Origin of the sequence: Actinoplanes sp. NPDC048796 (assembly GCF_040650035.1) — a bacterium.
GTDB lineage: Bacteria > Actinomycetota > Actinomycetes > Mycobacteriales > Micromonosporaceae > Actinoplanes.
Window position 1 is genome coordinate 170,078 of sequence record NZ_JBEZGO010000013.1, and the last position, 56,540, is coordinate 226,617.

A 56,540-nucleotide genomic window follows, 5' to 3' on the forward strand; every position below is an offset into this window, starting at 1 on the left:
CGAACGTGGCGGGCGGCCCCGCCGCGTTCCCGGCGCCGGTCACGGCCGTCATGTTCTTGGCAGCGGCCGAGGCGAACACATCGGCCGGCGCGCCCTGGTTGATCTGGGTCGCCAGGGCCGAGCTGCCCGCGAAGTTGAACGTCACGGCCGTGCCCGGATGCGCCGCCTCGAACTGCTTGCCGATCGTGGTGAACGACTCGGTCAGCGAAGCCGCCGCGAAGACCGTGACCGCACCGGTCACCTCGGACGCGCCGGCACCGCTCGCCGGGTTGGTGCTGCCGTCACCGCAGCCGGCGACGCCGAAAGAGATCACCGCGGCCAGCCCGGCCGCCGCGAGGCGAAGTGTTCTCAACTGGCCCTCCCCCTGGGCGCCACGGCGGGAGCGGAACGCTCCACCACCACCGTGGTCGACTTGATCACTGCCACGGCGACCGAGCCGACCTGCAGGTCGAGCTCGTCGGCCGCCTCGCGGCTCATCAGCGACACCACCCGGAACGGGCCGGCCTGAATGTCCACCTGAGCCATCACGGTGTCCCGGACGACGGCGGTCACGATGCCGCGCAGCCGGTTGCGGGCCGACGACTCCCCGCTCTCATGCTCACCGGCCTGGTTACGGACGAAGGCGGCCAGTTCGGCACCGTCGATCTGCCGATGACCGTGCTCGTCGCGCTCGGCGGCCAGCCGCCCTCCGTCCACCCACCGGCGCACGGTGTCCACGCTGACCCCGAGCAGTTCGGCCGCCTCACCGATCCGAAATGTCGTCACGACGATCACCCTAGCGCCGCGCAACTGCGACCGACAGCGACTTAAGGCCATGCATTTGCGATGTCCATCACCGCACCACGGCCGCAGCTGCACCTAGGGCGACGCTCTACGAACCAGTTCCTGAGCCGGCCGACTGCCTCAGGGCAACACCATCAGCTTCCGGCCGTGTGCCGGCTCGGTGGGAATACTCAAAGACGGCGTCTCGGTTCCTGAGTCCTCGGTTTCCGTAGCCGGCCGCACTGCCAGAGCTCCGCCTGGCCGAGGGCGAGTCGCACGGCCTGCCCAGGACGTACCTGAACTTGCTCTACGAGTTGCCGCCCAGTGCGGCGGCGGACTTTACGCGCACCGCTACCGCATGCACATAAGCCGGCAAACAACCGAAACTGGGCGTGCCGCGTTCGCCCAGTTTGGAGTGGGTGTAGGTCATCCACAACATCGCCGCTGTCTGTACGCGGTCCGGGAGATGGCTAAGCAGGTGGGTGAGACGAGGCGAGAGAAGATCCGTCAGCAGGGGGAGACCGAGCGGCTGACGATCGTCCATGCGACGCCTCGGCCGGAGTTCAAGAGCCGACCGGATGAGAAGCAGGCGGGGAAGCAACGCGGACTGGACGCTGCATGACCTGTCTGCCGGCGCGGCCCGGGCCTCGCTCGCGTCGATCACTGTGACACCAGGCTGTCGAAGAAGGCGGACTTGTGCCTCTCGTAGGCGGCGATGTCCGACCGGGATGCCAGTTTGAGGTCGTTGTAGGCGCGTAGCAGGGCCGGGTCCGAGCTCAGGCGCTGCCAGGCGCGGGTGAAGCGAACGTCGTGTTCGGAGCCGGCCGGGGTCACCGCGACGCCGGTCGGCAGCGGGGCGTTCACGGCGAAGGTGGCCAGGGTCGGCTGCCAGATCTGCGGGTGTACGACGCGGTAGACGCCGCCCAGGAGCTGGACCGCGTGGCCGAACGCCTCCGGGGGCGTACGCAGGTGAAGGTCGACGTCGCCTTTGGTCAGCGCGCCGCGCACGGAACTTCCGCCGACCAGCATCAGTTCATGGGGCACGCCGGCGAGCAGGGTGGCCAGGCGGGCGCGTTCGGTGTTCAGGATCGTGTGTGCCGTCTCGATGAACTCGTCGGAGGGCCGCAGAGGGCTGAATGGGGCGGGGATTCCCGGCGCCGGCGGCGAAGGGAAGGCGCCGGGCGGGACGACCTCGGCGATGGCGAAGCGGCGGGCCAGCCGGAGGATCACCCAGGCGTAGGCCAGCAACACCGGCAGGTCGATCAGGGCCAGCTGCCACGGCATGTCGGTGGCGGTCTCGTCGACGGTGAGGTCCCCGTACGCGGCGGCCAGGCCCGCGCCGATCAGGTTGTTCATGACGTGCAGGGCGATCGCCGCCTCCAGGCCTCCCGTGCGTACGGTCAGCCAGCCCGCGACCGTGCCGAACACGATCAGGTCGGCGAATCCCCACGGTGTGCCCCAGCCGTGCAGGGAGGCGAAGACGATTGCCTGTACGCCGATGGGCAGCCACGGATTGCGGGTGCCGATCGCCTGCACGAGCCAGCCGCGCGTCAGGTACTCCTCGGCCGCCGCCTGAAGCGGCACGACCAGCACCAACACCAGCATCGACACCGCGAACGGGCCCCAGCCGGCCAGCGCGTCGCCGAGGCCCATGTCCTCGCCGGTGGCCGTGGCCAGGCCCATGCCCGCGGCGAGGAAGACGATGATGGCCCCGCCGGCGACGGGCAGGCAGGTGAGCAGCCAGCGCCGGCGGAGCCGGCCGGTCACCGACGACAGCGTGCCGGCCGGGCGGCGCTGAACCAGCCGGGCGGCGAGCAGGGGCAACGGCAGCAGCGCGGCGATGAGCAGGAACGACGCGGCCAGGGTGGGCAGCGGGCCGAACGCCGGGACGCCGTCGGCGTCCTCCGGGCGGCCGGCGATCAGGGCGGCCAGCGTGACGGCGAAGAAGCCGGCGATCGCCACGATGACGCCGGCGACGACGATGAACAGGGTGCCGAGGACCGGCTGCCACCACCGGAAGGCGGGGGTCCGGGCGAGCCGGTGGTACGGGGTGGCCGGGGCCGGGGCGATCACCATGGTCACAGTGTTGGCGGGGCATGCAAATCGGGGCCGGGCGGCTGCCGTCGTTTGCCGGCACGGCCGTACCGAAACCAAGGTCTTTGCATTGACGACAGTCCATTGAATGATCCGGCACCGGTCCCGGCCGCGGCATCGAAGGCCGGCCACCGGCGGGCACTGAACCGGTAAAGATACCTTCACTTTCCGACCTCGCCCATGGCATTGACATTCTTAAATGCCTGTCCCTATGGTCGGCCCAGGTAAGCGCTTACCTATCGCCCCCTGAGAACCGGAAGGATTCCCCATGTCCGCTCCTCACCTTCGTCGCCGCACCGTCCTCGCGGCGATGTCCGCCAGTGTTCTGGCGGTCGGCGGCGTCACGGTCGCCAGCCAACTCGAGGCGTCCGCCGCCGAGAGCAGCCCGGTCGGTTTCGCCAGCCTCAACGGCGGCACCACCGGCGGCTCGTCGAGCACGGTCGTCACCGTGACAAGCGCTTCCGCCCTCAAATCGGCGCTCAGCTCGAGCACGTCGCAAACGGTCCGCGTCTCCGGCCTCATCGCGATTTCCGGGATGTACACCGTGGCCTCGAACAAAACCGTCATCGGCGTCGGCTCGGGCTCCGGAATCACCGGCGGCGGCCTCAACCTGTCCGGCGTCCGCAACATCATCCTGCGGAACCTGGTCTTCCGTAACGCGAGCGACGACTCGATCAACGTGCAGACCAACACCACAAACGTCTGGATCGACCACAACGATCTGGCGAACGGTTACGACGGCCTCATCGACATCAAACGCGGCTCCGACTTCATCACCGTTTCCTGGAACCGCCTGCACGACCACGACAAGTCCATGCTGCTCGGCCACAGCGACGACAACGGCTCGCAGGACATCGGCCATCTGCGCGTGACCTATGTGCACAACTGGTTCGACGGCACCAATCAGCGCCACCCGCGCGTGCGTTTCGGCAACCCCGTCCACGTGCTGAACAACTACTACAGCAACATCGGCTCGTACGGCGTCGCCTCCACCGAGAACGCCGGTGTCTTCGTCGAACGCAACTACTTCGAGAACGTCAAGAGCCCGACGGTCACCCAGACCGGCGATTCCGCCGCCGGCAACCTGAAGGTCCTCAACAACTACAAGGTGAATTCCGGCACCGAACAGGTCCGCAACGGCGCCGGCGTCGCCGCGATCCCCTATTCCTACACGCCGGAGGCCAACAACACCGTCAAGGCCACCGTCACCGCGGGTGCCGGCACCGGCAAGATCTGACCATTCCCGTACGGGGCGAGCCCGTTCCTCATTCCCGACGGGCTCGCCCCGGTCACCTATGAGGTGAGGAACGCCTGCGGATTGGCCAGTTCCCAAACCTCCGGCGAAGTGGTCGAGTTCGTGGCCAGGAGCAGCCGTGTGCCGTCGACGGTCACATCGGCGCCCCGCAACGGCCGGCCGGCCGGAACGGCCACGGCTTGCCAGGCACGGCCGTCCTTCGACAACCACACCACCGCGTCGCGGTGACCCGCCGACATCCGGGTCCCGGCCGCCGCCCAGCCGCCGGTGACGGCCCGGACGGGCTCGAAGGTGTCGCCCCGCTCGCCGAGCGGGGCCATCGCGAACGTCGCGCCGTCGGTGGTACGCCACGTCGCGTCGCGTCCACCGTCCGTACCCTGGATCAGAGTGGTGCCGCCCTCGGTCAGGCACGAGGTCAGCGCACCGGCGTCGGCTCCCCCGAAGGCGCCGGCGTCCACCCGCGCCCAGCTGGCCCCGTGCCGGCGCCACGCCGCGGGCCGCTCGTCCGCCCCGGTCTGCGACTCACCCACGACCAGCACGTCGCCGCCCGGAAGCGGGCACACGTCGGCCGCACCCGTGTTGCCCCCGCCCGGCGGGCCGAACGGCCCCGTCTCCTTGCGCCACGTCACGCCGTCGGCGGACGTCCACACGGCAGTGGTCTCGACGTCCGCCGCCGAGAACGTCGGCCGGCTGTAGCCGACGGCGACCCACGACTTCCCGGCCCACACGAGGTCGGTGAGCTGCTCCGTGCGCGACGTCGCGAACCCGCGCAGCGGCTGCCACGAGGCCTTGGGCCCACTACGGAACCAGCCGGCGACGTTCGCGCCGATCGGCAGGCCCTTCGCGTTCTTCCGAAGGAGGTGCCCGGCCACGATCTCCCCACCGGCGGGGTTGTTCCGCATCAGCGGCGAGCCAAGTTGCTGGCTCGCGGCCGGCTGCCAGGCGGCATCGGCGGCCTTGCCGTCCGAGCCGATCTGATACTGCGACGCACTGGTGAACTGGGCCCACGCGTAGTCGTTCACCTGCACTTCGGTGGTGTATCCGAGCAGCGTGGACACGCCGGCGCGGGAGGCGAAGCGCGACATGGTCAGCCCGGCGTCCTGAACCCCGGCCCGCTTGAGGTCCGACCAGTCGCCCGAGGTGCCGAGCCGGCCGATCCGGGCCTTGTTCAGGCTGGACTGCGCGAGCAGCATCGAGCCGTCCGGCTGAAGGGCGGCGAGGCCGTCCTCGCCCGGAGCGATCCAGGCGTCGGTGTATCCGGCGATCCGCCACTTGCCGGCGGCACTGCGCTCCAGCACAGCGGTCCACAGCATCGATGTGACCCCGATGGGTACGGCGAGCCGGCCGCCGGTCTCGCTCGGCGCGCCGAGCGAGATGTCGTTGGCGGCCGCCGGGGCGTACTTCCCCAGCGAAGGCACGGTTTCGGGTGTCCAGCTCAGCCCGTCGCTCGACGACCAGGCGGCCGCGGCCAGCCGGTCGCCGTGCCACTGGCCGCCGGTGGCGACGAAGCGGCTCGAGGTGGCGGCGACGCCCGAGGTCACCAGCGAGCCCGCGACCGGGCCGGATGCGGCCGTCCACGACGTGCCGGCGTCGGTGGAACGGTAGACGACACCGCCGTCGCTGCGGCCGGGCACGGCGGCGCGGCCCAGCGCCACGATCGTACGGCCGCGGACCGCCGCCCCCGCGAAGTCGTGGAACTCGAGGCCGGCCGGAAGCGCCTCCCGTAGCGACACCACCCGGGCCTGCGCCCCGGCCAGCACGGCAGTCGGGGTGACGTCCTTGTCGACGCCGAGAAGGACCAGCCCCACGCCCGGCACCGCGGCCGCGGTGTTCGGCGCGAAAGCGGCGTCGGCCGCCGCCTGAGGCAGCGAGAGCAACCGCCAGGCGCGGCGGTCCTCGGACTGGGCCACGAACGGCTCCCGCGGCCGGCCCGCCTGCCACAGCGTGCCGCCGACCCAGGTGGCGGACCCGTCCGAGACGGCGAACGTCACGGTGGCGTCGCGGCCGGCGGGCAGCGGCAGCTCCGTCGGATCGGACCGGAAAGAACCGTCCTCGGTCCACACCTCGGCCCGGTCGGCCTGACCCGGCTCGGCGGCGACGCCCACGGCCATCGCCGGCAGCTTGCCGGCGGCCGGCAGCAGCGCCGAGAAGGCCACCCTCTCCCCGGCCTGCTTGGTGCTGTCCGGCAATGACAGCCGCGACCACTCGGCTTCGACCGCGCCGCCCTCCGGGCCGGCCGCGGCATCGTCATCGCCGCGGCAGGCCGCGGTGCCCAGAACCAGCGCGACAGACGTAGCCGCGGCGACCATGCGCCCGCCAGGTCCGAACTTCCCCATTCACGGCTACCTTCCCCTAGACCAACCGCATCCGTCGGCCGGCGAGCGGAGAAGCTGAGCCGTCCTCGACGCAGCTGCGGAGAGCCGGGTCACACGGCCGGATCAGCGGATCGCGCAGGTGGTCGCGTCGAGGGTGTAGTCGCCCAGACTGACGTCGTAGGTCGGCGTGCCCAGGTCACGGCCGGGCGCCCAGACCCGCAGCGAGGCCCTCACCTCGCTGTAGCCGTCGCCCTCGAGAGCCGGCCACCGGATCGTCGTCTGGCCGGCGTTCGTGGCGGGGGCGCCGTTCCAGCCGTAGTCGCGGCGCAGGTGCCCGAACGCCGGGAGCAGCTCCGAATACCGGCCGCCGGTGATCGTGTACGAGTACGTGCCGGCCATCAGGCTGCCCTCCTTCTTGCAGGAGACCAGCTTCCACGCCGACACCGAGGCCGGCGCCACGTACGACGGCAACTGCTGATAGGTGTACCCGGTGGTGCGGGTGTTACCGGCCTGGTCGACGGCGCGAACGGAGAAGGTCCGGGTGAGCGACGGCGCCGACGCCGAGCTGGCGGGAATCTTCGCCGGGGTGAGCGTGTACGCGTACGGGGCGACCGAGTCGGTGCCGACGACCTTGCCGGCGATCAGGAACTCGACCCGGGCGATCCCCCGCGCGTCCGACGGTTTCGCGGTCACTGTCGTGCTGGCCCCGATGTACGAGCCCGGCGCCGGGGCGGTCACCGTCAGCACCGGAGCGGTCGAGTCGACGATGACGGTACGGGTGACGACCCGGCGATTGTTCCTCTTGTCCCAGACCCGCCACTCGAGCTTGACCGCGCCGTTCTTTCCGGCCGCGTTCACGGCCGCCTTGAACGGCGCCTTCGTGAGCCGGGCAACGCGTCTCCCGCCGGTCCACAGTTCGGCGGCGGAGATCCCCGACTTGTCGGTGGCGGTGACCGACGAAGTGAAGGCCGCCTTCACCAGCGCCCCGGCGAGCGGGGCGGTGACCGTGACCGACGGCGCGGTCCGGTCAGCGGAGGCTGCCGACGCCGCGGACGGGACGCTGAGAACGGCGGCCACCGCAACACAAATGATCTTCACCTCCCGATCGTGCCTGCTCAGAGGCCCCATCGCACTGCCCGTACGGCCAAGCCCGGACGACGTTGCGGCATCACGACGGTTCCCGTTGCCCTTCGATGGCACGATCGGAGGATGGCCGTATCAGCGAATGAGACGCCGGTCCGGGACGGTCGAGTGGCCCGTACCGCCCTGCTCGGCTTTCTGGCGGCCGGCTTCGGCCCGGCCGTCTTCGACGACCCGGGAGACTCACTGGGTACGGCGGTCGCGTTCACGCTGATGATGCTGATCACCGGCGCGCTGATCATCGAGGTGACCGACCAGGCCCGGCGCCGCCGCCCGAACGGCGGCAACCGCTGGTCGGGCACGGACACCGCGCTCGCGGCGGTCCTGATCGGCTACGCGGTCCTGCTGATCGGCGCGGCCACCCTGCACTACCTGTCCCCGCCGAAGCAGACGGCCGCGGCCTCGTTCGGCGCCCTCTACCTGGTCCTGGGCGCCTGCTTCGGCGCGGTACGGCGGAGGGTCGTCAGAGGGTGAATGTGATCGGGCCACATCCGCTGTGCCCGAAGTGCCGGACGGCGAACGGCGGACTGGTCGCCGTCAGGCACCGCCAGGTTCACCTCCGCGCACACGGCCGGGAGGCGTGCGTCGACCACGGCATCGCCGGAGTCCTGGCCGCCCTGTGGACGGTCTCGGAAACCCGGAGTTGCTGCCAGAACGACGGCGGACGGGCCTACGTCGTACCCACCGCGGAAACCCACGACGCGGCCGTGGAAGCGCTCACCACCCTCGGGCTCGCCCCCGAGCCGGAGGACGGTTTCGTCTTCTTCCGGGCGCGGACCTCGGATCGCCTGGACGACGTGGCTCACGTGCGCCACCGGCTCGAACACCCCACCAGCACCCAGACGATCTGGCGAGTGAACAGCGCCGGCCGGTTCGAACGGTCCTATTCGGCCGAGCCCGCTTCCCCTGACGGCAGTTGACGATCGGACGGCTCGGCCACCCGCTCGACGACCCGGAGCGGAGCCGTTCGAACGAGTGTCTCTCCCGCCGGCTCCAGCCCTCGCTGGATCACCGCCATCTGCCGCTCGGCGAGGGTCTGCCGATGGTTCTGCCAGTCCATCACCATTTTCAGGGTGCGCTCGACCAGAACCCACCCGGCGGCAACGTACCCGGCGATCGGAGCGGCGTTGACGGTGTTCGTCAGGATGAGTTCGAGAGGGCTGGACAATCGCATGTGCGCAACGGCCAGCAGGCGACGTCGTTCGTCAGCCACATACCGGCCGGGCCTCCGCCTGTATTCGATGTTCAGACCATGGTCAAACAACTGTTGAAGCGCCCGGAGATAGTCCGCGACCGCGAGTACCGAGGGCCGCTCGCCCAGGTCCACTACGACGCGCAGCATCCACTCGGTCGATTCGGCGGGGGTGGCATCCTCGGCACCGGACGCCAGAGCGACGAAGTCTTCCCCCACATGATGCCCCGGTTCGGGCGAAGCATTGTAGAAAACGTTGCCCTGCACATAGTCAAAGTTCGGGCTCGCCATACCCTCCATCCTGGATGGCTACGAGCGCCACCTCAAACCGGGCGCTGATAGCGTCGCCGGCATGAGGGTCGCGGTCGTCGGTGGGGGTGTGGTCGGGCTGTCGGTCACGGAGGCGCTGCTCCGGCGGGGCGTCGACGTGTGGTGTCACGAGGCCGGTGCGCCGATGGGTGAGCGTTCCGCCGGTGATACCCGGATCTTCCGGCTCGCCCACGCCTACCCGGACATGGTCGCGCTGGCCGCTCGGTCCCGCGCCCTGTTCGCCGAGTGGGGCGGGCGGGCCGGCACCGACCTCATCGACGACGTCGGCACCGTGGTCAGCGGCGGCCAGATGCGCGTGTGGGCCGACGCGATGGCCGCGGCCGGAGCCGACCACGACGTTGTCGACGGAGAGTCGCCGCTGCTCCGGCTGCCGGGGAGAGCCGATGCCGCGCTGATCGACCCGGCCGGCGGGGTGATCCGGGTGGACCGCATCCGCCGCTTTCTCGTCGAGGCCGCCGGCGACCGCCTGCGGACGGCTCACGTCGACGCCGTCGAAGAAGTGACGGCTGGTGTACGGGTTGTCTCCGGCGACCGGGCCGACACCTTCGACGCCGTCCTGATCTGCGCCGGCGCCGGCTCCTCCGCGGTCGCCTCCGGCGCCGGCCTCGACCTCCCGGCCGCCCTGGAGCATCACCTGCGGGTCAGCTTCCCGATCCGCCCAGGTGCGCCCGAGCCGATGCACTGCTGGATCACCGGCGACACCTACCAGCATCTGGCCGCTCCCGGCACCTGGGCGGTCGGCGCCGACATCGACCCGGCCCTGGTCGCCTGGGACGGCGGGCGGCCCGCCGCCGAGCGGGCTTCGCTGGACGCGCTCACCGCGTACGTCACCCGGCATCTGCCGTTTGTCGAGCCGCGCCCGGTCGCCCAGGTCTACTGCACGCACGACCCGGCCCTCGGCGACGGGCTTCAGTTCGCCCGAAACGGGCGCGTGCTCGCCACGTACGGTGAGAACCTGATGAAGTTCGCCCCTCTGCTGGGCGAGATGCTGGCCCGGGCCTGCCTCGACGGCTCCACTCCCGCCAACGCCGGCCCCACGGCGGAAGGAACCGCGTGAAATACACGAGACTCGGCCGTACGGGCTTGCGGGTGAGCCGCATCGGGCTCGGCTGCATGAGCTACGGCGACGCCGGCACCGGGCTGCACCGGTGGACGCTGGACGAGGACGCCGCGGCCGGGTTCTTCCGGCAGGCCGTCGAGCTCGGCGTCACCTTCTGGGACACCGCCAACGTCTACCAGGGTGGCACCTCGGAGGAGTTCGTCGGGCGCGCGATCACCCGGTTCTCCCGCCGTGAGGACATCGTGCTGGGCACCGACTACCTCGACGTCTACTACCTTCACCGGTTCGACCCGGAGACGCCGGTCGAGGAGACCCTGCAAACCCTCGACGATCTGGTCCGGGTGGGCAAGGTCCGCTACCTGGGGGCGTCCTCGATGTGGGCCTGGCAGTTCGCCAAGCTGCAGCACACCGCCGCGATGCACGGCTGGACCGGGTTCTCGGCCATGCAGGACCAGTACAACGTCCTGAAGCGCGAGGAGGAGCGGGACATGATCCCGTTCTGTCTGGACCAGGGTGTCGGTCTCACCCCGTACTCGCCGCTGGCCAAGGGCCGGGCCGCCCGGCCGTACGGCGAGCAGACGCCGCGATCCGCTTCCGACGAGGTCGCGAAGGCGTTCGACCGGGACGTCGACCAGCCGGTGGTCGACGCGGTCCAGCGGGTGGCGGAGGGTCGCGGCGTGCCGATGGCCCAGGTCGCTCTCGCCTGGCTGCTCGGCAAGCCGGCGGTGTCCTGCCCGATCGTCGGCGCCACCAAGCCGCGTCATCTGGACGACGCCGTGGCGGCGCTCGACCTGGAGCTCACCGCGGAGGAGGTCACCGTCCTGGAGCGCGGCTACACGCCCCAGGACAACTACTGGTGGTGACCTACTCCACCAGTTCCGCCGGCAGCGTGGGGTGCTCGCGCAGGTGGCGGTTGTTGCGGGGCTCCTGTCGGGTCTTGGCGTCGTCCAGCTTGCGGCGCAGGTCGTCGCGGACGTCGTGCAGGGCGGCGTTCAGATCCTCCTCCGTGGAGGTGGTGACGATCTTCTGGCGGCCGGCGATCCAGCACTCCAGGGTGACCTTCTGTCCCGGCGCGTCGCGGTCCTTGACCATGACCTCCAGCTCGGTGGAGTCGGCGTGGAAACCGGCCAGGCGGCTGTCGAGCGTGACGAACTGCTCGGCGATCCAGTTGCGGTCGCCCTGCGAGAAACCGGCACCGACGCGCAGGCACTCGCCCACGGTGGCGGGATTGTTCACCGCTGTCATCACAACTCCCTCGTTGAGACTCTGCCTTCCGTGAAGATCCTTCCCCGGACGGCGGCCGCTTGAAACGCCCGAAACGCCAACTAGCCGTACGAACTCCCCGGGCGAAAGTGCCAGGGACGGGTGTACGAACGGACTCGCGTACCTTGCTTGGGTGATCACGCATGCCCGGTGGACCAGTCAGCGCTGGTTCGCGTCCGTCCTCATCGCCATGGTGGCGCTCATCGCCGTGGCCACCGTGGTGGGTGCGGAGCTCCTGTCCCGGACGACCGAGGTCTCCGACCGGCTCAATGACCGGATCGCGCCGGCCCGCACCGCGGTGGCCGAGCTGACGGCCGCCGTCGTCGGGCAGGAGACCGGGGTGCGCGGTTTCGTGCTCAGCGGCGAGCAGCAGTTCCTCGATCCGTACGAGCAGGGCCGGGCCGACGAGACCCGCCTGGTCGGGCAGCTGCGCGACCTGCTGGACGGGCAGGACGAGGCGCTGGCCGATCTGGATCTGGTCGAGCAGCGGATGGCCTCGTGGCGCGAGACGGCGGCCGAGCCCCTGGTGCGGGCCCGCCGCGACGATCTGGCCCTGGTCACGGCGAGCAAGACCGCGTTCGACGCCGTCCGGGCCCCGCTGGCCGATCTGGATCAGCGGCTGGTCGGGCTGCGGCAGCAGGGCCGTGCGGACCTTCAGGACAGCCGCCGTCTGCGCAACACCGCCTTCGGAGGCCTGGTCGTCGCCCTGCTGGCGCTGATCGCCTCGATCGCCGTGCTGCTGCGGGTGGTGGTGCTGCGGCCGCTGAACGAGCTCAGCGCCTCGGTGCGGAAGGTCGCCGGCGGCGCCTTCGACCATCGAGTCACCCCGCGGGGCCCGTCCGACGTGGCCCGGCTGGCCGAGGACGTCGAGGCCATGCGCGGCAAACTGGCCGACAGTCTCGCCGCCAGCCAGCAGCAGGCGGCCGAGCTGCACCGTTCGAACGCCGACCTGGAGCAGTTCGCCTACGTGGCCTCGCACGACCTTCAGGAGCCGCTGCGCAAGGTGGCGTCGTTCTGCCAGATGCTGCAACGCCGCTACGCCGGTCAGCTCGACGACCGGGCGCAGCAGTACATCGGGTTCGCCGTCGACGGCGCCACCCGCATGCAGCAGCTGATCAACGACCTGCTGGCGTTCTCCCGGATCGGGCGGATGTACGACGAGCGGGAGCCGGTGGATCTGGACGTGATCGTGGGCCGGGTCGAGGACACGCTGGCCCTGACGATCGAGGAGACCGGGACCGAGATCGTACGGCCGAAGCTGCCGACCGTGCCGGGCGACGCCACCCTGATGACGCAGCTGTGGCAGAACCTGCTCGGCAACGCCATCAAGTTCCGCCGCCCGGACGTGCCACCACGGGTGGTCATCACCGTGGACGAGGACGCCGAGAAGTACACGCTCGCCGTGCAGGACAACGGCATCGGTATCGAGGCCGAGTTCGCCGACAAGATCTTCGTCATCTTCCAGCGGCTGCATCCGCGCGACGTCTACTCCGGCACCGGCATCGGCCTGGCCATCTGCAAGAAGATCATCGAGCACCACGGCGGCCAGATCTGGCTGGACACGGAGTTCACGGATGGGGCCCGGATCGTATTCAGCCTCATGAAGTGAGTCCGTTGGAAGGGTTCACGCTGACAAAATGACCCCTGCTTCCCGTACGGCGTCGCGCCCGCCCTCTTTCGCCTGATACAGCGCGTCGTCGGCCCGGGACAGCAGCTGCTCGACCGTCTCCCGGCGGTCCCACGTGGCGTACCCGATCGAGCACGTCTCGGCGCCCGGTGTCGCCGCGCGGACCCGGTCGAGCACCTGGGCCGCGTCCGGCGCCGGGCAGTCGGGCAGGGCCATCGCGAACTCCTCGCCGCCCCACCGGGCGATCAGGTCGCTGTCGCGCAGTGCCTCGGTGAAGGCGGCCGCCGTGCGCTGCAGCAGGTCGTCGCCGGCCGGATGCCCGTACGTGTCGTTGTAGCGTTTGAAGTGGTCGAGGTCGGCGATCGCCACGGTCAGCGGCGCGCCGGTGCGCCGGGCCTGGGCGACGAGCCGGGGCAGCTGGGCCTGCCAGGCGCGGCGGTTGGCCAGCCCGGTCAGCGTGTCGGTGTAGGCCATCCGTTCCAGGTGGCGCAGCAGCTGCTCGTGTTCGAGGGCCAGCGCCGTCTCGTCGGCCAGCAGGGCCACGGCCCGGGCCCGGCGGTCGCCCACGTCGTGCAGGCGGTGGGCCCACGACACGCACAGCACGGCGATGACCGAGCCGTCGGCGATGACCGGCTGCCACAGCAGCGAGCGGGCCCTGGTGAGCTCGAGCAGCGCCGGGGAGACGATCGGGTCGGCCGCCGGGTCGGCCCGGAATACCGGCTCGCCGGTGCGGTACACCTCGGCCGTCATCGAGGTCAGGGCCAGCGAGACGCGGGTGCCGACCAGGTGCGCGCGCGACGACGCGGTGACGACCAGCTCCTCGCTGCCGGTGGCCGGCTCCATCAGCATCACGCCGTCGGAACTGGCGAGCTCGCGGACCGCGTCGACGATGTTGGCGCGCGCGTCCTCCCCGGTGCGGATGCGCCGGGCGACTCCGGCCACGGCCGTCAGCAACCGCTCCGAGTCGCGGGTGGCCCGCTCGGCCTGATAGCGCGCGGTGACGTCCTGCATCTGCACGAGGGTCAGTTCGGCGTCGGTGCGGGTGAGCGTGATCCACACCCAGCGGGTGTCGTCGTCCGGCCGGCAGAAGCGAACCTCCATGCGGGCCACGCCGTCGGCGGCGGCCGCGATCCGGCGGGCGATCTCCTCGCCGTCGAAGCGGTCGTCCGGATGGGCGTACGCGAAGACGCCGGCCCCGACCACCTCGTCCTGGTCCCGGGCGAGCAGCCGGCACAGGGCCGGGTTGACCGTGATGAACCGGCCGTCCGGCCCGCACAGGCCGATGCCGGCCGGCGACGCCTCGAAGATGCCGCGGAAGCGCTCGGCCGCGGTGACCAGTTCGTCGCGCATGGCGCGGATCTGCCGGGTCCGGCGGACGAGGCTCGCCCGCAGCAGCGTGCCCATGGCCAGCGCGAGGCCGAACTGGATGGCGTAGAACGTCAGCTCGTCGGTGTGCAGGTCGTCTCGCAGCAGCACCGCGACGATCCAGCCCCCGACGGCGGTCGCGGCGGCCGCGACCGCGACGCCGGTCGAGGTCACGGCCACGCCCAGCCCCACCATGATCAGCATCAGCATGCTGGTCTGGTGCAGCTCGCCGGTGACGAACAGCGGGGCCAGCCCGTTGAGGACCGGGATGAAGCAGAACAGGCTCAGTACGGCCGCCCGGCGTCCCGGCCGGGGCCGCCGCACAAGGGCCGCGCCGATGGCGAGGACGGCGGCGCTGCTCCCGGCGAACCCGGCCAGCACGACCTGTTGGACGCCGTCGAAGATGACCACGTCGACGACGGCCAGCAGGGTGAAGAAGGCGGCCAGGGACCCCAGCACCCACTTCGTGCTGCCGGCGTCCAGCGACCGCGTCACAACTACAAGGTCGGCCGGGGACCGGGCAATCTGACCTTAATAGCGGAACCGGGACACCAGGGCGCTCAGGTCGGTCGACATGGTGGCCAGTTCGGCGGTCGCTTCCCGGGACCGGGTGATGCCCTCGGTGGTGCGCCGGGCGGCGTCGGCCACGCCGGTGATGTTGTCGGCGATCTGGCCGGTGCCGGAGGCCGCCTCGGTGACGCTGCGGTTCATCTCGGCCGTGGTGGCCGTCTGTTCCTCCACGGCCGAGGCGATGGTGGTCTGGAAGTCGCTGATCCGGGCGATGACCCGGCTGATCTCCTCGATCGCGGTGACCGCTCCCCCGGTGTCGGCCTGGATCGTCTCGACCCGGGCCGAGATGTTCTCGGTGGCCCGGCCGGTCTCCTGGGCCAGATCCTTGACCTCGGAGGCCACCACGGCGAAGCCCTTTCCGGCCTCGCCGGCCCGGGCCGCCTCGATCGTCGCGTTGAGCGCGAGCAGGTTGGTCTGCTCGGCGATCGAGGTGATCACCTTGATCACGTCGCCGATCTCGGCCGACGACTCGCCGAGCTTGGTCATGGTCTGCGAGGTGCTGGCGGCCAGCCCGACCGCCTCGGTGGCGACCTGGGCCGCCTCGGCCGCGTTCTGCGAGATCTCCCGGATGGCGGCGCCCATCTCGTCGCTGCCGGCGCTGACCGCGTCGACGCTGCGGGAGATCTGCTCGGCCGCAGCCGACACCGTCTCGGCCTGCGCCGACGACTCGTCGGCGGACCGGGCGATATCGCCGCTGGCCTGCGACATCCTGTCCGAGGCGCTGCCCAGCGCGGCCGCCGAGGAGTCGATGGTCTTGACGGTCTCTCGCAGCCGGGCCATGGCCACGTCCAGCGAGCGGCCCATCTGGCCGGGCTCGTCGTTCGAGCTCAGCCCGGCCGTGCGGGTGAGGTCGCCCTCGGCCAGGCCGTCGCAGACGTGCTTGACCTTGGCCATCGAGCGCACGATCTGGCGGGCCACGAACCAGCCCATGGCCAGCGCGAGGACCGAACCGGCGACCAGCAGCGAGATGGTGACGGCCCGGCTGGCGCCGTACTCGGAGCGGGCTCCCTCGGCGTTGGTCTTGGCGTCCGCGTTCTCGGCCGAGCGCATCCGGTCGAGGTCGCCCGAGACCTCCTTCATCAGCGGGATGACCTCGCCGTCGCGGGCGTTCTGCCACGCGTCGAGGTCGTTCTTCAGCCCGGCCGGGAGCAGCTTGTCGACGACCATGGTGTGGTAGGAGTCGAAGTCCTCGCCGAGCTCGGTCAGTTCGTCCGCGGGCACGGCCGGGCCGCTGGACAGGTAGGCCGCGAGCGCGTCGGTCAGCGCCTCGTAGTCCTTGTCGAAGGCGTCGCTGTACTGCTGCTTCTGCGCGGCGGTGTCGGACAGCATGTGGTTGGTGACGTCCAGCCGGGACTGGGCCAGCTCGCTGCGGATCTCGCCGACCCAGTTCACGCCGGAGACGTTGCTGGTGTAGATCTGCTCGGCCGAGGCGCTGGTGTTGCTGAGCCCGACCAGGCTGCCGACGCCCACCACGACGGCGAGCACGATCGCCACGCACACGGCGCCCAGAATCTTCGTCTTGACGCTCAGGTCCGCCAGCACCGCGCTTGCCATGGACAAAAAAATAGCGGTATTCCCCGCGAACCGTCACTAAACCTGAAACATAGGGCATGTACCGCCGCCGTCGGGGCCGCGGTGACGGCACCCCGGCCTGGCACCGATGTCCACGATGGACGCGACGGCCAGCACGCGGCTGGAGTCGCGGCTGGCCGGCGAGGAGCCCTCACGGGACGCTTCCGCTCGCTGACGGATAGGCTTCCGGCGTGGAAGCGCCCGAGCCAGCACCGCCGAAGCGCCGGGACGCGACCCGGACCCGGCAGCTGCTGCTCGACGTCGCGAAAAAGCGCTTCGCCCGCGACGGCTACTCGGCGACCACGGTCCGCGACATCGCCGACGAGGCGGGCGTCAACGTGGCGCTGATCAGCCGCTACTTCACGTCGAAAGAGGGCCTGTTCGAGGCGTGTCTGTCCAGCGCGGTCAACGAGCTGCGCCGCGACTCGGGCGCGATCGCCCTCGACGACGTGGCGGCCGACATCGCCCGGCGCATCACCACGTCCCGCGACGATCAGGGCATGACCGAGTCGATGCTCCTGCTGCTGCGCACCTCGGGCGACGAACGGGCCGAACAGATGCGCCGCGGCGTCATCCAGGCCATCAGCGAGCGGCTGGCCGCGGCCTGCTGCCCGTCCGCCGACGACGGCCTGCTGCGCGCGCAGCTGGTGCTGGCCACCTCGCTGGGCATCGTGGTGCTGCGCTCGTCGCTGCGCGTGGAGCCGCTGACCTCGGCCGGCGAGCGGGAACTGACCGCGCCACTGACCGACATGATCAACGCGCTTCTGCGCGAATCCTCCTGAGCCAGTCGGCGACCAGCGGGTTCACCACGTCCGGGCGTTCCAGGGGCGCGTTGTGCCCGGCCGCGTCCAGCACGGCGAACGTCGCCCGCGGATAGTCCTCCAGCACTCGCCAGGTGTCCCGGTAGCCGACGATGTCGTCCTGGCGCCCGGTCAGCAACAGCGTGGGACCGTCGTACCGGCCGCTTCCCGGTTCGAGCCGGACGCCGTAATCCGCCTCGATCCGCCGGGCCGCCGCCTCGTCCGCCGCGAGGAGGCCGGGCAGCACGAACTCGCGGAACCGCTCCCAGTCCGCCGGCGACTCGACGACCGCCTCCGCCTGATAGAGCTCCCGCTCGGTGGCCGGCAGGGACGAGGTCAATTCAGGAGCTTGCTTGAGTACGGTACGAGGGGGCAGATCCCGGGCGCCGCGCTCCGCCACGATCGCCGGGCACAGCAGGCACAGCCCGAGCACCCGCGCCGGCATGCGGGCGGCGACCGCCCGGGCCAGCATGCCGCCCCACGAGTTGCCGACCAGCGCGAACGGCCGGTCGCCGAACTCGGCGCCGATGAACCGCACCAGCTCGCCGACCACGTCGTCGCTGCCACGCACGTCGTCGCGTCCCGGCGTACGGCCGAAGCCCGGCAGATCCGGATAGATCCGCTCCCAGCCCGGCTCCCCCGCGGCCCCTTCGAAGATCGCCTCGAGGGGCAGGAGGATCCGGTGGTCGACCCCGAACCCGTGCAGCAGCAGGACCGGCGTTCCCCGGCCACGGCGTTCCACGTACATCCGAAGATCGTAGACCGGGGTGCGAGCACGCCGTCGAGCTCGTTGCCGGTAGGAGTGCGCAGTTCGTCGAGGTTCGTTCCGTCTCCCCCGCCCGGCCGAGACCTTGAGCGAGCGTGCGGCGGGCAAGTCCCCGACTCGTCGTACCGCCTCGGGGATGCCGGATCGACGGCCAGCTCCGGAAGGCGCCGATCATGGTTTCCGGGGCGGCGTCGGCCGGGCCCGCGCCCATCCAGAGCGGGAAGTCGGCGAGCGGCCGGATCTCGTCGCGGTGGAAGGCGCTGAACGCCGCCACATCGACCGGCGGCGGATCGGGGCGGGGATCGGTGTGACTCGTCCGGCGATTCGAGGACATCGTTCATCGGGTCTCGTCTCTGGTCGTCGTTCCGACGTCGACGGTGAAGGTCACGTTTCCGCGGTGGGCGGCGGTCCTGGCGTGCAGCGCCACGTTCAGGATCTTCTGTGGACACTTACCGTGGCCGATGCGATACCGGGTTGCGTGATCCCGGTAAGGTTCGCCGCGCTGGGCGGGAATGTGCCCGGCCGGGGCGGAAAAGGGGACGTGGAGTGGACAGACGGGGGCTTGCGCTGGGCGGGGCGGCGGTGGTCACGGTCGCGGCCGCGCTGTCGGGGTGCTCGGCGAAACAGGAGGCCGCGCCGACGCCGGGGCTCGAGGACCGGGGCACGGTGCTGACCACTGTGAAACCGTCGCGGCAGAACCTGTCCAACCAGATCAGCCTGAACGGCAAGGTGGCCGTCAACCCGCTGTTCGGCATCGTCGCGCCGACCGGCGGGGAGATCCGCTACGTGCAGCGCAAGCCGAACAAGACGCCGGCCGCGCAGCCGCTGTGGGTGGCCACCGTGTGGGACGACGGCACGCCCCGGCGGATCAACATCCCGGAGGGGTCGATGCTGGCCGGCCGGCTCATGGACGACCGGGCCGAGGTCAGCGCGGGCATGCCGATCATCTCGGCCCGGCACGGCGGCTACGGCATCGTGGCCGACATCGACAGCGCGTCGGCCTACCGCATCTCCGGCGCCGCCAAGACCGTCACGGGTCAGATCAAGAACGGACCAGGACCCTTCCCCTGTACGGCGCTGGGCACCATCGCCGCGTTGCCGGCCGGCACGATTCCGGAGCCGCCCGCGCCCACCACCACGGCGCCGTCCGCCGGCCCGTCCGGTGAGCCCGTCCGCCAGTTCCCCACCGCCGGGCCCGAGGAGGGCAGCACGCCCGAGGGCTCCGAGCCGACCGGCATGCAACTGGTCTGCGCGCCGCCGGCCGGCGTCAAGCTGATCAACGGCGCCGACGTCACCCTGTCGGTCGTCACCGACCGGGCCGGCAACGCCATGGTGCTGCCGGTCGAGGCGGTGGCCGGCACGCAGGGCCGCGGCAAGGTCGACGTGCTCACCCCGGACCGCACCCGCAAGACCGTCGACGTGGTGCTGGGCCTGTCCGACGGCAAGGTCGTGCAGATCAAGTCGGGTCTGCGCGGTGACGAGGAGATCGCCGTGCCCGGCCCCGACCTGCCGGCGCCGGCCGAGGGCCCGAAGTGATCGAGCTGACCGGGATCACGAAGGTCCTCAAGGGGCAGTCCGAGCCCCGTACCATCCTCGACGGTGTCGATCTGTGGGTGGGCGCCGGGCAGAGCGTGGCCATCGTCGGGCGGTCCGGCTCGGGCAAGAGCACGCTGCTCAGCGTCATCGGCCTGTTCGACCGGCCCGACCAGGGCCGCTACGTGCTGGCCGGGCAGGACATCAGCCGGGTGCCGGAGCGCCGGGCGGCCACACTGCGCAGCTCGCACTTCGGTTTCGTGTTCCAGCGCTTCTTCCTGCTCAAGCATCTGACGGCCGCCCAGAACGTGGCGATGGCGCTGGTCAACGGCCAGGGCTGGCTGCCCCGCCGGGAACGCCGAGTCCGGGTGATGGAAGCCCTCGACCAGGTCGGCATCGCGCATCTGGCCAAGAACCGGCCGGCCAAGATGTCCGGCGGCGAGCAGCAGCGCGTGGCGATCGCGCGTGCCCTCGTACGCGATCCTCAGGTCCTGCTCGCCGACGAGCCGACCGGCGCGCTCGACACCGAGACGGGCACGCTCGTCATCGACGCGCTGCTCGGCGCCACCGAACGGGGATGCGCGCTGATCCTGGTGACCCACGACCGTGACCACGCGAACCGGATGGGACGCATCCACGACCTCGTCGACGGGGTTCTGAGCGAACGGGTGCGCGCATGAGGCGGCTCTCGGGCCGGTTCCGGTCCTCTCTGATCATCGGCGTGCAGGGCATCCGGGCCCGCAAGCTGCGCACCCTGCTGTCGATGGTGAGCCTGTTCCTGGGCGTGCTGGCCGTCGTGGTCGTGCAGGCCGGCGCCAGCATCGCCGAGCGGGCCCTGCTGGCCGACCTGGAACTGACGTTCGGCTACGACGGCACCCGCATGATCGGCATGCCGACGGAGCAGAAGGCGGCCGACGCCGTGCTCGCCTCGGTGAAGGGCAGTTCCAGCGCTGTCGCGTCGATCGGCATGCAGGGCATCATCGGCGAGCCCGGGGTACGCCCGGTCAACGAGGGCGGCTCGCCCATCGACCAGGACTGGGGCGGCTCGCAGGTCTGCTTCGCGGACGGGCACTGCGAGGGGCCGACCGGCCCGAAGGGTGCCGCGGTGGAGCTACGGCTGACCGCGCTGACCGGCGACATCCGGCAGTTCCGCCCGTTCCGCACGGTGTCGGGCACCTGGCTGGACTTCACCACGGTGCCGTCGATGGCGCCCCGGCTGGTGCTCAACAAGGAGGCGGCCAAGGGCTTCACGCGCTATCAGGTGCCGGCCGAGATGCGGGTGCGCGGCGCCAGCGCCAACCTGACGCCCCGGTTCATCGGCGTGGTCGACGACGGCAGCGGCGAACCCCGGGCCTACGTACGCTCGGACGAACTGGCCACCTGGCTGCCACCCGGCAAGCTGGTCGACCCGAACGTGGGCGGCGAGATCAACGTGATGCTCAAGCCGGGCTCCCCGGTCGAGCAGGTGCTGCGGGCCAAGCTGAAGGCGGCGGGCTTGGAGATGTACGTGACCGACGTGAACAACCGCAAGGAACAGGAGGACCAGCTGCGCCTGATGCGGCTGCTGTTCTTCTCGATGGCCGGCCTGGTGCTGCTGATCGGCGTGGCCGGCATCCTGAACGTCGGCCTGGCCACGGTCGGCGAACGGGTCGAGGAGTTCGCGCTGCGCCGCGCCGTCGGCACCCCACGCTCCCTGCTGGCCGGCATCGTCCTGGCCGAAACCCTGCTGACCGGCCTGCTCACGGCAGCCGCGGCGATCGGCGCGAGCGCGCTGGCCCTGAAGGCGGTGGTGATGCTGGCCGGCAACTCCCACCCCATCCTCGACAACGTCCAGTTCCCGTGGCAGGCCGGTGTGGCCGGCATCCTCGCGGGCCTCGTGGCCGGCATCCTCGGCGGTTTCATCCCCGCCCTACGCGCGGCCGGCATCCCGATCGCCACGGTCATGCGCGCCTGACCACCTTCGTATCGAGCTCGATAAGTCAAGACGAACAGGATGCCGCACAGGATTGTGCGGCATTTTTGTTCCGGGTGATTGAATTACCGCCCGGATAGAGCTTATCGATCTCAACATCCGAACCGATCTCTGAAGAACCGAATTCGCATGTAAATGCCTTCCTGTCCGATTATTTTCTCGATGCCGCATCAGCATCGCAGGCAATTAGACCTTGATGATCTTGTGCTGTACCGTCCGCGATCGACACGCACTCAGGGAACTCACAGCTTGGGGGACCTGCGGCCGGGTGCGTGCGTTGTCCGGAATCGACCGGCACGGATCAGATCGAGACAGGGATACATGATCAGAATTCAACCGGATGAGGCGAAACGCCTCGCTCGGAGTCAGGTTTTCAAATCGGTGGCCGCGAGTACGGTCCTCACGATGGCAGTCGCGGCGGCCTCGGTACCCGCGCGTGCGGAGGCACCGGCGCCCGCTCTGGAACAGGCCGACGTGGCCTCGGCGATGACCGCCGCGAAGAAGGCGGGTGCACGGGTCAAGATCACCGACGCCACCACCGAAACGTCAGAATACTTCGCCACGCCCGACGGCAAGGTCACCGGAGTGATCTCCGCGGGCACCGTCCGATTCCGCCGGAACGGGTCGTGGGTACCGGTCGACCTGACGTTGCAGCGGCAAGCCGACGGCTCCGTGGCCCCGGCCGCGCATCCCCACCACCTGCGGATCTCCGGCGCCCGTGCGAGTGCCACCACGGACCTTGCGTCCCTGGGCGCCAACGCGGACCGCATCACTGTTGGCTGGCCGGGGGCGCTGCCGCAGCCGCGGCTGGATGGCGACAAGGCCACCTATGCCGATGTTCGCCCTGGTATCGACCTCGTCGTACAGGCCACCGCGACCGGTTTCGAACAGTTCACGGTGGTGAAGTCGGCCGCCGCGGCGAAGTACGTCAACGAGATCTCCCTCCCCATGCGCGGGGCCGGCGTCGCCTCGATCAGCGCGGACCAGCATGGCCGGATGCAGGTCAAGGGCGCTAAGGGACGACAGCAGGGCAAGCTCCCGACACCGATGATGTGGGACGCTCGCTCGGCTACCCGGGGCGGACCCCCCAAGCGCCGGCCGGTCACCACCGACGTCGTCGGCACCGCCACCGACGCCCCGGTGACGCTCAAGCTCAAGCCCGATACGAAGTGGCTGGCGAGTCCGGACACCGTGTATCCCGTGACCATCGACCCGTACTACGACTGGTCCACCACGGTGGCCAGCACCACGGTGGTCAAGGGCTACCCCACCGGCTGGCCCGACGCGGACTCGTTGTTCGTGGGAAGTTGGGACGCCACGGGCAGCGCGCGGTCGTTCGTCACCTGGTGGGCGACCTCGTTGCAGGGTATGCAGATCGATTCGGCCACGGCACACTTCGCCAACCCGTACTCGACGTCGTGTGACCCCAAACCCTGGGAGATGTGGAGCACCGCTCCCATCACGGACAAGACGTCCTGGGACAACCAACCGGCGTGGCTCCACAAGGAAGCCACGTCGACGGAGACGACCTGCCACGACGGCTGGGTGTCGGCCGACGCCACGAGCTTCTTCCGGCGCGCTGTCGCGAACAACGTCAGCACGCCGACCATGGGTCTGCGCGCGTCCGACGAGACGGACTACAGCCAGTACAAGCAGTTCTGGTCGCACAACTACAGGGACTCGTCGAAGGTCCCCTACGTCGAGGTGAACTACAGCAAGCCCGCGCCCGTCACGGAGTCGGTGGTGACCCTGCCGAACGCCGTGCTGAAGGCAGCGACGAACGACCCGGCGACGGCCACCGAGCGGGACGCCGCCGCCGACGCGTTCGTGGCCGAACAGGCTCAGTCGGGCAAGCTGGTGGACGCCGCGGAGACGAACGCTTCCGTGGTCAACGGAGTCGCGACGGTCTGGGAAGACGGCGTGGACCTGACCAGCGTGAAGGTCACCACCGCGGCCACCACCGGCTCGAACGACGTTGTCGCTCAGGGCTTCGAAGTCATCGGTACCGCCGACCCCAGTGACGAGGACATCTCGAACAAGGGCGACGAGGTTGTCATCGCCGACGATCGGGTGGCCTCGGGGCTCGGCCTGAGTGGACTGGCGTCGCCGAAGGGCGGCACGTTCCTCAAGGGAAACTGCACCACCACCGCGGCCAAAGGCAACAAGCTCACCAGCTGTTACGAGAAGTACAAGCTCAAGACCTCAACCTCGACGCGCGACTATTACTACTACGGCCGGTGGGGAACCGCGGTAGGCAAGGACTGCAGGCTCTGCCTCGATCCGAAGCCCACCCGCATCGACCTGCGGTCGAAGACGTGGAGCGGTTCTCAGGGCGCGGGCTTCGGGGCTCTGGTCGCCTATTGGCCCAAGGCGGGTGTCAAGAACTGCACCGACCATACGATCGAGATCAGCATCCTGAGCTTCGGTGGCAAGATCCCGATTCAGGACTGTGACGAGATCAACCCGGACCCGGGCAACACGTCCATGCGGGTCATCTACGACCAGGGCGCGACCTTCGGTGGCCGGACCCACGGCGTCGACATGGGCTTCGCCTACAGCACCTTCAAGGGTAAGAACCCGCAGCTCGCGGACTACAGCTACGCGAAGTTCTGCACGGGCACCTACGCGAACTGCGACGGTGTGGCGCGTCAGGACTCGGGTTGGTGAGATCGGCTCCAGTGGGCGGTGCCGCGGGGAGTTTCTTCCCGCGGCGCCGTTCCGCCATCGCGGCGCTCGTTGTCATGGTGGTGCTTTCCGCGCTGGCCGGTTGCCGTTCCGGCGCGACCAGCAAACCGGAGGACAACGCTGCCGATCCGCCTTCGGCGACGGCCGGCACATGCGCGGGCGTGCGTTCCCCCGAATGCCGGAGCGTCACTCTCGCATCGGGACGGCAGGTCCGGTACGCCATTCTGCGCCCAACGGCGGCCGGCCCGCAGACCACCGGTGCGGTCGTCGCCGACCTCGGCGGACCAGGTATCTCCCTGTTCGGCATGCACTGGCCGGGTGACGCCCTGCGTCAGCAGCTGCCGAAGCAGCTTCAGGCGTCGCCACTCCTGCTGATCGAGGAGCCGTGGGTCACGGCCGCCTACCCGCCCGAGTGCAAAGCTGCCGTCTCGTCCCTCTTCCACTCGGTGCACGTCCTGGCCACGACTGGGGAGACCGTCAGCACCTCATGCAAGTTGTACGACCACGACCAGCCCTGGGGGTGGACGCCGGAGACCTTCGCCGAGGCGGTGAAGGTCATCCTCGCCACCGAGGGTCTCCGCCTTGACGGCTATCTCGGGCTCTCGTTCGGCGGGCGCCGTCTCACCTACCTGCGAGACCTCGCGCCGAAGTGGGCGATCCTCGTCAATCCCGCGCCGCTGGACCTGTCCGCCCCTGAATATCTCTCCGGCCGGGTGAGCGCGCTGTGGCGATCGGTCGAGAGCAACTGCCCGCAGTGTCCGGGCCGCCAGGCCGGAACCCGCCTGATCGAGCAGGCGAGCAAGGCCCTGTCCGCCGCCCAGCCCGCGGTGCCCGGCCGATCGGTGCCGCTCGCCGGGGGCGACGTGGCGGCTGCGACGTTGGCGCTGAGCTACCGGGACACCGCCGTCATGCGTGCCTTCTTCACAGCGCTGTCCACGCCGGCGAAGGAAGCCAACCGCAAGCTCGTCGGCCGGCTCGCCGACGGGGTGTGGAGCCGGTACGGCACCGACCAGATCTCACCCGCGGTCCTGGCGTACTGGGCCGAGGTATGCCCCAGCTATCCGGGCTGGTCGGCCACGCCGCCGGCGGACCCGCTCGGCACTTTCCTGACCGAATGGCACGGGCCCTGCACGGCGCTGACGCCGGCGGCCCGCCAGCGGTGGACACCCGGCCTGAACTCGAAGGTCGCGACCTGTGTGTCGATGCTGGCTGACGACCCGGTCGTGCCCGTCCAGTCGGTGCGGACCTGGCGGAACGCGGGCGCCCAGGTGATCCAGCCGGCCAAGGGTGAGCATTCGGACCTCGCCGGAGCGCAGGGGTGCGCCGACCGTTTGAAGTTGTAGGGCCGACTTGTCAACCGGATGCGGTGCCCGCGCATCTGTAGTGCGAGCGTGAGGGCGGGGGAGAAGTTGAGTGACGACCGGGACGAGTTGGCGATCCTGTACGAGCGCGACTACGCGCGTCTGGTCAGGTTCGCGGCGCTCATGGTCGGCAGCGTGGGCGACGCGGAGGAGATCGTGCAGGACGCGTTCGTGGCGGCCTACCGATCGCTGTGGCGCATCCGGGACCAGGACAGGCTCGGGGCATACGTGATGCGATCCGTGATCAACGGCTGCCGGGGTTCGCTCCGGCGGAAGCGGCACGGCCGCCATCAGGTGATCTCCGAGGGGGTCGCCGGGCCGGACCAGTCGCTGTCGTCGGTGGCGGTTCGCCGCGACATGGTGGCGGTCCTGGCCAAGTTGCCGCAACGCCAGCGGGAGGTGATGTTCCTGCGGTACTACCTCGATCAGTCCGAGGAACGAATCGCGCGGGCCATGGGCATCACCCGTGGTGCGGTCAAGACCCACGCGGCCCGGGCCGCCGGAAATCTTCGCTCGCTGCTGGAGAGGGAGAAATGAAGCAGGCCGACGGCGGGCTGAGCGCCGCCGAGGAGCAGCAGTTGCGGACGCGGATCCACCGCCAGGCGGACTCGATACAGCTCAGCGGTGATGGATGGCAACGAATTGCGAAGCGAACCCAAGGGCGGAAGACAGTCATGCGGAAGCGTCTCCTGATACCGGCCACGGCGGCGCTGGGAGTGATCCTCGTGGTGGTCGCCGCGGTGGCGGTGAACCGCCGCGCGGACAGCGACGTACCGACGGCCGCGCCGCAGCCGACCGCGACCGCCGACTATCCGATCATCTGGCCGCAGGCCCTGGTGGGCGGGACGACCGGATCGGGACCGGCGGCCGGCGATCCGGTACCGACGGCCGAGAAGTTCCTCGGCGAACTCGGCGTCCCCACGTCCGGCCTGACCTTCTCGGCCGAGCCGGACGACGGGGGCGGCGCGCGGCTGGTCAAGGTCACGGCCCGGAACGGCAGCGTGCTCGGCACGATGAACCTGCGCCGGGGCGCCGGGGCGTGGGGCGTGCAGGCGATGCGGTCGCCACGTACCACCGTGCGCAACCCCGAGCCGAACGGTGCGGTCAACCCGCCGCTGTCGGTCAACTTCCGGACCGACAGCGACGGAACGGCGCGGGTACGCCTGCTGGACGCCCGCAACTCCAAAGAACTGACCAGATGGTCGGAGAACATCGACCCGAACCAGGACTGGCAGGCGAACGCCAACTTCACGAGGGAGCCGAACCCGTTCCCCGGATATCTGGTGCTGACCGTGCAGGACGGCGGCGGACGATTCAGCAGTGTCGTCGTGATGCCGCTGACCATCGGGGCAGCCTGACGGTCCAGGGCAGGAAGCGCGGCCCGCGTCGCCGGTGGGGCGGGCTGTCCGCTATCCCCGCACGGCCGTCGCGTAGGCGGCCGAGCCGATCAGTTCGAGCGACACCTGCAGCCGCTCCAGGCTGATGTTCTTGGCGATGGTGTCCTCGGGGCTGTGGTACGGCGGCTCCAGCAGCGCCGGCGACTCCTCGCCGCGCCACGAGAAGTTCGCCGCCGCGATGCCGACCTCCTGGAACGACTGGTGGTCGCTGGAACCCCGCAAGGTCACCGGCGAGATGCGCGGGGCGTACCCGAGACGTTCGGCCGCGGCCGCCACCTCGTCGGTCGCCCGGTTGGCCAGGCCGGTGTACGACAGCAGCCAGTACCGCGTCGCCGGATCCCAGCTCGTGGCCACCATGTCGTTCTGGAACACCGCCAGGATCCGGTCCCGCTCGGCCTGCGGCAGCTGCGCCACGTAGTACCGCGACCCGATCAGGCCCTGCTCCTCCGAACCCCACAACGCGAAACGCAGGCGCGCCTTCGTCGGCAGGTTCCGCAACACCCGGGCCAATTCCAGATTGAGTACGGTGCCCGAGCCGTCGTCGTTCGCGCCGGGCGCGCCGATGACGGTGTCGTAGTGCGCGCTCACCATGACGACCGGCTCGGTGCCGGTCGGCCGGCGGCGCGGGGCGTCCGCGATGACGTTGTGCGACGTCAGGTTGCGGTGCGCGCGCGTGGTGACGGTCAGGATCAGCCGGCGCTGGGCCAGCAGCGCCCGCAGCCGGTGCTTCTGGGCCTGGGCGACGCCGACGACCGGGATGGCGACGGCGGTGGCCAGGACCGGGCTGAACGCCGACGCGCGGCGCGGCTCGACCAGGTCGACCGGCAGGAAGACGACGGCGGCGGCGCCCTTCTCGACGGCGGTGGCCACCTGGGCGTCGCGGGACGCGGCCACGTAGTCGATCAGCACGATCTTGCCGGTGACGTCGGTGGTGTAGTTCTCCGGGGCGCCCGCGGCCACGTCGACCACCGAGGCACGCACCCGGGTGTCGAGACCACCCAGCGCCGCCGCGCCGGCCTGCCAGTTCAGGTCGCGGGGCAGCCCGCTCGGCGAGTCGAGCTGGGCCAGGAATTTGTCGGCGACCGGGAACGGCTGCAACGCGACGTCGTACCCCAATCGGTCCAGGGTCTTGGCGATGTAATCGGCGGCGATCTTCTCGGAGCGGGTGCCGCCGATGCGCGGGCCCAGGTCGACCGAGAGAACCTTGAGATGCCGCAGGGCACGCTCGGCCGACACCCGCCGGGCGACCTGGGTGTCGTGGCCGGTGAGCGCGGGCGGCCGCACGGCTCCGGGCCGCTGATCGGTGACGGCCCAGGCGGGGGCCGGCAGGGCCACGGTGGCCGCGCCGCCGAGCGCGACGGTCAGCATCCGGCGGCGGGTAACCGAGTTGTCCATGGGTCTCCTCCTCGTGGGGACGAGGACGGCGGCCTCGTGGGCCATCGTTCCCCGTTGCCGAAGAACCTAGGGGCAATATCAGCGATCTTCAATAGCTGCCGAAACCCTCAAGTAGCCCGCCCACTGCCGATTAACCCGGCAGGGAGGGCCGATGGACGACGTCACACGAGAGGCCATGCGCCTGCTCGAGGAGGCGCAGGCGGGCGGCACGCACGAGGCACTCGAGCGCGCCGAAACGCTGCTGCGCCAGGTCGGTGACCGCGCCTGCCTGCATTTCGTGCGCGCCGTCGCGTACGACGTGCTGGGCGATCCGGCCTCCTCCGAACAGGCCCTCGACGACATGCTGGCCGCCGCCGAACGGGAGAACAGCCCCGGCTGGCAGGCCTGCGCGCTGGGCACCCGCGCCTCCCAGCGGGCCCGCCTCGGCGAGACCCACGCCGTCGAATACGACCTCGACAGCGTCATGCGCGACCTGGTGCAGGCCGAGACGTACGCCGTCATCGAGACCGAAGCGGTGGCGGCCGTCCACGCCCAGGTCGCCATCGCCTTCGGCCTGATGGAACTGCGCCTGTACGAGCTGGTCGGGCCGCACTACGAGGCGGCCTACGAGATCTGCGCCCACGACGCCACACAGAGCGGCAAACGCGCCATGTGGCTGATCAACCTGGCCGAGCTCCACCTGCACTGGGCCCTCGAGCTCTACCAGGTCGGCCAGGTCAAGCAGGCCGAGGATCACACGGCACAGGCCGAGGTGTACGCCGTCCGGGCGGCCGCCGAGGTCAGCGGGCCGGCCGCCGACGTGTGGCGCAACTACGCCCTGCTCGCCGCCGCCTGCGCCAAAGCCGACCGGCACGACCCGGAGACCGCGGCGGTGGAGATCGCGCATCATCAGAGCCGGCTTCAGTCGTACGGGATGAGCGCCCTGGTAGTCGCCTTCTGCGAGCCCTTCCACGCGGTGGCGCTGCGCCGCACCGGCCGCCTCGACGAGGCCCTGGAACTGATCGGGCGGGCGGTCCGGGCGCTGCCCGGCGACGCCGGCGTGCTGATCACCTCGGCCACCCACCACACCCACGCCCTGCTGCTGACCGCGCACGGCTCGGCCGACGCCAAGGCGGCCCTCGCCTACGGCGCGACCCTGGCCGCCGCCCTGTGGCAGCAGCGGCAGCGCACCCTGCACTCGTTCACCACGATGAAGTCGCTCGACCAGCTGCGCCGCCGTCACGAGCAGGCGGCCCGCGCGGCCGACGTGGACGCGCTGACCGGCATCGCCAACCGGCGCGCCTTCGACGAGGCGGTCCGCCGCACCCAGGACGGCGACGTGGCGGTGCTGGTCATCGACACCGACAAGTTCAAACAGATCAACGACACGGCCGGGCACGAAGCGGGCGACGCGGCCCTGCGGGCAATTGCCATGACATTGACCGCAAACGTCCGCGACCAGGACTTCGTGGCCCGCCTCGGCGGCGACGAGTTCGCGGTCCTGCTCCCCGGCCTGGACACGGCGACGGCCTACGAAATGGGCCGCAGAATGGTCGACGCGGTACGGGCCCTACCGGATTGCCCGGCCACCCTGAGCATCGGCGTGGCGGGCGGCCCGGCCGGCGATCTGCAGCAGATCGTACGCCGGGCCGACGCGGCCATGTACCGGGCGAAAAGGCGCGGCGGGGACGACGTGGAAGAATGCGAGAACTTCGCCGAACAACGACCGGCGGCCTGACCGGATACCCGTGAAATCGGCGCCATAACCCATCAATCTTGCCCCAGGAACAACTTACGCCTAATCCGTTCGAGCACCGTATTCGAATGCGGCGGATATGTTGAGCTGACCGGGTCGTGACAAAGACCTGGGAGGAAAAAGAAATGCGTAAGACAAGCCGTCGCATGGCCCTGGCCGGCATGGGCCTGTTCACCGGTGCGGCCATGGCCCTGGCACCCGCGCAGGGCGCCCTCGCCAACGTCCCCGACGACCCGGCGGCATCAGCGGCCGGGGAGTACGCCCCGCCCCCTGAACACAGGTCCGGCATCTCCGGCATCGTGATCGCCATCTTCAACCTCGACGGCCTGCCCGGCCTCGACAGCCTCACCAGCTGGCCCATGCCGATGGGCGGCGCGGGCGTCCCGTGGACGGGCCAGCAGGCCGGCCAGCCCGGCGGCCCCACCACCACAACCGACCAGACCACCGCACCCACAACCACCGACCAGACCACCACCACTACCGGCACCGGCACCACTACCGGGACCGGCACCGGGACCGGGACCGGCACCGGCGCTACCGGCACGAGCACTGCCGCCACGGGCACGGGCGCTACCGGCGCCGGCACCACGGGTACCGCGACCACCGGCAGCGGGACCGGTACCACTGCGAGCGGCACCACCACCGGCACCACGGCTGGCACTGCGACGACCGGCGCCACCACGGGCGGTACCACCGCTGGTACCACGACCACCGGCACCACAACGACCGGCGCCACCGCGGGCGGCACCACCACTGACGCCACCACTGGCACCGCCACCACTGGCACCGGCACCACCACCGGCGGCGCGACGACGGGCGCCACCACCGACACCGCGACGGGCGACGCCACCAACACCACGACCGGCGACGCGACCGCGGGCGTCACAACAGGCGACGCTACAACCGGCGCCACTGCCGGCGACACCACCGCCGACACCGGCACGGCCGCCGACACCACGACCGCCGGCGACACGACTGCCACCGATACCACCGCAGGTGAAGCCACCGCCGACACCACGTCCGGTGACGAGGCCACCCCGGCCGACGCGACCGCCGGCGACTTCACCGTGGGCGACTCGACCGTTGACACCACCGCCGCCGGCGACGCGACCGTTGACACCACCGCCGACACCACCGCCGGCGACGTGACCGCGGGTGACGCCACCGACACCGGCGCCGAGACCACCACCGGGACCGGCGAGACCGTCTGACCCGCCGCGCGATCAACCCGCTGCCCGCGCCGGGCAGCGGGTCGTCGCCGGTCCGGGGCGGCTTGCCCGAGCCACCCATCATGGAGCAATGACGGATCTTGGAAGCCTCGCTCAGCAGACCGCCGACGACCTGGTCCGTACCCGCGCCGGCGCCGTCGTCGCCGTCCTGTCCGGCGACCGCAGCGAGATCCGTGCCGCCGGCCGGGTGGTCCCCGGCGACGTCTTCGAGATCGGCTCGGTCACCAAGGTCTTCACCGCCCTCAGCCTGGCCCGCCTGACCGTCGCCGGCCTCGTCCGTCTGGACGAGCCCCTGGCCCAGCTGCTCCCGCCCGGCGCCACCGTCCCCTCCCGCGACGGCGCCGAGATCACCCTCCAGCATCTGGCCACCCACACCGCCGGCCTCCCCCGCCTGCCCACCGGCATGCTCAAGCGGCTGCTGCTGCACCCCAACGACCTCGACCCGTACGCCGATTGCACCACCGACATGCTGCTGGCCGCCCTGGCCCGCACCCGCCTGTCCGCCCCGCCCGGCAAACGCTTCCGTTACTCGAACTTCGGCGCCGGCCTCCTCGGCCTGGCCCTGGCCCGCCGCGCCGGCCTCCCGTATGCCGATCTGATCGTCCGCGAGACCGGCCTCCCCCGGCCCGACCCGTCCCGCCTCGTCCAGGGCCACACCCGCCGCGGCCGCCAGACCCCGCCCTGGCACCTGGCCGACCTGGCCGGCGCCGGCGCCCTGCACTCCACCGCCGCCGACCTGCTGGCCTTCGTACGCCGCCAACTGGACAGCCCGGACGACCCCGCGATCCACCTGACCCGTTCGGTCCAGCACCGGACCAGCCCCGTCACCTGGGTCCACCTCGGCTGGATGGGCCGCCGGTTCCAGGAAACCACCCAGCTCTGGCACAACGGCGGCACCTCGGGCTTCACCTCGTTCGTCGGCTTCGACCCCGACCACCGCACCGCCGTGGTTCTGCTCAGCAACTCCCAGCGGCTCATGGACAAGGAGGCCGGCGACCTCCTGCGTACCCTCACGCCCTGATCGTCACCGCAGCGGCCGGAAGGCGGCGCGCAGCTGCTCCGCGAACAGTTCCGGCTCCTCCCAGGCCGCGAAGTGGCCGCCACGCGCGGCTTCGCCGAAGTAGTCGAGCGTGGGGTACGACTGTTCGGCCCAGCTGCGCGGCGTCCGCCAGATCTCGCCGGGGAAGGCGCTGAAGCCGACCGGAACCCGCGGATCCGGCAGCGGCGCGCGGCCGGCGGCGGGGGCGTCCGGCCCGTACGCCTCCCAGTACGAGCGGGCCGCGGAGGTGCCGGTCCCGGTCAGCCAGTACGCCGTGATGTTGTCGAGAATGTGGTCGCGGGTGAGGTTGCCCGAGACCTCACCGCCGGTGAACGCGCGAGCGATCTTGTAGTACGCGTCGGTGTCGTGGTCGATCATCCAGGCGGCCAGCGCCACCGGGGAGTCCTGCAGCGCGTACCCGATGGTCTGTGGCCGGGTCGCCATCTCCACGAAGTAGCCGTTGCCGCTGCTCTGGAAGGTCTTGATGGCGGCCAGCGCGGCCCGTTCCGCGTCCGTGCCGTTCGGCAGCGACGCCGGATCGTTGAGCGCCGGCACGAGCAGGTTGGTGTGGATGCCGGCCAGGCCGTCCGGCCCGAGCCGGCCCAGCGCGTCGGTGACACCGGCCCCCACGTCGCCGCCCTGAGCCACGTACCGGTCGTAGCCGAGCCGGCGCATGAGTTCCGTCCAGGCCCGCGCCGTCCGTACCAGGTCCCATCCCGGTTCGGCCGGTTCACCCGAGAAGCCGTACCCGGGAAGCGACGGAAGCACGAGGTGGAACGCGTCCGCGGCGGTGCCGCCGTGCGCGGTGGGATCGGTGAGCGGGCCGACCGAGTCGAGCATCTCGATCACGGAGCCCGGCCACCCATGCGTCATGATCAGCGGCAACGCGCCCGGGTGGGCCGACCGGACGTGCACGAAGTGGATGTCCACCCCGTCGATCTCGGTGACGAACTGTGGAAGAGCGTTGAGCCGGGCCTCGACCCGCCCCGTGTCGTACTCGGTGGCCCAGTACTCCCGCAACGCCCGCGCCACCGCCAGCTGCACCCCCCTGGGACCGGTCCCCCACGATCTCCCGGGTCGGCCAGCGGGTCGCCGCCAGCCGCCGCCGCAGATCGTCGAGCGCGTCCTTGGGAATCTGAACGGTGAACGGCCGGACCGCTTGCTGATCGAGTGTCGTCATGCCTTCGAGCCTCATCCGGCTCGGCGTCGCACACACCGGTGAATCCCCCTGGTCGCCCGGTGGCCAGGGGAGCCCCGGCACGTCTCGTAAAGCGTCCTAGGAACCTAGCTTTCCGCCTCTCCAGGGCGACGGCGGGACTTTCCAGCGCGACGGCGGGACTTTCCAGCGCGACGGCGGGATCGAGCTGTGACGCCGATCTCAGTAGAGTCGGGTCATGACCATCGATGACCGGCTGACCACGCTCGACGCGCTCTGGTCGGTGTGGGCGGCGACCGGGCGCGGCCTGGACGACACGGACTGGGACCGCCCGACCCGCCTCGACGACTGGACGGTGCGCCACCTGTGGGCGCACGCGGCGCAGTGGCCCTTCGGCTTCGCCGTGCTGGTGGAGCAGTGGGTCACCGACGCCGCGCCCACCCACGCCTCGGCCGCGGCCCTGATGGCCGAGTTCAACGCCCCGGACGGCGTCGCCACCACGACGCGCTCCCAGGTGGCGACGGCCGGCCGCGAGGACTCGGCCAAGTACACCGTCGAGCAGATGGTGTCCCAGTTCGCCTCGACCGGCCCTACCGCCATCGAGGCCGCCCGCAAGCTGGGCCCGGTCCGCGTGAACTACTTCGGCCGGGCCGTCCTGCCCCTCGAGGAAGTGGTCAGCATCGGCGTCCTCGAGACCACGGTCCACCTGCTCGACGTGCAGCGCGCCCTCGGCCTCGAGCCCGACGTCCCACCGGAGAGCCTGCGGCACACGGCCGCCGTCCTGGCCCAGATCGCCCCGCCGGTCGACTTCATCGAGGCCACCACCGGCCGCGCCTCCACCGACCTGTTCCCCGTCCTGTCCTGACCCATGGCCGGCGAGTCCCCACTCACGCTGAGGGGGGCCCTCCAGGTCTTCCATCGGTACGATCCCACGACGGTGACCGAGCTCGGCGGGGTTATCTTCGGCCCCGGCCCCTCCCCCGAGGCCGCGGTACCGGGCTGGGCCGACCCGGGAAAGCCGGTCGCCCAGATTTTGCGCGGCTGCCTGGACCGGATGGCCGGCCGAATGCCTGAAATGGGCGTCCGCTCGGGGTGACGGTCAGCCGCAGTGGCCGAAGTCGCTCTCGTAGTTGAAGTCGTCGATCGAGCCGCCCCACTTGATGCAGGTCTTGTCGGCCGACGCCTTGACCGGGCCGGCGAAGAAGTCGACCTCGCCGCCCTGGGTGTCGCGCTTCTTGTCCTTGACCTCGAGGAAGGCCGAGGCGTCGGCCTTCTCGTTCAGGTCGGTGCTGCGGAGCGTGACCACGCAGTTCTGCTTGTTGTCGCCCGAGAGGAGCAGGTAGACGCGGCCCACGGTGCCGGCGTCGCCCTTGAGGGTGGCCGTCTCGACGATCCGGTAGTCGCTGCCGCAGACCTGAGTCGCCGTGTACGGGTTGGTGACGTCGCCGGCCGGCGACTCCTCGTCCTCGGCCGGCTGGGAGGGCTCCTCGACCGGCTCGGTCTCGGGGTCGGTCGGCTTGGGGCTCTTCGTCTTCGCCGGCCTGGGCGACTTGGTCTTGCTCGGCTCCTCGGCCGGGGCCGGGGTGGCGCCCGCGCCGGGGTCGACGGCGCCGTTGGCCACCGGGTTGTCGACGGGGTCGTTGCCCGAGCCGCTCGTGACGATGGCGAAGGTCACCGCGACCACGCCCAGGACGACGGCCGCGATGGCCAGGGCGATCACCGTGCCGCGCTTCTTGCCCTTCGAAGAGTCACCGGACGACGAGGAGCCACCCTCGTAGCCGCCCGTGACGACCGCGGCGGGCGGGCGGTTGCCGTAGCCGCCGCTCGATCCGGCGCCGCGACCCGGCGGGGACACGGACGCGGCACCGGCCGCGAAGCCGCCCGAGGACGGAACGGAGGCACTGCCCGAGGGGTAGGAGCCGCTACCGGACGGGTAGGAGGCGGTGCCACCCGGATAGCGGGCGGTGCCGCCCGGGTGACCCGGCGGCGGAACCGCGGCCGCGCCGGCACGGCCGGTCGGCCCCCCGGGGTAGGCGCCGCTCTGCGCCCGCCCCGGCGGGTAGGCCCCGGTTGCCGGGTTCCGGCCGGCGGGCGGGAAGGAGCCGGAGGCCGCGGCGCGACCCGAAGGGGGGAAGGCGCCGGAGTTCGCCGGCGGCTGCCCGCCGGGGCGCTGGTAGGGAGCGGTGGGCCCGGCCGGCCCGGCGCCGGGGCGGCCGGCGCCGCGGGCGGCCTGGGCCAGGGCGGCCGCGCTCGGGAACCGGTGCTGCGGGTTCTTGGCCAGGGCCCGGTTCACCAGGGCGGCCACCGCCGGCGGCACGTCCGGCGGGAGGGGCGGCAGTTCCCCGTACACCAGCTGGGCCAGAACTTGAAGGGGGTTCTCCCCGACGTACGGCGGACGGCCGGTCAGGCAGCAGTACGCGACCGCGCCCAGCGCGTACACGTCGGTCAGCCCCGACACCGGGTGGCCCTCGGCCTGCTCCGGCGCCATGTAGTTGGCCGAGCCCAGCACCACGTTCGTGCTGGTGATGCCGGTGACCTGGGTCGAGCGGGCCACGCCGAAGTCGACCAGCACCAGGGCGCCGTTGGGGCGGACCAGCAGGTTGGCCGGCTTCACGTCGCGGTGCACGATGCCCGCGTCGTGCGCCACCTGCAGCGCGTCGGCGACCTGGGCCACGATGCGCATCGTCTCGGCCGGGCTGAGCCGGCCCGCCTGCTGGATCTGCTTCGACAGCGGGGTGCCCTCGATGAACTCCATGACCATGTAGTCCATGCGGCCGCCCCCGACCGCCGCGTTCTCGCCGTAGTCGTAGACCTGGACGATGCCGGGGTGGCGCAGGGCGGCCATCATGCGGGCCTCGGAGCGGAACCGGGTGAGGAACTCGGGGTCGGCCATGAGGTTGGGCAGCACGACCTTGACCGCGATGGCACGGTGGAGCATGCGGTCGGTCCCGCGCCAGACCTCACCCATGCCACCGGCCGCGATGCGTTGAGTCAATTCGTAGCGCTCGCTGAGCAACGTCCCCGGGGAAAGCACCGGATCATGTTACTCAGACCGGCTGGGTGACCTCCGCGGGCCGATCGTCGAGCATCGTGGCCTCGTCGAACGGGTCCTGCCCGGCCAGCACGGCCGCCGTCTTCTCCCGGTCGATCTCGCCGGTCCAGGTGCCGATGAGCACGGTCGCCACCGCGTTTCCGGCGAAATTGGTCAGCGCCCGCGCCTCGGACATGAACCGGTCGATGCCGACGATGAGGCCGACCCCGTCGACCAGGTCGGGCCGGTGGCTCTGCAGGCCGCCGGCCAGCGTGGCCAGCCCGGCCCCGGTGACGCCGGCCGCGCCCTTGGACGCGATGATCATGAAGACCAGCAGGGAGATCTGCTCGCCGATCGACAGCGGGTCGCCCATCGCCTCGGCGATGAACAGCGAAGCCATCGTCAGGTAGATCGCCGTGCCGTCGAGGTTGAACGAGTACCCGGTCGGCACCGTGATGCCGACGACCGGCTTGCTGACGCCCAGATGCTCCATCTTGGCGATGAGCCGGGGCAGCGCCGACTCCGACGACGACGTCGACAGGATCAGCAGGAACTCGCGGCCCAGGTACTTGAGCAGCGCGAAGATGTTGACCCGGGCGAACGTCCACAGGATCAGCGCGAGCACCACGAAGACGAAGATGGCGCAGGTGACGTAGAAGCCGAGCATGATCTGGGCCAGGCTCTTGAGCGCGTCCACGCCGGTCGCGCCGACCACCGCCGCCATCGCGCCGAAGGCGCCGATCGGGGCCAGCCACATGATCATGGCGAGGATCTTGAAGACGAGCCGCTGGATCACCTCGACGGCCCGCAGGACCGGCTCGCCGCGGGTGCCCAGGGCCTGCACGGCGAAGCCGACCAGCAGCGCCACCAGCAGCGTCTGCAGCACCTCGCCGTCGGTCAGGGCGGACAGCAGGCTGGTCGGGATGATCCCGAGAACGAAGTCGTCCAGACCCTCCTTGGGCGCGTCACCGGCCGCCTTCTGGCCCGCCTCGGCGATCGACGGGTCCAGGTGCAGCCCGGCCCCGGGGTGGATGATGTTGCCGACGACCAGGCCGATGGCGAGGGCGACGGTCGACATGAGAAGGAAGTAGCCGAGCGCCAGCCCACCGACCCGGCCCACCTTGGCCGCCTGCCGGATCGAGCCCACGCCCAGCACGATGGTGCAGAAGATGACCGGCGCGATCATCATCTTGATCAGGTTGACGAAGGCGGTGCCGACCGGCTTCAGCTCCACGGCGAAGTCCGGGACGGCCAGGCCGACGGCGATGCCGGCCACGACGGCGGCGATCACCGCCAGATACAAATAGTGGGTACGGTCCCTCGGGGTCTTCATGACGGAGAATGTGGCCCGCGTCTCATCCCGGGGGCATCATTGCGTTCATTCTGTTTTCCGGCGCGTTTCGGTGACGATACGAGCTGGAGCATCGCGCGGCAGCTGTTCGTGCTTCAGGCGCTGGTCGTGGCGGCCCTGGTCGCCATCGGCACGGCCGGGACCGTCCTCATCGTCCTCGACGACGCCGAGCGGGCCGCGATCGACGACGTCGTGGACATCGCCGAGACCGTGGCCCGGTCCCCCATGGTCGTCGACGCGGTGCGGCGCCCGTCACCGTCGACGGTGCTGCAGCCGTACGCCGAAAGCGTCCGGGTCGCCACCGGCACCGACTTCATCGTGGTCATGGCCACCGACCGCACCCGCTACACCCATCGCACGCCCAGCCTGATCGGGCAGCCGTTCATCGGGACGATCGACAAGGCGCTGGCCGGCGGCACGGTCGTCGAGAAAAGCGTGGGCACGCTGGGCGAGTCGGTCCGGACCGTCGTGCCGGTGCGCGATGAGCAAAACCGGGTGATCGCTCTCGTTTCCGTCGGCATCACCACCGACGCCATCAATCACCGGCTTATCGGGCGTACGCCGGCCGTCGCCATCCCGACCGCACTGGCGCTGCTGCTCGCGGCGGCGGGAAGCTGGCTGCTCAGCCGCCGCCTCCGGCGCCAGACCCACGGGCTCGGCCCGGCCGAGATGACCCGGATGTACGAGTACCACGACGCTGTGCTCCACTCCGTACGCGAAGGGCTCGTGGTGGCCGACCGCGACGGGCACATCACGCTGATCAACGACGAGGGGCGGCGGTTGCTGGGCGACGACCTTCCCGCACCGGTACGCGATCTGATCGCGGCCCGGGCCGCGGTGGCCGACGAGCCGGTCCTCGCCGGCGATCGCGTCCTCGTGGCCAACCAGCGAGTGATCCATTCGGAGGGGCAGACCATCGGCACCGTACTGACTCTGCGTGACCACACGGAGCTGCGGGCTTTGACCGGAGAGCTTGATTCCGTACGCGGCCTGACCGATGCCCTGCGGGCCCAGGCGCACGAGGCCGCGAACCGCCTGCACACGGTGCTGACCCTGGTCGAGCTCGGCCGCACCCGGGAGGCGGTCGACCTGGCCACCGCCGAGCTGGCCGTGGCCCAGCAGCTGACCGACCGGGTGGTGGGCGCCCTCGACGAGCCGGCCCTGGCCGCCCTGCTGCTCGGCAAGTCGGCCCAGGCCGGCGAACGCGGCGTGGAACTGATCGTCGACGAGGCCTCCCGGATGGCCGGCACTCCCCTGCCGAGCCGCGACCTGCTCACGGTGGTGGGCAACCTGGTCGACAACGCGCTGGAGGCCGTGGCCGGCACGCCACCGCCGCGGAAGGTGACGGTCCTGGTGCTCTTCTCGGACGGCGTCGTCCTGGTCCGGGTCACCGACACCGGCCCCGGCGTCCCCGCGGGCGCGTTCCGCAAGGGCTGGTCGACGAAGGCCCCGGGCCGGGGCATCGGCCTGTCCCTGGTACGCCAGGTCACCGACCGCCACGGCGGCACCATCGAGGTGGCCGGTTCGGCGGTCACCGTGCGCCTTCCGGTGCCGCCTCATGACTGACATTCGCGTTCTCGTGGTGGAGGACGAGCCGCTGCTGGCGGAGGCCCACGCCGCGTACACGGAAAGAGTCGAGGGTTTCGCCGTCTCCGGCGTGGCCCACACCGGCCAGCAGGCGCTGGCGGCGCTGCGCTCCACCCCGATCGACCTGATCCTGCTCGACCTGCATCTGCCCGACATGTTCGGCCTCGACCTGTGCCGCTCCTTGCGCGGCGCCGGCCTCACCACCGACGTCCTGGTCGTGACCTCCGCCCGCGACCTGGCCGTGGTCCGCTCCGCGGTCTCCCTGGGCGTCACCCACTACCTGCTGAAGCCGTTCACCTACGCCGCTTTCCGGGAGAAGCTTCTCGGGTACGCCCGTTACCGAGCACAGGTGCAGGGCACAGCCCCCGTGGCCGCCCAACACGAGATCGACCGCGCCCTGGCCTCCCTCCGGGGCACGTCCCCGGTAACCCTCCCCAAGGGACTCGACCAGGGCACCCTGGACCTCGTCCTCGGCGTCCTGCGAGCCGGCGACGACACCACTGGCCTGTCCGCCACGGAGGTGGCCGCCCGCATGGGCGCCTCCCGGGTGACCGCCCGCCGCTACCTCGAACACCTGGCCGACACAGGCCAGGTGACCCGGACCCCGCGCTACGGCGGCCCCGGCCGCCCGGAGGTGGAGTACCGCCAGGTCTGAGCCCCTTCTCGACCCTTCAGGTCATTCCCGCTGTCTCGGCACGAAGCTGAACAGCTGAGCCTGAGCGGTGAGCCGCCCGGGCGGCGGTGCGGTCGCGAGCCGGTGCATGCCGACCCGGAACCGGGCATCGTCCGGCCGGGTGAACGCGATCTCCTGGAACCCGTGTGCTTCGAGATCGGCCCGGACGCTCTCGCTCGGGTCCACGTCCTGGCCGCCCCGGCCGCGCGTCCAGATCACGATGCCGTCTTCGGCCAGCAGCGCGGGCAGCGCCGCGATGGTCCGGCGCACATCGTCGTCACTGATATTCCCGAACACTCCGCAAGCCATCACGATGTGTGCCGGTGCCGCATCGAGAAACGTGCCGGCGGAACCGGAGTCACCCGTTCGTACATCGACGCCCGGCAACCCCAGCCGGGTGGCCGTCGCGCGCGCCCTCGCCGCCAGCTCAGGGTCGAGCTCCGTCAACACGGCGTGCACCGCGTGCCCTCGATCGTGCCGAGCGAGAATCGGCAACACGTCTCGCCCGTCGCCGGCGCACAGGCTGATCAGCCGGCGGCGGCCGTCCGCCTCGGCGGGCGCCTCGGACAGCGCACGCGTGAGATAGTCCCGAACGACCGTCAACCGTCGCGACAGCGACGAGTCCGGGTCGTCGTACTCGTCATGCCAGGCCAGCCAGTCAGTGCTCATCGGGACATGATGGCCCCCCGCGGCGCCGCCGGCCTTCGCATGCTGCTTCAGGCAGCCCGGGTGGTCGACGCCGGCGGTCCTAGGGGAGCGCGCCGATGTGGGCGAGGAGGGTGCGGACGCCGCCGGCCGGTGGGACTCGAGAGCCCGACCAGATGGCGCGCAGCGGACGGTGCAGGTCGAGGCCGGCGACGGGGACGGGGCGGAGGCGGCCGGCGCGGAGGTCGTCGGCGACGGCGAGACGGCTCAGGGCGGCTGGGCCGGCGCCGGCCAGGACGGCGGCGCGTACCGCGGCGGAGGTGGAGAGTTCCAGGGCTGGGTGGGCCGGCGTGTAGTCCCCGCCCAGGACTTCGCGCAGGGCGGCGGCGAGGAAGTCGCGAGTGCCGGAGCCGGCCTCGCGGGTGACCAGGGGCGTCTCCCCCAGTTCGGCGGCGTCGACACCGTCGGGGCGGCGGGCCCACCGGTGTGCCAGGGGGACGACCAGGACCAGGTCGTCGTGGGCGACCACGCGGCTGCGCAGGCCGCGCGGGGCCGTCGGCCCTTCCACGAAGCCCAGGTCGGCGGCGCCGGAGCGAACCTGCTCGATGACGGTGTCGCTGTTGGTGGCGGTGAGCACCACCTGCACCGGGGGCTCGCCGCGCCGTTCGGCGTCGGCCTGGAGGCTGACCAGCCAGCTCGGCAGCAGCTGCTCGGCCACGGTGAGGCTGGCGCTGACCCGGATGCGGCTGCGGCTGTCGTCCCGCAGCGACGCCAGCCCGGTGTCGACCTCGTGGGCGAGGGTGAGCAGCCGGTCGGCCCACTGCGCGACCACCGCCCCGGCCGGGGTCAGCTCGGCCCCGCGCGTGGTGCGGTGGGCGAGCCGGATGCCGGTCTGCGACTCCAGCGCCGCCAGCCGCGCCGAAGCCGCCTGCTGGGACACGCCGGTCTCCCGGGCGGCCGCGCTCAGACTGCCGGTCCGGGCGACAGCGAGGAAGAGTTCGAGAGCTGCCAGGTCGGGCATGCGCGCGCTGAGGGCCACAATGAGACATGGTAGCGGGGTACAACCCCAGGTTGTGAGACCACAAGATCAGGCCACCTACCGGCTGGTCCGGGGCGGCGCGATCGTGGACTCATGACTACAGCACCTTTGGTTGCCAGGCGGGCGGATGACGCCCCCGGGACGGTACCCGGCCGGCCTTTCGGGGCGCTGGTGGCGAATTTCGGGCCGAACTGGTTCGCGTCGGTCATGGGCACGGGCATCGTGGCTACCGCGGCGGTGTCGCTGCCGGTGCGCCTGCCCGGCCTGCGACTGCTCGCGGTGGGCGGGTGGGTGCTCGCGGTCGTCCTGCTGGTCGCCGTGACGGCGGCAACGGCCCGGCATTGGCGGCGGTACCCCACCGTCGCCCGTCGCCACCACCTCGACCCGGTCATGGCGCACTTCTACGGCGCGCCGCCGATGGCGCTCATGACCGTGGGCGCCGCAACCCTGCTGGCCGGGCGGGACGTCATCGGCGAGACGGCCGCGCTCGCCGCGGACTGGGTGCTCTGGACGGCGGGCACCATCGGCGGCCTGATCACCGCGGTCGCCGTGCCGTACCTCCAGTTCACCCGCCACACCGGCGAGCGCGAGCCGTTCGGCGGCTGGCTCATGCCCGTGGTGCCGCCGATGGTCTCGGCGGCGACGGGCGCGCTGCTCATCCCGTACGCCCCGGCCGGCCAGCCCCGACTCACCCTGCTGGTCGCCTGCTACGCGATGTTCGGCGTCAGCCTGATCGCCTCGTTCGCCGTGATCCCGCAGATCTGGCAGCGCCTGGCCACCCGCGATGTCGGCCCCGCCCGCATGGTGCCGACCCTGTGGATCGTCCTCGGCCCCCTCGGCCAGTCGATCACCGCCCTCAACCTGCTCGGCGGCGTCGCCCACCTGGCCCTCCCCCACGAGTACGCCGACACGCTGCGCGTCCTGGGCGTCGTCTACGGCGTACCCGTGTGGGGCTTCACCCTGCTCTGGATGGCCTTGGCCACGGCCATCACCGTCCGCACGGCCCGCGCCCACCTGCCGTTCAGCCTGACCTGGTGGTCGTTCACATTCCCCGTCGGCACCTGCGTGACCGGCACGTCGGCCCTGGCCACGCACACCGGCTCGGACATGCTCGCCGGAGCCGCCGCGCTGCTCTACGCGGGCTTGCTGGCCGCCTGGACAGTGGTAGCCCTCCGCACCACCCGAGGCGCTCTCCGCGGAACCCTGTCCCTCCCCGCAGCACCGCAACGCTGAGACAGCTCCGGCGCACACCGCAAGACGCCGCACCGCATCCGCCATGGACGCCCGCACCCCAGCTCCACACCCGCCGCACCGCCAAGACGCCCCACACACACGCCGAGACCCTGGCGCAAGCCGCCTCAGGCACAAGCCCGCAACGCTGAGGCGAGCCGCCCCAGAGCGTTGACGCAGAGCCCCGGGCCACGCTGGAACAGTCCGCCGCGCGGCGATAGGCCAGGACGCCGCGCCGAGCAGAAGCACAGCGTGGCGCGGCGCGGCGCGGAGACACGGCGCCACGCAGAAACACAGCGCGGGGCGGCGTGAAGGCACAACAGCGCGGCGCGGAAGCACAGCGCGGCGCGGCGCGGCGTGAAAACTCAGCATGGCGCGAAGACTCAGCACGGCGCAGAAGCTCGGCACCGCGCAGAAGCTCAGCACAGCGCAGAAGCTCAGCGCGACGCGACGCGACGCGACGCGGGAGCACGACGCGACGCGGCAGCACGGCGCGGCGCGGCTCGGAGATGCGGCTCGGCGCGGAGATGCGGTGAGGGCTGCGGTCAACGTTCGCCGATAAGCGCCTCCACCGCGGTCGAGGACTCCGGGAACAGGGCGAGCAAGGCCGGGGTGGGCGGCGCGGAAGCCGACCACTCGCCCGCGCAGCCGAGCAGTTCGGCGACCGTGTCGGCCGTGGCGGGGTGGGACGCCAGCAGCGCCGCGGCCGGGCCCGCGCCGGGGCGGTTGGCCGCCCGTGCCGACGGCGGCGGCCGGTCCCAGGGTGGGGTCCAGGCGTCGAGGGCTTCCAGCGTGGCCGGGAACGTACGGCCCGCCTCGCGGGTCAGGACCGGTACCAGCTCGGCCGCCTGGTCGCGCAGCGTGGTGATCAGGGTGGGCAGCCAGGGCAGCAGCACCGGGTCGGGCAGGCGGCCGAAGGCCTTGGACAGCGTCTCGACCACGAACGGGGCCAGGCGCGGCACCGGCTCCAGCGCCTGCACGAAACCGCTCACGTACTGCGGGACCGACGGCACCACCAGCGGGTTGTCCAGCAGTTCCTCGACCCGCGAGCGCAGCTCGGGCAGCGGCAGGGCGCCGAGCTGGTGGCGGGCCGACCAGAGCAGGGCCAGTTTGGCCGGCGATTCCGGATGGGACTGGCGGACCGCCAGTTCGAGCTGGGCCCGGTCGCAGCCGAGCGACAGAGCCAGGCTCTCCATGCTGAACAGGAAGCCGAGCATCGCTCCGACCTGGCGCACCCCGGTCTCGTCGTCGACGAACGCGGTCGGCAGCAGGGTGCAGTAGTGCGCGTACCCCTCGGTGACGAACCGCTCGCACCAGGCCGGCAGCGCCGGGGCGGTGCTCCGGTAGTGGCCGAGCAGCCGCCGGACGCGGCGCAGGACGACCGGCGCCTCGTCGACCGTGCGCTCGCCCTTGAGGAGTTCGACCGCGCGGGCGCCCAGCTCGTCGGTGAGCCGGGGGCTGGCCAGGAACAGCAGCGAGTCCTCGACCGCCTTGAGCGCGACCGCCGCCGTGGCCGAGGAGTCCCAGGCGGCGCGGCGCAGCCGCTGTTCCAGCACCTGTTCGACGGTGACACCCTCGTACCCCAGCTCGATGATCGTCCGCTGGTGGCGGCCGAGGTCGAGGTCCCAGCTTTCCTGGAAGTGTTTCTCGCCCAGGCGGCGTGATCCCATGATGGGGCGGACCGCGTGGTCGGGCAGCAGGTAGCGCAGCATCCACAGCAGCTGGGAGCAGGCCGCCAGTTCGGGCCGGGCGGTCAGGTCGAGCAGCGCCCGCTGGATCGTGCGCTGTTCGAGGTTGAGTTCGAGCGGGGCCAGCCGGTCGAACACGTCGCGGGCCAGCGGGGGCAGCGCGTCGTAGCCGACCTGGCCGATCCGGTCGCCGCCGAGCAGGATCTCGCACAGCCGCCGCACGTCGCGCCGCCCCGGCACGACGTCTTTCTCGATGCAGGTCACGGCGGCGTCGGCGAAGTCGTACGGGGTGGGCCGGGCCCGCCCGCGCATCCCGGCGAGCAGGACCGACGTCTCGAAGACGGCGATCGCGTCGGCCGTGCTGGCCAGGTATCCGTTGCGGCGGGCCAGCCGGACGATGTCGACGCACCAGCCGCGCAACTCGGCCTCGTCGAGCCCGTCGAGCGTGGGCGGCCCGGAGAGGTACCCGGTGAGCTGGTCGGCCGGCGGCGGGTCGGCCTGCGGCGGCGGCAGCGCCTTGCGGACCTTCTTGTTGCGGCCGCCTTTCTGCCCGTCGAGCTCGAACGGCGTGAGCCGGGACCTGGTCAGCCCTTTCTGCCAGGTGGCGGCCGCGATCGAGACCGAGCCGGGCGCGAGGCCGAACTGCGCCTCGATCGCCGAGTGGCTGGACGGGATGAGGCCGTAGAGCCACGTCGTGCCGGTCCGCGGGCTGATCGCGAAGTCCGGGGTGCCGGGGGCCGAGCCGACCTCGGGGAGACGGCTCGCCGCGTGGAACGCCCCGCACACGTAGAGGCAGTCGGCCGGGTCGGTCCCGGTGGCGGCCAGGTGTTCGCGGATGCGCGTCCACATGTAGCGCTCGCGGTCCTCGTCGCTGCGCCAGCGGGCGCCGTCGTGCGGGGCCAGCCGCCGGAACAGACTGCCGATGAGGACCATGACCTGGCGGTACGTGTCGTGGTCGGCGCCGGCCAGCGGCTGTTCCACGTACTGGTCCCACCACTCCGACCAGTGCCGGACCCGGCCGTGGTGCAGCAGGTGCTCCTCCAGCTCGGCGAAGCGCGGCCGCAGGTCGCCGATCTCGACGCCGACCGCGTCGCCGTGCAGGTCCTCCTCGGCCGGCCCGGGCGGGGCCGGCTCGTCGCGCGGCGCCCACTGGAAGACGTGGTCGGTGGAGCGGTCGACCAGCACGAGCTGCACGCCGGGGGTCTCCAGGGCGTACGAGATGGCCTGGTATTCCGCCGAGCTCTCGGTGATCGGGGCGATGACGCTGAGCGGCGCCGACTCGACCGGGAAGCCCTCGAGCTCCGACGCGAACGCCTGCAGCGCCACCGGGAGCCGGCAGTTGCGCAGCTCGGTCAGGAGCGGCGCCATGTCCTCGCACAATTCCAGGTAGATCACCCGGGGTTGTTTCTCCCGGAGCCGGCGCACCATGGCCAGCGCCGAGGCCGGCGAGTGGTGGCAGACCGGGAAGATCTCCAACGGCTCGCGCAGGGCGTGTTCGACGTCGTCGACCATGCCGGTGAGGATGTCGGGCAGGGCGGCCGGCCCGCCGGCCAGCGCCTCGGCCGCGCCCAGCAGCTGCGCCCGCAGCGGGTCGAAGGGCCCGCTCATGACAGGGTCGCGATCGCCTGGCGCCCGCCCTCGAGGAACCCGGTCCACTCGCCGCCGTCCTCCTTGCTGCGGGGCTCGATCACGCCGTGCCAGTACTTGTTCAGGATCGCCAGGTCTTCGGGGCTGCGCCGGGCCAGCGAGCCGACCAGCGATCCGGCCAGCGTCTCGGCGGTCAGCGTGGCGGCGCCGAAGAAGTTGCTGTGCAGGATCGCGTCCTCCAGCACGCCGATCTGCTCGGCGGTGGACAGCGCCGACTCCAGCTTCTCGTCGTCGCTGCCGGCCGAGCTCGCGGCCGCGCGCAGGTCGGCGAAGCTCTGCAGGAGCACGTCGAGCAGGGTGGGCGGCACCTCGAGCTCGATGTTGTGGCGGCGCAGCAACTCCTCCGTACGGAATCGGACGATCTCGGCTTCGCTCTTCTTGTTCGTCACCACGGGGATCCGGACGAAGTTGAAGCGGCGCTTGAGGGCCGAGGACAGGTCGTTGACGCCCCGGTCGCGGCTGTTGGCGGTGGCGATGATCGAGAAGCCGGGCCGGGCGAAGACGATGTTGTCCTCGTCGAGCTCGGGGATCGACACGTACTTCTCGGACAGGATCGAGATCAGCGCGTCCTGCACGTCGCTGGTCGAGCGGGTCAGCTCCTCGAAGCGGCCGATGACGCCACCCTCCATCGCCGTCATGATCGGCGACGGGATCATCGAGGCCCGGGACTGGCCCTTGGCGATGACCATCGAGACGTTCCACGAGTATTTGATGTGGTCTTCGGTGGTGCCGGCGGTGCCCTGCACGACGAGCGTGGAGTTGCGGCTGATCGCGGCCGCCAGCAGCTCGGCCAGCCAGCTCTTGCCGGTGCCGGGATCGCCGATGAGCAGCAGTCCGCGGTCGGAGGCGAGGGTGACGATGGAGCGCTCGACGAAGCTGCGGTCGCCGTACCATTTCTGGCCGATCTCGCGGTCGAGGCCGTCGGCGCGCTCGGAGCCGAGGATGAACAGGCGCACCATCTTGGGGCTCAGGCGCCAGGAGAAGGGTTTCGGCCCGTCGTCGATCGACTCGAGCCAGTCCAGCTCGTCGGCGTACTTGATCTCGGCCGGGGGCCGCAGCATCTCGCTCATCAGAAGTCTCCCTATGCCACGAAGTTCTTGAGCTCGACGACGAGCTTCTGGATTTTTCCGGAGATCACGGGGGTGCCGAGATCTTTGAAGCGCTGGCGGAACCACGGGTTCACGCTCTGGGTGCCGGAGCTGTTCACCGAGCCGACCGGGATGAAGCGCACCCCGGAGCGGTGCACCGCCTCGATGCCGTCGAACAGCGGCTGGGAGCGGTCGAACTCGTAGAAGTCGGAGATCCACACCAGCACCGTGTTGCGCGGATCGGCGATCTTGGGACGGGCCATGGCCATCGCGACCGGGCCGTCGTTGCCGCCGCCGAGCTTGGTGCGCAGCAGCACCTCGAACGGGTCGTGCACCCACGGGGTCAGGTCGAGCGCCCGCGTGTCGTACGCGATCAGGTGCACGTCGACCTTGGGCAGGCCCGCGAAGATCGAGGCCAGGATCGTGCAGTTGACCATCGAGTCGACCATCGATCCGGACTGGTCGACCACCACGATCATGCGGGCCGGGGTGACCCGCTTGGCCGTCTGGCGGTAGAAGAGCCGGTCGACGTACAGCCGCTCGTCCTCGGGGTTGTAGTTGGGCAGGTTCTTCCAGATCGTGCGGTCGAGGTCGAGGTTGCGGAACACGCGTTTCGGCGGCACCGAGCGGTCGATCGTGCCCGCGCTGGCCTGCGCGACCTGGGTACGCAGGACCGCCGCCACCTCGTCGACGAACTGCCGGATCAGCCGCTTGGCGTTGGCCAGGGCGACGCCGTCCAGGTTGTTCTTGTCGCGCAGCAGCTGATCGATCAGGGACATGCTGGGCGTGAGCTTCGCGGCCAGGCGCGGGTCGGCCAGCACCTCGCGCAGCCGCATCCGCTTGATCAGGTCACCCTCGATGCCGGCCAGTACCTTGCCCTCGGCCCGGCCGCGCGACTGCCCCGGCTCGTGCCCGAGCGCCCGCTCGAACCAGCCGGCGTCGGCCTGCCAGCGCGCGAGCCGGCCGGCGCTGACGTCGCCCGTGCCGGTGTCGAAGACGTTGAGCAGCAGCTTGGACGCGAGCGCGGCCCGGCGCACCTCGCCCGTCCGATCGCCGTCCGGATCACTCATCAGGCCGTCGATCTCGGCGGCCAGGTGGGGGTGGCGCTGCACCAGGTTGTCGATCGAGGTGCCCGGGTCGAGCAGCGCCGGCGGCAGACCGGCGTCGTCGACGATGGCGACGCTGGCCGACTCGAGCGCGGCCTGCTCCTCGGGGTCGAACAGGCGGGCCAGCAACCGCCAGTAGAGGACCTCGCGCCGGTTGTCCGCCGTCATTTGCGCAGCAGCCTTCCCGCTCGTTCCCGCAGCACCTCGACGGCGCCGCCGGCGGCCGCCTCGGCCTTGGCCGCCTTGGCGTCGGTGGGACCGAGCGCCCAGTCGCCGCTGTGCGCCACGACCGGTTTCTTGCGCACCGTCGCCTGCACGGCGAGCGGCTGCACCACCCAGCGCACGCCGTCGAAGCGCAGCAGCCCCAGCACGGCGGAGGCCCCGGCGACCAGTTCCGGGGTGAGCGGCCCGGCCGCCGGCAGCCGGTCGGTGTCGGCCTCGAACTCGCCGCCCGCCAGCAGCACCGGCTCGGCGATCGCGGCCGGATGCCGGTCGAGCGGGGCCGTGGCCGACGCGACGGCGCCCGCCAGCAGGACCCGGGCCGTGGTGAACGGGTCGGCCGGCTCCCCCGGCGCCGCGCGGCTCTCGTCCCAGATCAGGTCGCCGCTCGCGGTGAGCGTCATCTGCGACACCTCGACGGAACGGTGCTCCGCGAGCGCGCCCAGCAGGATCGGGAAGGCGCCGAGCATCCGCCAGGCGGACGGGCCGCTGATCGTGTCGACCTTGGCCGCGGCCACGCTCGTGCGGACCAGGCGGACGCCGGCTCCGGTTTCCAGCAGGCCGTGCACCTGGCAGCGGAACACCGTCGGATGCTCGTGCAGGTCGGCACCGAGGATCAGCAGCCGCCCACCGGCCGGGGCCGACGGCTCGGCCGGCAGGCCGTCCTGCGAGAGCACCAGCGCCCGGGTCCAGAGGTCGGCCCAGCGGCGGACCGGCACCCGCGGCAGCGTGGCCACCGGGGCGGCCGCCCGCAGCTCGGCCCCGAACCCGTCGAGCAGCACCGCCAGGCGGCGGCCGGACGGCTCGGCCAGCAGCGCCCGCACCGTCGGGGCGCCGCCCGCGGCCAGCTCGTGGTCGACGCCACGCCAGCCCGCGATGGCCAGCTCGCGCAGCCAGGACCGGCTGCCCGCGACCGGATGGCCGGCCCCGGCCGGGCCGCCCGGGGCCGCCCAGGGCTCGCGGGCGCGGCCGCTCGCCGCGTCGAACCCGGCGACCAGCGCGTCGTGGGCGGCGCCGAGCAGCGCCACCCGGCAACCGGCGAGCGCGGCCAGATGGTCGTCGGTCACCGTGCCGGCCACGATCTTGCCGATCGCGTCGGCGGCCCGGCCGGCCAGCGGTGACCCGTCGAAGGCGCCCGCCACGGCCTCGAGGGCGGCGGCCCGCTCGTCGTCGAGCCGGGCCAGCCCGTGCACGAGGGCGTCGTCGAGGCCGTCGACCAGGGAAAGGACCTCGTCGAGCCCGGCCGGGCGGGCCCGCAGCGCGTCGGACAGCATCAGCGCACCGCCGCACTGGCCGCCGGGAACCACTGGAGGTCGGGCAGCGGCTCGGTGGTCGGCGGCACCTCGAGGTAGGCCAGGTGGCGCAGGAAGCCGCTGAACACCTCGGCCGCCCGCTGCGGCGCGGCCACCGGGCGCAGGGCGGGCCACAGGTCGGTCTCGCCGGACGGCGGCTCGACCTTGAGGTAGCGGGCCACGCGCTCCACCCCGTACTGCGCGACGGCGGCCTCGAGCAGCGCCTTCAGATGGTTGCAGGGGCGGGCGCCACCGCCGAGGCCCCCGCACGGACGGTTGTTGTTGGTGTTGCAGCTCAGCCCGTGCTCGGCCGCGGTGATCGACGAGACGTAGACCCTCTCGACGTCCGACCCGCTCGAGACCACACCCTGCAGCCGTCCCTCGGACAGCTCCACGAACGGCACCTTGGCCAGTTTGCGCGCCCGCACGGGCGCCATGACCGGGGCTGTGCTGCGCCGCTCGAACGCGGCGCCCTCGCTTGTCACAACCGATCCTCCTCACGAACAGGTGCGGTAGTTCTATCGGATGGGTCCGACAAAACTTCGCCACCAGGCTCAACTCGGCCGGCGAGCTGCCGATCTTCGCGGAACGGTCCCTCCCCCCGGGGCCGGTCTCGGAGGTACATGCCGTGAGCCTCGCTCGTTACGGCGCCCGCTCGGCCGGGTTCGCCCTGCTCTACCTTTTGGCCCTGTACGCCGGGCACGCGCTCGACGGCGCGCTCTGGCCGGCCGCCGCCGTGGGCGCGGTCTGGCTGGTCGCCCAGGGCGCGCACGGCCCGCGCCGCTTCGACGCCCTGGTGATGCTGGTGCTGGCCGCGCTCGTCCCCAGCACCGGCACCCTGCTCGACGGCGTGACCCAGGCGATCCCGCAGGTGGTACCGGCGGTGCTGTTCGCCTGGCTGCTGGACCGCTGGCTGCCGCTGTACTGGCACGGCGTCCAGGGCGATCTGAGCCGTCTCGCCGGCGCGTCCGCCGTCGCGGCGGTCGCCGGGGCGGTCCTGCAGGGCGTCATGGTCCCCGCCGACTTCACCTTCGGCACCGCCGGCTGGGCCGTGATCCGCGACTTCCTGGCCGTCGCCGTCACGGTCGTCGTGGCGAAAGGGCTGCTCAAGAAGGAGCCGCGCCAAAAGCCCGGCGAGAATTACCGCGAGACGTTGCGCCACCGCCTCGACGAGGTCTTCCACGAGGACGAGAAACCGGCGCCGCGCAAGCGTTCACATCTTCGGATCGTGAAGTGAGCTGACCACCGAAAGCGTCTCGTCGAGCCATCGGCGAGGCACGAAATGGCCGAACGTGTCGTTCGCGAAATAGGACACCCCGTCGATCGATCCGGCCTCCGCCACCAGCACCTCACGCTGATAGCGGTAGGTCCGCCGATCGTCGAGGTGCGTCCGGTACCAGTACCAGGGATCGACGAAGTCGAGCCCGAAGATGACCCGCGGCCCGCGGAGCGCCGCCTTGCTGCGCACGTTCGGCACGATCTGCGTCCGCTCGACGATGACCGCGAAGGTCGACACCAGAACGGCGTCGAGATTGGCGTACGCCTCGTCGGTCATCCCCCACGCCGCGCGCTCGGTCTCCACGGGCCAGTAGGTGTCCATCCAATAGATGAGCCCCACGCCGATCTCGGCCCGCAGCCGAGTGAAGAACCGTGTGATGCCTTCGATCCGCTCCGGCGTGACGGGCGGCGCGTGCCGCACGGAAAGCCCGCGCCGGGCCGCCGCCGAGCGGATCGCCGCGTAGATCCCCGCCAGCAGGTGGTAGTTCATCTCCTGTTCGGAGAGGACGAACATCGGACCGGCCGAGTACGGGTTGTCCGACCGCTCGTCGCCCTCGCGCACCCGCGACGCTGTCGTCGCCCGCGGCGTTCCCGCCGCCGGTCGAGCATCCGGCCAAGGTCAGCAACCGGGCCGACGTGGCCACGGTGAAGCGTTTCATTCATTCCTCCGAATAGGGGGCCTCAGCCCTTCAGGCCGCCGGCGAAACCCTTGATGATGTCGGCCGCGTCTCCGAGGTCATGCTCGACCAGGCGGCCGCCCTGGCCGCCCGCCTCCGCGCGGAAGGCATCCGCTGACGTCCCCCGGCCCCTAGAGTCGAGCCATGACCACCCCCGATCCCGCCGCCGCCCCCGATCCCGCCGGCGCCCCCGATCCCGCCGGCGGCCCCGCCTCCGCCGCCGATCCCGCCGTCGCCGCTCGCGAAGCCGAGCGCGCCCGCCTGCGCGAGGCTCACCTCAAGCCGGCCGGCGCCCGGCCCGCCTCGACCGCCCGCGGCCTGCACCACACCGCCCTGATCAGCAGCGACGTCGAGCGCACCATCCGCTTCTACCAGGACGTGCTGGGCTTCCCCCTGACCGAGCTGATCGAGAACCGGGACTACCCCGGCTCGTCACACTTCTTCTTCGACATCGGCAACGGCAACCTCCTCGCCTTCTTCGACTTCCCCGGCCTCGACGTCGGCCCGTACGCCGAGGTCCTGGGCGGCCTGCACCACATCGCGATCAGCGTCGAGCCGGCCCGATGGCACGCCCTGGTCGGCCGCCTGACCGGGGCCGGCGTCGAGCACGAGGTGCACAGCGGCGTCTCGGTCTACTTCCGCGACCCCGACGGCGCCCGCATCGAGCTGATCGCCGACCCGCTGGGCGAGATGTACGGCCAGCATGTGCTCTGACCGGCTCACGGCGGCCGGGGCTGATCGCGCCCGACGGGCCGCCGCATGGTGACGCGGGGCCAGCGGTCGAGGCCGGCCGCGGCCTCGTGCTCCCGCACGGCCCGCAGGCCCGGCGTGAGCTCACCCTCGTCGACCACGGCGAACCCCCGCCGGCGGTAGTAGGGCGCGTTCCAGGGCACGTCGGCGAACGTCGTGAGCGTCAGCGCTTTCGCGCCGCACTCCACCGCATACTGCTCGGCCCGCTCCAACAGCGCCGAGCCGGCTCCCTCGCCCTGCCGGCTCGGATGGACCGACACCTGCTCCACGTGAACGTCGCCGTCGACGAGCCGCGCGAGGAGATAGCCGACCGGACCGCCATCGGCCGCGACCCACGCCCGCCCGGCCCGCTCGTAGTCCGTGAGGACCTCGATCGAGGGTGGATCGTCGTCGGCTATCGCGGCCATGCCGATCGCGCGGAAGCCCTCACCCGCGGCGCGCTCGATCTCTTGCAGGAAAGGAAGGTCGGCCGGAAGCGCTGCCCTGATTCGCATCGGGCCATTGTGGCGGCTCCGCGAAGATCATCGGAGTTGTCCACAGTTTCTCCGTTATCCACAGGCTGGGAAAATTTTCCGGCACGGCGCCGGCGATCCGGCAAGGATGGACGCGTGACCGATTCCCGCGCGATCCCGCCGCTCAGCCGCCCTCTCCACGCCGTCGTCCGCCCGCCGGGCTCCAAGAGCATCACCAACCGGGCCCTGCTCTGCGCCGCCCTCGCGCCCGGCACCTCCACCCTGACGGGCGTGCTGTTCGCCGACGACACCCGCGCGATGATGACGGCGGTGGGCGCGCTCGGCGCGTCGGTCGCGGTCGACCCCATTTCCCGTACGGCGTCGGTCACCGGCGGTGGATCGCCCGCCGAGGGAGCCGTCGTCGACGCCCGCCAGTCGGGCACGACGTCGCGCTTCATCCTTCCGGCGGCGGCCCTGTTCGGCCGCCGGACGGTCGTCGACGGCACACCGCAGCTGCGCGCCCGCCCGTTCGGCCCGGTGCTCGACGCGCTGCGCCAGGTCGGCGCGAAGGTCGAGGAGCTGGGCGAGCCCGGCTACCTGCCGGCGGCGGTCAGCGGCCCCATGCACGGCGGCCCGGTCCACGTCAGCGGCCACATCTCCAGCCAGTTCCTCTCCGGCCTGCTCATGGCCGGCCCGCTGATGCGCGACGGGCTCCAGGTGGCGCTCACCTCGGAGCTGGTCTCCGTTCCGTACGTGGAGATGACCAAGGCCGTGATGGCCGCCTTCGGCGCGACGGTGGAGGACCTGACCGTCCGCCCCGGTGGGTACACGGCCCGTGCCTACGACATCGAGCCCGACGCCAGCGCCGCCTCCTACTTCCTGGGCGCGGCCGCCATCGCGGGCGGCCGGGTCACCGTGAGCGGCCTCGGCACGGCGAGCCTGCAAGGTGACGTCCGCTTCGCCGACGTCCTCGAGCGCATGGGCGCGACCGTCACGCGTACGCCGGATTCCTTGACCGTGAGCTCCTCCGGCGCCCTGCACGGCATCGACGTCGACATGGCCGACATCTCCGACACCGCCCAGACCCTGGCCGCCGTCGCCGTCTTCGCCGACTCACCCACCCGCGTCCGCGGCATCGGCTTCATCCGGGGCAAGGAGACCGACCGCGTCGCCGCCGTCGTGACCGAGCTCCGCCGCGCCGGCGTCGACGCCGTCGAGGACGAGGACGGCTTCACCATCAACCCCGGCGAGCCGCGCCCGGCCACGTTCGAGACGTACGAGGACCACCGCATGGCGATGAGCCTGTCCCTGCTGGGCCTGCGCGCCCCCGGCATCGAGGTCCGCGACCCCGGCTGCGTGGCCAAGACCTATCCCGACTTCTTCGCCGACCTCGAAGCTCTCCGGGACTAGCCAGGCACGAAGCATGGCTGGCGGTGACGCAGCTGACGATGCGTTCGCGCGGCGGCTGTTCTATTCTCCGCCTCATGATTGAACGTGTTCAAGTATGGCTTCGGTGGGCGCGGGCGCACCCCGTGGCGGTCGGTTACGTCGGTGTCGCGTTCGCGTTGAGCGTCGCGCAGAACTTCGATATCAAGGCCCGGCTGGTGCTCTGGTTCGCCTGCGCTCCGCTGAGCGTGGTCTCCGGGCCGTACGAGCTGCTTGCCGTCTCGATCACGGGAGATCTGCTCGGCGACACCGTCGCGCGCATCGCGGACGTCCTCTGGTGGGTGATGCTCGCCGGCCTGCAAGCGCTCGCCGTCTGGGGAATCCGGGCGCTCCTGTTGCAGGCCCGGGCGAAATGCCGCTCTACAGTTCAGCCGTGATCTCAAGGTTGGCGGGGACGGCGGTGCGATACAGCCGGAAGCTCCTGGTGACGGCCACGCTCGGCGCCGTTCACCTGCGCCGCTCGCGACCCTGGAGCCATGGTTTGATGATCGCCATGAACGACTACGGGTGGTTCGAGATCACGGGTCCAGGCCTCTCGGTGGGATCCTGCCTGACCTTCGTCAGGGGCCGCACCAGCGACGAGGTCGCACACGCTCTCGGCGGCTCGGTCATCGGGCGGATCGTCGGGCTTGACGATCTGGACGAGCACAACTTCTCCGTGGCCGTCACCGAGCTGACGGGCGGCGCGCTGATCGTCGAGCAGTACAGCCAGCTCGGTACCGACGAGGAGATCCTCGAGACGCTGTCGCAGGGTACCGACGTCGCCACCGTGTACCACTCCGAGCACAACGACGAGCTGTTCATCTGGGCGAAGGACGGGGACGTCCGGGTTTCCTTCGATTTCCGGAACGCGTCGTGGCGCGAAGGCAGCGAACCGGACGCCCTTCTGGACGTTCTCCGGGCGATGGGATTCAACCTCGGTCCCGACGATCCGGACGATCCGGATTACGTGTTCGACGAGCAGGCCTCCGGGCGGGCCTTCGATCTCGCGGAGCACGTCACCGGTGTCCGCCTGACCGAGGCGGTGCTCACGTCCAGCTTCTCGCTCGTACGGGTTCCCGCGTTGGCGTGATGCAGTCGTCGAAGAGGGCGCCCACGGCCCCGCCCATCCCCCGGGCCGCTGTCGTCGCGCTCGCCCGTCAGGGCAACGCTGTCACGCGGTGCTTCAAGGCTTGACCCACCCAGCCGTCCACCTGCCTCGTCCAGTCAACGGCGTGGGCTACGGTGAATGCCGGCGTCTTCGAGGGTCCACCCGAGGGTGCTGAAGGCGCCGATCGTGTTGTGGAGCAGGAAGCGGCGCCACGACATGGCGGTGATGCCGGCCAGGACACCGTTGAACTGGGGCAGGCCGTCCAGGAAGCGGGCGACCACCACCACGTAGCTGCCGCGCCGGGCGAAGAACGCCTCGATCTTGGCGAACCGGGGCGGGGTGAGGAACACGTAACGGCCCCACCGATGGACGGCTCGACGGCCGCCGCGGGCGCCGAGCCAGTAGCCGAGGTTGTCGCCGAGGACCGCCGCCGTGAAGGACAGGGCCGCGACCAGCCACACGTCGAGCCGGCCCCAGTGCGAGTAGATCGCGGCCGCCGCCATCAGGGTCTGTCCGGGGGTGGGCAGGCCGAAGCTCTCCACGAAGATGATGACGAACAGGGCGATGTAGCCCCAGTTGTCGAGGAGCGGCGCGAGGTCGCGCAGCAGCGGCGGCAGGCCTTCGTGCGAGTGCATGAC

General features: G+C 71.2%; 51 protein-coding genes and 1 pseudogene (1 of these 52 cut by a window edge). 26 read left to right on the forward strand and 26 right to left on the reverse strand.

What is annotated here, in order from left to right; genetic code table 11:
* The 4 genes from modA to AB0C26_RS37415 all read right to left on the reverse strand — a co-directional run.
* On the reverse strand, positions 1-352 hold the 5' end (the start) of the coding sequence (modA, locus tag AB0C26_RS37400) for a molybdate ABC transporter substrate-binding protein (RefSeq protein ID WP_360257499.1). 437 nt of this gene lie to the left of the window's left edge; 352 of the gene's 789 nt are visible here — the first part of the coding sequence; its start codon is at positions 350-352; its stop codon lies off the left edge, out of view.
* Positions 349-765, reverse strand: coding sequence for a TOBE domain-containing protein (locus tag AB0C26_RS37405; RefSeq protein ID WP_360257501.1), 417 nt, complete (start codon positions 763-765; stop codon positions 349-351). The genes modA and AB0C26_RS37405 overlap by 4 nt, the downstream gene beginning before the upstream one ends.
* Positions 766-1,069: 304 nt before the next feature.
* On the reverse strand, positions 1,070-1,306 hold the full coding sequence (locus AB0C26_RS37410) for a hypothetical protein (protein ID WP_360257504.1): 237 nt from the start codon (positions 1,304-1,306) through the stop codon (positions 1,070-1,072).
* 116 nt (positions 1,307-1,422) lie between these two features.
* Complete coding sequence (locus tag AB0C26_RS37415; protein WP_360257507.1) at positions 1,423-2,838, reverse strand: CPBP family intramembrane glutamic endopeptidase; 1,416 nt, start codon at positions 2,836-2,838, stop codon at positions 1,423-1,425.
* Between the two features lie 286 nt (positions 2,839-3,124).
* On the opposite strand from AB0C26_RS37415, the gene AB0C26_RS37420 reads away from it, so the two are divergent.
* Complete coding sequence (locus tag AB0C26_RS37420) at positions 3,125-4,093, forward strand: pectate lyase (protein ID WP_360257510.1); 969 nt, start codon at positions 3,125-3,127, stop codon at positions 4,091-4,093.
* A gap of 56 nt (positions 4,094-4,149) precedes the next feature.
* On the opposite strand, the gene AB0C26_RS37425 is transcribed toward AB0C26_RS37420, so the two are convergent.
* Together AB0C26_RS37425 and AB0C26_RS37430 are read right to left on the reverse strand one after the other, a co-directional pair.
* Positions 4,150-6,447 carry a hypothetical protein gene (locus tag AB0C26_RS37425; protein ID WP_360257512.1) on the reverse strand — a complete coding sequence of 766 codons (2,298 nt, stop codon included), beginning with the start codon at positions 6,445-6,447 and terminating at the stop codon, positions 4,150-4,152.
* Between the two features lie 102 nt (positions 6,448-6,549).
* Positions 6,550-7,524: an Ig-like domain-containing protein gene (locus tag AB0C26_RS37430; protein WP_360257514.1), complete on the reverse strand. Its 975-nt coding sequence runs from the start codon at positions 7,522-7,524 to the stop codon at positions 6,550-6,552.
* Positions 7,525-7,635: 111 nt separating this feature from the next.
* Here AB0C26_RS37430 and AB0C26_RS37435 point away from each other — a divergent pair, with 111 nt between their 5' ends.
* On the forward strand, positions 7,636-8,040 hold the full coding sequence (locus tag AB0C26_RS37435) for a hypothetical protein (RefSeq protein WP_360257516.1): 405 nt from the start codon (positions 7,636-7,638) through the stop codon (positions 8,038-8,040).
* Positions 8,037-8,486, forward strand: a complete 450-nt coding sequence (locus AB0C26_RS37440; RefSeq protein WP_360257519.1) for a hypothetical protein — start codon at positions 8,037-8,039, stop codon at positions 8,484-8,486. The genes AB0C26_RS37435 and AB0C26_RS37440 overlap by 4 nt, the downstream gene beginning before the upstream one ends.
* Here the strand turns inward: AB0C26_RS37440 and AB0C26_RS37445 are convergent.
* Positions 8,450-9,049: a hypothetical protein gene (locus AB0C26_RS37445; RefSeq protein WP_360257522.1), complete on the reverse strand. Its 600-nt coding sequence runs from the start codon at positions 9,047-9,049 to the stop codon at positions 8,450-8,452. The genes AB0C26_RS37440 and AB0C26_RS37445 overlap by 37 nt on opposite strands.
* A 61-nt stretch (positions 9,050-9,110) precedes the next feature.
* Here AB0C26_RS37445 and AB0C26_RS37450 point away from each other — a divergent pair, with 61 nt between their 5' ends.
* Positions 9,111-10,145: an FAD-dependent oxidoreductase gene (locus tag AB0C26_RS37450; protein WP_360257524.1), complete on the forward strand. Its 1,035-nt coding sequence runs from the start codon at positions 9,111-9,113 to the stop codon at positions 10,143-10,145.
* Between the two features lie 41 nt (positions 10,146-10,186).
* Positions 10,187-11,011, forward strand: coding sequence for an aldo/keto reductase (locus tag AB0C26_RS37455; protein WP_360257661.1), 825 nt, complete (start codon positions 10,187-10,189; stop codon positions 11,009-11,011).
* A gap of 1 nt (position 11,012) precedes the next feature.
* On the opposite strand, the gene AB0C26_RS37460 is transcribed toward AB0C26_RS37455, so the two are convergent.
* Complete coding sequence (locus AB0C26_RS37460; RefSeq protein WP_360257526.1) at positions 11,013-11,393, reverse strand: HPF/RaiA family ribosome-associated protein; 381 nt, start codon at positions 11,391-11,393, stop codon at positions 11,013-11,015.
* A gap of 151 nt (positions 11,394-11,544) precedes the next feature.
* Here AB0C26_RS37460 and AB0C26_RS37465 point away from each other — a divergent pair, with 151 nt between their 5' ends.
* On the forward strand, positions 11,545-13,020 hold the full coding sequence (locus AB0C26_RS37465) for an ATP-binding protein (RefSeq protein WP_360257528.1): 1,476 nt from the start codon (positions 11,545-11,547) through the stop codon (positions 13,018-13,020).
* Between the two features lie 15 nt (positions 13,021-13,035).
* Here the strand turns inward: AB0C26_RS37465 and AB0C26_RS37470 are convergent, their stop codons facing one another.
* Together AB0C26_RS37470 and AB0C26_RS37475 are read right to left on the reverse strand one after the other, a co-directional pair.
* Complete coding sequence (locus AB0C26_RS37470; protein WP_360257530.1) at positions 13,036-14,898, reverse strand: diguanylate cyclase domain-containing protein; 1,863 nt, start codon at positions 14,896-14,898, stop codon at positions 13,036-13,038.
* 36 nt (positions 14,899-14,934) lie between these two features.
* Positions 14,935-16,527 (reverse strand): methyl-accepting chemotaxis protein, encoded by a 1,593-nt coding sequence (locus tag AB0C26_RS37475; RefSeq protein ID WP_360257533.1) that lies wholly within the window; start codon positions 16,525-16,527, stop codon positions 14,935-14,937.
* Between the two features lie 209 nt (positions 16,528-16,736).
* Between AB0C26_RS37475 and AB0C26_RS37480 the strand changes: the two genes are divergently transcribed.
* Positions 16,737-17,327, forward strand: coding sequence for a TetR family transcriptional regulator (locus tag AB0C26_RS37480; RefSeq protein WP_360257535.1), 591 nt, complete (start codon positions 16,737-16,739; stop codon positions 17,325-17,327).
* On the opposite strand, the gene AB0C26_RS37485 is transcribed toward AB0C26_RS37480, so the two are convergent.
* The gene (locus AB0C26_RS37485; protein ID WP_360257537.1) at positions 17,299-18,093 is read right to left on the reverse strand and encodes an alpha/beta hydrolase; all 795 of its coding nucleotides are present in this window, start codon (positions 18,091-18,093) and stop codon (positions 17,299-17,301) included. The genes AB0C26_RS37480 and AB0C26_RS37485 overlap by 29 nt on opposite strands.
* Positions 18,094-18,657: 564 nt before the next feature.
* On the opposite strand from AB0C26_RS37485, the gene AB0C26_RS37490 reads away from it, so the two are divergent.
* The 7 genes from AB0C26_RS37490 to AB0C26_RS37520 all read left to right on the forward strand — a co-directional run bounded on the left by AB0C26_RS37490 (position 18,658) and on the right by AB0C26_RS37520 (position 27,020).
* Positions 18,658-19,647, forward strand: a complete 990-nt coding sequence (locus AB0C26_RS37490; protein WP_360257539.1) for an efflux RND transporter periplasmic adaptor subunit — start codon at positions 18,658-18,660, stop codon at positions 19,645-19,647.
* Entirely contained in the window at positions 19,644-20,324 is a 681-nt protein-coding gene (locus tag AB0C26_RS37495) for an ABC transporter ATP-binding protein (RefSeq protein WP_360257542.1), read from the forward strand. The genes AB0C26_RS37490 and AB0C26_RS37495 overlap by 4 nt, the downstream gene beginning before the upstream one ends.
* Complete coding sequence (locus tag AB0C26_RS37500; protein WP_360257544.1) at positions 20,321-21,598, forward strand: ABC transporter permease; 1,278 nt, start codon at positions 20,321-20,323, stop codon at positions 21,596-21,598. The genes AB0C26_RS37495 and AB0C26_RS37500 overlap by 4 nt, the downstream gene beginning before the upstream one ends.
* 180 nt (positions 21,599-21,778) lie before the next feature.
* Positions 21,779-24,283 (forward strand): hypothetical protein, encoded by a 2,505-nt coding sequence (locus AB0C26_RS37505; RefSeq protein ID WP_360257546.1) that lies wholly within the window; start codon positions 21,779-21,781, stop codon positions 24,281-24,283.
* Positions 24,284-24,357: 74 nt separating this feature from the next.
* A complete protein-coding gene (locus tag AB0C26_RS37510; RefSeq protein WP_360257549.1) occupies positions 24,358-25,644 on the forward strand; it encodes a hypothetical protein in 1,287 nt (428 codons plus the stop codon).
* Positions 25,645-25,692: 48 nt separating this feature from the next.
* Entirely contained in the window at positions 25,693-26,199 is a 507-nt protein-coding gene (locus AB0C26_RS37515; RefSeq protein WP_360257552.1) for a sigma-70 family RNA polymerase sigma factor, read from the forward strand.
* A 137-nt stretch (positions 26,200-26,336) separates the two neighbouring features.
* Positions 26,337-27,020, forward strand: coding sequence for a hypothetical protein (locus AB0C26_RS37520; RefSeq protein WP_360257554.1), 684 nt, complete (start codon positions 26,337-26,339; stop codon positions 27,018-27,020).
* Positions 27,021-27,071: 51 nt separating this feature from the next.
* Here the strand turns inward: AB0C26_RS37520 and AB0C26_RS37525 are convergent, their stop codons facing one another.
* The gene (locus tag AB0C26_RS37525) at positions 27,072-28,454 is read right to left on the reverse strand and encodes a M20/M25/M40 family metallo-hydrolase (RefSeq protein ID WP_360257557.1); all 1,383 of its coding nucleotides are present in this window, start codon (positions 28,452-28,454) and stop codon (positions 27,072-27,074) included.
* 151 nt (positions 28,455-28,605) lie between these two features.
* Here AB0C26_RS37525 and AB0C26_RS37530 point away from each other — a divergent pair, with 151 nt between their 5' ends.
* The 3 genes from AB0C26_RS37530 (at position 28,606) to AB0C26_RS37540 (ending at position 32,439) form a co-directional block, all read left to right on the forward strand.
* A complete protein-coding gene (locus tag AB0C26_RS37530; protein WP_360257559.1) occupies positions 28,606-30,171 on the forward strand; it encodes a diguanylate cyclase domain-containing protein in 1,566 nt (521 codons plus the stop codon).
* A 143-nt stretch (positions 30,172-30,314) separates the two neighbouring features.
* Positions 30,315-31,400 (forward strand): hypothetical protein, encoded by a 1,086-nt coding sequence (locus AB0C26_RS37535; protein WP_360257561.1) that lies wholly within the window; start codon positions 30,315-30,317, stop codon positions 31,398-31,400.
* Between the two features lie 88 nt (positions 31,401-31,488).
* Positions 31,489-32,439 carry a serine hydrolase domain-containing protein gene (locus tag AB0C26_RS37540; protein WP_360257563.1) on the forward strand — a complete coding sequence of 317 codons (951 nt, stop codon included), beginning with the start codon at positions 31,489-31,491 and terminating at the stop codon, positions 32,437-32,439.
* Positions 32,440-32,442: 3 nt separating this feature from the next.
* On the opposite strand, the gene AB0C26_RS37545 is transcribed toward AB0C26_RS37540, so the two are convergent.
* Both AB0C26_RS37545 and AB0C26_RS37550 read right to left on the reverse strand, forming a co-directional pair.
* Positions 32,443-33,501 (reverse strand): epoxide hydrolase family protein, encoded by a 1,059-nt coding sequence (locus AB0C26_RS37545; RefSeq protein WP_360257566.1) that lies wholly within the window; start codon positions 33,499-33,501, stop codon positions 32,443-32,445.
* 52 nt (positions 33,502-33,553) lie between these two features.
* Positions 33,554-33,652: pseudogene (locus tag AB0C26_RS37550) on the reverse strand (hypothetical protein); the annotation flags it as partial.
* 199 nt (positions 33,653-33,851) lie between these two features.
* Between AB0C26_RS37550 and AB0C26_RS37555 the strand changes: the two are divergent.
* Positions 33,852-34,478, forward strand: coding sequence for a maleylpyruvate isomerase family mycothiol-dependent enzyme (locus tag AB0C26_RS37555; RefSeq protein ID WP_360257568.1), 627 nt, complete (start codon positions 33,852-33,854; stop codon positions 34,476-34,478).
* A 234-nt stretch (positions 34,479-34,712) separates the two neighbouring features.
* On the opposite strand, the gene AB0C26_RS37560 is transcribed toward AB0C26_RS37555, so the two are convergent.
* On the reverse strand, positions 34,713-36,647 hold the full coding sequence (locus AB0C26_RS37560) for a protein kinase (protein WP_360257570.1): 1,935 nt from the start codon (positions 36,645-36,647) through the stop codon (positions 34,713-34,715).
* A gap of 13 nt (positions 36,648-36,660) precedes the next feature.
* Positions 36,661-37,977 (reverse strand): cation:dicarboxylate symporter family transporter, encoded by a 1,317-nt coding sequence (locus tag AB0C26_RS37565; RefSeq protein ID WP_360257572.1) that lies wholly within the window; start codon positions 37,975-37,977, stop codon positions 36,661-36,663.
* A 108-nt stretch (positions 37,978-38,085) separates the two neighbouring features.
* On the opposite strand from AB0C26_RS37565, the gene AB0C26_RS37570 reads away from it, so the two are divergent.
* On the forward strand, positions 38,086-39,561 hold the full coding sequence (locus tag AB0C26_RS37570; protein ID WP_360257574.1) for a sensor histidine kinase: 1,476 nt from the start codon (positions 38,086-38,088) through the stop codon (positions 39,559-39,561).
* A complete protein-coding gene (locus AB0C26_RS37575) occupies positions 39,554-40,237 on the forward strand; it encodes a response regulator (protein WP_360257576.1) in 684 nt (227 codons plus the stop codon). Before AB0C26_RS37570 ends, AB0C26_RS37575 begins: the two co-directional genes overlap by 8 nt.
* 21 nt (positions 40,238-40,258) lie before the next feature.
* Here AB0C26_RS37575 and AB0C26_RS37580 read toward each other — a convergent pair whose 3' ends face one another.
* On the reverse strand, positions 40,259-40,924 hold the full coding sequence (locus tag AB0C26_RS37580; protein WP_360257578.1) for a class I SAM-dependent methyltransferase: 666 nt from the start codon (positions 40,922-40,924) through the stop codon (positions 40,259-40,261).
* Between the two features lie 79 nt (positions 40,925-41,003).
* Positions 41,004-41,939 carry a LysR family transcriptional regulator gene (locus AB0C26_RS37585; protein WP_360257581.1) on the reverse strand — a complete coding sequence of 312 codons (936 nt, stop codon included), beginning with the start codon at positions 41,937-41,939 and terminating at the stop codon, positions 41,004-41,006.
* Positions 41,940-42,110: 171 nt separating this feature from the next.
* Here AB0C26_RS37585 and AB0C26_RS37590 point away from each other — a divergent pair, with 171 nt between their 5' ends.
* Positions 42,111-43,172, forward strand: a complete 1,062-nt coding sequence (locus AB0C26_RS37590) for a TDT family transporter (RefSeq protein ID WP_360257583.1) — start codon at positions 42,111-42,113, stop codon at positions 43,170-43,172.
* A gap of 542 nt (positions 43,173-43,714) precedes the next feature.
* Here the strand turns inward: AB0C26_RS37590 and AB0C26_RS37595 are convergent.
* The 5 genes from AB0C26_RS37595 to AB0C26_RS37615 are packed head-to-tail and all read right to left on the reverse strand — an operon-like array spanning position 43,715 to position 50,646.
* The gene (locus AB0C26_RS37595; RefSeq protein ID WP_360257585.1) at positions 43,715-46,465 is read right to left on the reverse strand and encodes a DUF5682 family protein; all 2,751 of its coding nucleotides are present in this window, start codon (positions 46,463-46,465) and stop codon (positions 43,715-43,717) included.
* A complete protein-coding gene (locus AB0C26_RS37600; RefSeq protein ID WP_360257587.1) occupies positions 46,462-47,574 on the reverse strand; it encodes an AAA family ATPase in 1,113 nt (370 codons plus the stop codon). Before AB0C26_RS37600 ends, AB0C26_RS37595 begins: the two co-directional genes overlap by 4 nt.
* An 11-nt stretch (positions 47,575-47,585) precedes the next feature.
* On the reverse strand, positions 47,586-48,866 hold the full coding sequence (locus AB0C26_RS37605) for a VWA domain-containing protein (RefSeq protein ID WP_360257590.1): 1,281 nt from the start codon (positions 48,864-48,866) through the stop codon (positions 47,586-47,588).
* The gene (locus AB0C26_RS37610) at positions 48,863-50,191 is read right to left on the reverse strand and encodes a hypothetical protein (RefSeq protein ID WP_360257592.1); all 1,329 of its coding nucleotides are present in this window, start codon (positions 50,189-50,191) and stop codon (positions 48,863-48,865) included. Before AB0C26_RS37610 ends, AB0C26_RS37605 begins: the two co-directional genes overlap by 4 nt.
* Complete coding sequence (locus AB0C26_RS37615) at positions 50,191-50,646, reverse strand: hypothetical protein (RefSeq protein WP_360257663.1); 456 nt, start codon at positions 50,644-50,646, stop codon at positions 50,191-50,193. Before AB0C26_RS37615 ends, AB0C26_RS37610 begins: the two co-directional genes overlap by 1 nt.
* Positions 50,647-50,837: 191 nt before the next feature.
* On the opposite strand from AB0C26_RS37615, the gene AB0C26_RS37620 reads away from it, so the two are divergent.
* Positions 50,838-51,446 carry a hypothetical protein gene (locus AB0C26_RS37620; RefSeq protein ID WP_360257595.1) on the forward strand — a complete coding sequence of 203 codons (609 nt, stop codon included), beginning with the start codon at positions 50,838-50,840 and terminating at the stop codon, positions 51,444-51,446.
* Here the strand turns inward: AB0C26_RS37620 and AB0C26_RS37625 are convergent.
* Positions 51,423-52,049 (reverse strand): hypothetical protein, encoded by a 627-nt coding sequence (locus AB0C26_RS37625; protein ID WP_360257597.1) that lies wholly within the window; start codon positions 52,047-52,049, stop codon positions 51,423-51,425. The two genes, AB0C26_RS37620 and AB0C26_RS37625, sit on opposite strands and share 24 nt — an antisense overlap.
* Before the next feature lie 259 nt (positions 52,050-52,308).
* Between AB0C26_RS37625 and AB0C26_RS37630 the strand changes: the two genes are divergently transcribed.
* A complete protein-coding gene (locus tag AB0C26_RS37630) occupies positions 52,309-52,878 on the forward strand; it encodes a VOC family protein (RefSeq protein ID WP_360257599.1) in 570 nt (189 codons plus the stop codon).
* 5 nt (positions 52,879-52,883) lie between these two features.
* Here the strand turns inward: AB0C26_RS37630 and AB0C26_RS37635 are convergent, their stop codons facing one another.
* Positions 52,884-53,408, reverse strand: coding sequence for a GNAT family N-acetyltransferase (locus AB0C26_RS37635; RefSeq protein ID WP_360257601.1), 525 nt, complete (start codon positions 53,406-53,408; stop codon positions 52,884-52,886).
* Between the two features lie 114 nt (positions 53,409-53,522).
* Between AB0C26_RS37635 and aroA the strand changes: the two genes are divergently transcribed.
* From aroA to AB0C26_RS37650, 3 genes are all read left to right on the forward strand, one after another.
* Positions 53,523-54,776, forward strand: a complete 1,254-nt coding sequence (gene aroA / locus AB0C26_RS37640) for a 3-phosphoshikimate 1-carboxyvinyltransferase (protein ID WP_360257603.1) — start codon at positions 53,523-53,525, stop codon at positions 54,774-54,776.
* A gap of 74 nt (positions 54,777-54,850) precedes the next feature.
* Complete coding sequence (locus tag AB0C26_RS37645; protein WP_360257605.1) at positions 54,851-55,189, forward strand: hypothetical protein; 339 nt, start codon at positions 54,851-54,853, stop codon at positions 55,187-55,189.
* Positions 55,186-55,884 carry a DUF6461 domain-containing protein gene (locus AB0C26_RS37650; RefSeq protein ID WP_360257607.1) on the forward strand — a complete coding sequence of 233 codons (699 nt, stop codon included), beginning with the start codon at positions 55,186-55,188 and terminating at the stop codon, positions 55,882-55,884. Before AB0C26_RS37645 ends, AB0C26_RS37650 begins: the two co-directional genes overlap by 4 nt.
* Positions 55,885-56,018: 134 nt before the next feature.
* Here AB0C26_RS37650 and AB0C26_RS37655 read toward each other — a convergent pair whose 3' ends face one another.
* Positions 56,019-56,537 carry a DedA family protein gene (locus AB0C26_RS37655; RefSeq protein ID WP_360257609.1) on the reverse strand — a complete coding sequence of 173 codons (519 nt, stop codon included), beginning with the start codon at positions 56,535-56,537 and terminating at the stop codon, positions 56,019-56,021.
* Positions 56,538-56,540 lie beyond the last annotated feature (3 nt).

Excerpts from the sequence above, each read along its gene's own strand:
- AB0C26_RS37410 (WP_360257504.1), bottom strand. The coding sequence starts at position 1,306 with ATGGACGATCGTCAGCCGCTCGGTCTCCCCCTGCTGACGGATCTTCTC.
- AB0C26_RS37415 (WP_360257507.1), bottom strand. The coding sequence starts at position 2,838 with ATGGTGATCGCCCCGGCCCCGGCCACCCCGTACCACCGGCTCGCCCGG.
- AB0C26_RS37420 (WP_360257510.1), top strand. The coding sequence starts at position 3,125 with ATGTCCGCTCCTCACCTTCGTCGCCGCACCGTCCTCGCGGCGATGTCC.
- AB0C26_RS37425 (WP_360257512.1), bottom strand. The coding sequence starts at position 6,447 with ATGGGGAAGTTCGGACCTGGCGGGCGCATGGTCGCCGCGGCTACGTCT.
- AB0C26_RS37435 (WP_360257516.1), top strand. The coding sequence starts at position 7,636 with ATGGCCGTATCAGCGAATGAGACGCCGGTCCGGGACGGTCGAGTGGCC.
- AB0C26_RS37445 (WP_360257522.1), bottom strand. The coding sequence starts at position 9,049 with ATGGCGAGCCCGAACTTTGACTATGTGCAGGGCAACGTTTTCTACAAT.
- AB0C26_RS37450 (WP_360257524.1), top strand. The coding sequence starts at position 9,111 with ATGAGGGTCGCGGTCGTCGGTGGGGGTGTGGTCGGGCTGTCGGTCACG.
- AB0C26_RS37460 (WP_360257526.1), bottom strand. The coding sequence starts at position 11,393 with ATGACAGCGGTGAACAATCCCGCCACCGTGGGCGAGTGCCTGCGCGTC.
- AB0C26_RS37475 (WP_360257533.1), bottom strand. The coding sequence starts at position 16,527 with ATGGCAAGCGCGGTGCTGGCGGACCTGAGCGTCAAGACGAAGATTCTG.
- AB0C26_RS37485 (WP_360257537.1), bottom strand. The coding sequence starts at position 18,093 with ATGTACGTGGAACGCCGTGGCCGGGGAACGCCGGTCCTGCTGCTGCAC.
- AB0C26_RS37500 (WP_360257544.1), top strand. The coding sequence starts at position 20,321 with ATGAGGCGGCTCTCGGGCCGGTTCCGGTCCTCTCTGATCATCGGCGTG.
- AB0C26_RS37505 (WP_360257546.1), top strand. The coding sequence starts at position 21,779 with ATGCCGCATCAGCATCGCAGGCAATTAGACCTTGATGATCTTGTGCTG.
- AB0C26_RS37510 (WP_360257549.1), top strand. The coding sequence starts at position 24,358 with ATGGTGGTGCTTTCCGCGCTGGCCGGTTGCCGTTCCGGCGCGACCAGC.
- AB0C26_RS37520 (WP_360257554.1), top strand. The coding sequence starts at position 26,337 with ATGCGGAAGCGTCTCCTGATACCGGCCACGGCGGCGCTGGGAGTGATC.
- AB0C26_RS37525 (WP_360257557.1), bottom strand. The coding sequence starts at position 28,454 with ATGGACAACTCGGTTACCCGCCGCCGGATGCTGACCGTCGCGCTCGGC.
- AB0C26_RS37530 (WP_360257559.1), top strand. The coding sequence starts at position 28,606 with ATGGACGACGTCACACGAGAGGCCATGCGCCTGCTCGAGGAGGCGCAG.
- AB0C26_RS37535 (WP_360257561.1), top strand. The coding sequence starts at position 30,315 with ATGCGTAAGACAAGCCGTCGCATGGCCCTGGCCGGCATGGGCCTGTTC.
- AB0C26_RS37540 (WP_360257563.1), top strand. The coding sequence starts at position 31,489 with ATGACGGATCTTGGAAGCCTCGCTCAGCAGACCGCCGACGACCTGGTC.
- AB0C26_RS37555 (WP_360257568.1), top strand. The coding sequence starts at position 33,852 with ATGACCATCGATGACCGGCTGACCACGCTCGACGCGCTCTGGTCGGTG.
- AB0C26_RS37565 (WP_360257572.1), bottom strand. The coding sequence starts at position 37,977 with ATGAAGACCCCGAGGGACCGTACCCACTATTTGTATCTGGCGGTGATC.
- AB0C26_RS37575 (WP_360257576.1), top strand. The coding sequence starts at position 39,554 with ATGACTGACATTCGCGTTCTCGTGGTGGAGGACGAGCCGCTGCTGGCG.
- AB0C26_RS37580 (WP_360257578.1), bottom strand. The coding sequence starts at position 40,924 with ATGAGCACTGACTGGCTGGCCTGGCATGACGAGTACGACGACCCGGAC.
- AB0C26_RS37595 (WP_360257585.1), bottom strand. The coding sequence starts at position 46,465 with ATGAGCGGGCCCTTCGACCCGCTGCGGGCGCAGCTGCTGGGCGCGGCC.
- AB0C26_RS37600 (WP_360257587.1), bottom strand. The coding sequence starts at position 47,574 with ATGAGCGAGATGCTGCGGCCCCCGGCCGAGATCAAGTACGCCGACGAG.
- AB0C26_RS37605 (WP_360257590.1), bottom strand. The coding sequence starts at position 48,866 with ATGACGGCGGACAACCGGCGCGAGGTCCTCTACTGGCGGTTGCTGGCC.
- AB0C26_RS37610 (WP_360257592.1), bottom strand. The coding sequence starts at position 50,191 with ATGCTGTCCGACGCGCTGCGGGCCCGCCCGGCCGGGCTCGACGAGGTC.
- AB0C26_RS37615 (WP_360257663.1), bottom strand. The coding sequence starts at position 50,646 with ATGGCGCCCGTGCGGGCGCGCAAACTGGCCAAGGTGCCGTTCGTGGAG.
- AB0C26_RS37630 (WP_360257599.1), top strand. The coding sequence starts at position 52,309 with ATGACCACCCCCGATCCCGCCGCCGCCCCCGATCCCGCCGGCGCCCCC.
- AB0C26_RS37635 (WP_360257601.1), bottom strand. The coding sequence starts at position 53,408 with ATGCGAATCAGGGCAGCGCTTCCGGCCGACCTTCCTTTCCTGCAAGAG.
- AB0C26_RS37645 (WP_360257605.1), top strand. The coding sequence starts at position 54,851 with ATGATTGAACGTGTTCAAGTATGGCTTCGGTGGGCGCGGGCGCACCCC.
- AB0C26_RS37655 (WP_360257609.1), bottom strand. The coding sequence starts at position 56,537 with ATGCACTCGCACGAAGGCCTGCCGCCGCTGCTGCGCGACCTCGCGCCG.